65 protein-coding genes (2 of these 65 running past the window's edge) are annotated in these 54,694 nt (G+C 56.4%); 25 read left to right on the top strand and 40 right to left on the bottom strand.

Translation table 11 applies throughout. The features are described from left to right. Positions 1-156: the end of a zinc-binding dehydrogenase gene (locus CKW15_RS18215; RefSeq protein ID WP_095152556.1), read on the top strand. 807 nt of this gene lie to the left of the window's left edge; only the last 156 of its 963 coding nucleotides appear in the window; the start codon falls outside the window, past its left edge; the stop codon is at positions 154-156. A gap of 111 nt (positions 157-267) precedes the next feature. Here the strand turns inward: CKW15_RS18215 and CKW15_RS18210 are convergent, their stop codons facing one another. The 6 genes from CKW15_RS18210 to CKW15_RS18185 form a co-directional block, all read right to left on the bottom strand. Next, complete coding sequence (locus CKW15_RS18210) at positions 268-921, bottom strand: HAD family phosphatase (RefSeq protein ID WP_095059336.1); 654 nt, start codon at positions 919-921, stop codon at positions 268-270. A gap of 34 nt (positions 922-955) precedes the next feature. Then, positions 956-1,945: an ABC transporter ATP-binding protein gene (locus CKW15_RS18205; RefSeq protein WP_095059334.1), complete on the bottom strand. Its 990-nt coding sequence runs from the start codon at positions 1,943-1,945 to the stop codon at positions 956-958. Next, positions 1,942-2,742 (bottom strand): ABC transporter permease, encoded by an 801-nt coding sequence (locus CKW15_RS18200; protein ID WP_095059332.1) that lies wholly within the window; start codon positions 2,740-2,742, stop codon positions 1,942-1,944. Before CKW15_RS18200 ends, CKW15_RS18205 begins: the two co-directional genes overlap by 4 nt. Beyond that, complete coding sequence (locus tag CKW15_RS18195; RefSeq protein ID WP_371856308.1) at positions 2,729-3,565, bottom strand: ABC transporter permease; 837 nt, start codon at positions 3,563-3,565, stop codon at positions 2,729-2,731. Before CKW15_RS18195 ends, CKW15_RS18200 begins: the two co-directional genes overlap by 14 nt. Positions 3,566-3,570: 5 nt before the next feature. Beyond that, complete coding sequence (locus CKW15_RS18190) at positions 3,571-4,377, bottom strand: alkaline phosphatase family protein (RefSeq protein ID WP_095059328.1); 807 nt, start codon at positions 4,375-4,377, stop codon at positions 3,571-3,573. 135 nt (positions 4,378-4,512) lie between these two features. After that, positions 4,513-5,577, bottom strand: a complete 1,065-nt coding sequence (locus tag CKW15_RS18185) for an ABC transporter substrate-binding protein (RefSeq protein WP_095059326.1) — start codon at positions 5,575-5,577, stop codon at positions 4,513-4,515. 352 nt (positions 5,578-5,929) lie between these two features. Here CKW15_RS18185 and CKW15_RS18180 point away from each other — a divergent pair, with 352 nt between their 5' ends. Continuing rightward, positions 5,930-6,643 carry a UTRA domain-containing protein gene (locus tag CKW15_RS18180; RefSeq protein WP_095059324.1) on the top strand — a complete coding sequence of 238 codons (714 nt, stop codon included), beginning with the start codon at positions 5,930-5,932 and terminating at the stop codon, positions 6,641-6,643. Positions 6,644-6,683: 40 nt separating this feature from the next. Here CKW15_RS18180 and CKW15_RS18175 read toward each other — a convergent pair whose 3' ends face one another. The 8 genes from CKW15_RS18175 to minC form a co-directional block, all read right to left on the bottom strand. Continuing rightward, the gene (locus CKW15_RS18175) at positions 6,684-8,840 is read right to left on the bottom strand and encodes a mechanosensitive ion channel family protein (RefSeq protein WP_095059321.1); all 2,157 of its coding nucleotides are present in this window, start codon (positions 8,838-8,840) and stop codon (positions 6,684-6,686) included. Between the two features lie 78 nt (positions 8,841-8,918). Further along, entirely contained in the window at positions 8,919-9,086 is a 168-nt protein-coding gene (locus CKW15_RS28505) for a hypothetical protein (protein ID WP_177408830.1), read from the bottom strand. A 184-nt stretch (positions 9,087-9,270) separates the two neighbouring features. After that, entirely contained in the window at positions 9,271-10,560 is a 1,290-nt protein-coding gene (locus tag CKW15_RS18170) for a M18 family aminopeptidase (protein ID WP_095059319.1), read from the bottom strand. 86 nt (positions 10,561-10,646) lie between these two features. Further along, positions 10,647-11,489 carry a hypothetical protein gene (locus CKW15_RS18165; RefSeq protein WP_095059361.1) on the bottom strand — a complete coding sequence of 281 codons (843 nt, stop codon included), beginning with the start codon at positions 11,487-11,489 and terminating at the stop codon, positions 10,647-10,649. Positions 11,490-11,645: 156 nt separating this feature from the next. Then, a complete protein-coding gene (locus CKW15_RS18160; protein WP_053156990.1) occupies positions 11,646-12,281 on the bottom strand; it encodes an RluA family pseudouridine synthase in 636 nt (211 codons plus the stop codon). A gap of 191 nt (positions 12,282-12,472) precedes the next feature. Next, entirely contained in the window at positions 12,473-12,727 is a 255-nt protein-coding gene (gene minE, locus CKW15_RS18155) for a cell division topological specificity factor MinE (RefSeq protein WP_007974947.1), read from the bottom strand. Positions 12,728-12,730: 3 nt separating this feature from the next. Further along, complete coding sequence (minD, locus tag CKW15_RS18150) at positions 12,731-13,543, bottom strand: septum site-determining protein MinD (protein ID WP_090453967.1); 813 nt, start codon at positions 13,541-13,543, stop codon at positions 12,731-12,733. 203 nt (positions 13,544-13,746) lie between these two features. Beyond that, positions 13,747-14,484 (bottom strand): septum site-determining protein MinC, encoded by a 738-nt coding sequence (gene minC, locus CKW15_RS18145; protein WP_095059359.1) that lies wholly within the window; start codon positions 14,482-14,484, stop codon positions 13,747-13,749. Positions 14,485-14,602: 118 nt separating this feature from the next. On the opposite strand from minC, the gene CKW15_RS18140 reads away from it, so the two are divergent. Both CKW15_RS18140 and CKW15_RS18135 read left to right on the top strand, forming a co-directional pair. Continuing rightward, positions 14,603-15,535 (top strand): lipid A biosynthesis lauroyl acyltransferase, encoded by a 933-nt coding sequence (locus CKW15_RS18140; RefSeq protein WP_095059315.1) that lies wholly within the window; start codon positions 14,603-14,605, stop codon positions 15,533-15,535. Positions 15,536-15,568: 33 nt separating this feature from the next. Beyond that, positions 15,569-16,723 carry a patatin-like phospholipase family protein gene (locus CKW15_RS18135; protein WP_095059314.1) on the top strand — a complete coding sequence of 385 codons (1,155 nt, stop codon included), beginning with the start codon at positions 15,569-15,571 and terminating at the stop codon, positions 16,721-16,723. Positions 16,724-16,821: 98 nt separating this feature from the next. Here the strand turns inward: CKW15_RS18135 and CKW15_RS18130 are convergent, their stop codons facing one another. The 8 genes from CKW15_RS18130 to puuE all read right to left on the bottom strand — a co-directional run bounded on the left by CKW15_RS18130 (position 16,822) and on the right by puuE (position 24,953). Continuing rightward, positions 16,822-17,607: an outer membrane protein OmpK gene (locus CKW15_RS18130; RefSeq protein ID WP_095059312.1), complete on the bottom strand. Its 786-nt coding sequence runs from the start codon at positions 17,605-17,607 to the stop codon at positions 16,822-16,824. Positions 17,608-17,984: 377 nt separating this feature from the next. Further along, complete coding sequence (locus CKW15_RS18125) at positions 17,985-18,770, bottom strand: hypothetical protein (protein WP_095059357.1); 786 nt, start codon at positions 18,768-18,770, stop codon at positions 17,985-17,987. Between the two features lie 156 nt (positions 18,771-18,926). Beyond that, complete coding sequence (locus CKW15_RS18120) at positions 18,927-20,285, bottom strand: nucleobase:cation symporter-2 family protein (protein WP_095059309.1); 1,359 nt, start codon at positions 20,283-20,285, stop codon at positions 18,927-18,929. 165 nt (positions 20,286-20,450) lie between these two features. Then, positions 20,451-21,755, bottom strand: coding sequence for a urate hydroxylase PuuD (locus CKW15_RS18115; protein ID WP_095059307.1), 1,305 nt, complete (start codon positions 21,753-21,755; stop codon positions 20,451-20,453). A gap of 50 nt (positions 21,756-21,805) precedes the next feature. Continuing rightward, positions 21,806-22,309 carry an ureidoglycolate lyase gene (locus CKW15_RS18110; RefSeq protein WP_095059305.1) on the bottom strand — a complete coding sequence of 168 codons (504 nt, stop codon included), beginning with the start codon at positions 22,307-22,309 and terminating at the stop codon, positions 21,806-21,808. Positions 22,310-22,432: 123 nt separating this feature from the next. Further along, the gene (alc, locus tag CKW15_RS18105) at positions 22,433-23,428 is read right to left on the bottom strand and encodes an allantoicase (protein WP_095059303.1); all 996 of its coding nucleotides are present in this window, start codon (positions 23,426-23,428) and stop codon (positions 22,433-22,435) included. 86 nt (positions 23,429-23,514) lie between these two features. After that, complete coding sequence (gene uraD, locus CKW15_RS18100; RefSeq protein ID WP_095152555.1) at positions 23,515-24,030, bottom strand: 2-oxo-4-hydroxy-4-carboxy-5-ureidoimidazoline decarboxylase; 516 nt, start codon at positions 24,028-24,030, stop codon at positions 23,515-23,517. Continuing rightward, entirely contained in the window at positions 24,027-24,953 is a 927-nt protein-coding gene (puuE, locus tag CKW15_RS18095) for an allantoinase PuuE (protein ID WP_095059299.1), read from the bottom strand. Before puuE ends, uraD begins: the two co-directional genes overlap by 4 nt. Positions 24,954-25,387: 434 nt before the next feature. On the opposite strand from puuE, the gene uraH reads away from it, so the two are divergent. Next, positions 25,388-25,741 carry a hydroxyisourate hydrolase gene (gene uraH, locus CKW15_RS18090; RefSeq protein WP_003223171.1) on the top strand — a complete coding sequence of 118 codons (354 nt, stop codon included), beginning with the start codon at positions 25,388-25,390 and terminating at the stop codon, positions 25,739-25,741. 210 nt (positions 25,742-25,951) lie between these two features. Here the strand turns inward: uraH and CKW15_RS18085 are convergent, their stop codons facing one another. From CKW15_RS18085 to CKW15_RS18060, 7 genes are all read right to left on the bottom strand, one after another. After that, on the bottom strand, positions 25,952-26,578 hold the full coding sequence (locus CKW15_RS18085; RefSeq protein WP_053157031.1) for a LysE family translocator: 627 nt from the start codon (positions 26,576-26,578) through the stop codon (positions 25,952-25,954). Between the two features lie 72 nt (positions 26,579-26,650). After that, positions 26,651-28,000: an NCS2 family permease gene (locus CKW15_RS18080; protein ID WP_095059297.1), complete on the bottom strand. Its 1,350-nt coding sequence runs from the start codon at positions 27,998-28,000 to the stop codon at positions 26,651-26,653. 581 nt (positions 28,001-28,581) lie between these two features. Beyond that, positions 28,582-28,953 (bottom strand): glutathione S-transferase N-terminal domain-containing protein, encoded by a 372-nt coding sequence (locus tag CKW15_RS18075; protein ID WP_095059295.1) that lies wholly within the window; start codon positions 28,951-28,953, stop codon positions 28,582-28,584. A 104-nt stretch (positions 28,954-29,057) separates the two neighbouring features. Beyond that, a complete protein-coding gene (gene folE / locus CKW15_RS18070; RefSeq protein ID WP_095059293.1) occupies positions 29,058-29,603 on the bottom strand; it encodes a GTP cyclohydrolase I FolE in 546 nt (181 codons plus the stop codon). Positions 29,604-29,625: 22 nt separating this feature from the next. Next, a complete protein-coding gene (locus CKW15_RS18065) occupies positions 29,626-30,771 on the bottom strand; it encodes a site-specific integrase (RefSeq protein ID WP_256580357.1) in 1,146 nt (381 codons plus the stop codon). Beyond that, positions 30,675-31,016 carry a hypothetical protein gene (locus CKW15_RS28835; protein ID WP_256580354.1) on the bottom strand — a complete coding sequence of 114 codons (342 nt, stop codon included), beginning with the start codon at positions 31,014-31,016 and terminating at the stop codon, positions 30,675-30,677. The genes CKW15_RS18065 and CKW15_RS28835 overlap by 97 nt, the downstream gene beginning before the upstream one ends. Before the next feature lie 37 nt (positions 31,017-31,053). After that, positions 31,054-31,533: a hypothetical protein gene (locus CKW15_RS18060; protein ID WP_095059289.1), complete on the bottom strand. Its 480-nt coding sequence runs from the start codon at positions 31,531-31,533 to the stop codon at positions 31,054-31,056. 152 nt (positions 31,534-31,685) lie between these two features. On the opposite strand from CKW15_RS18060, the gene CKW15_RS18055 reads away from it, so the two are divergent. The 3 genes from CKW15_RS18055 to CKW15_RS18045 all read left to right on the top strand — a co-directional run bounded on the left by CKW15_RS18055 (position 31,686) and on the right by CKW15_RS18045 (position 34,806). Then, the gene (locus CKW15_RS18055; RefSeq protein ID WP_095152554.1) at positions 31,686-32,276 is read left to right on the top strand and encodes a DUF6680 family protein; all 591 of its coding nucleotides are present in this window, start codon (positions 31,686-31,688) and stop codon (positions 32,274-32,276) included. A gap of 177 nt (positions 32,277-32,453) precedes the next feature. Continuing rightward, the gene (locus tag CKW15_RS18050) at positions 32,454-34,031 is read left to right on the top strand and encodes a hypothetical protein (RefSeq protein ID WP_095152553.1); all 1,578 of its coding nucleotides are present in this window, start codon (positions 32,454-32,456) and stop codon (positions 34,029-34,031) included. Positions 34,032-34,161: 130 nt separating this feature from the next. Next, a complete protein-coding gene (locus CKW15_RS18045; RefSeq protein WP_095152552.1) occupies positions 34,162-34,806 on the top strand; it encodes a hypothetical protein in 645 nt (214 codons plus the stop codon). Here CKW15_RS18045 and CKW15_RS18040 read toward each other — a convergent pair. The 5 genes from CKW15_RS18040 to CKW15_RS18020 form a co-directional block, all read right to left on the bottom strand. Next, positions 34,800-35,132 carry a hypothetical protein gene (locus tag CKW15_RS18040; protein ID WP_095152551.1) on the bottom strand — a complete coding sequence of 111 codons (333 nt, stop codon included), beginning with the start codon at positions 35,130-35,132 and terminating at the stop codon, positions 34,800-34,802. The genes CKW15_RS18045 and CKW15_RS18040 overlap by 7 nt on opposite strands. An 81-nt stretch (positions 35,133-35,213) precedes the next feature. Then, positions 35,214-35,513, bottom strand: coding sequence for a hypothetical protein (locus tag CKW15_RS18035; protein ID WP_095152550.1), 300 nt, complete (start codon positions 35,511-35,513; stop codon positions 35,214-35,216). Between the two features lie 445 nt (positions 35,514-35,958). Further along, a complete protein-coding gene (csrA, locus tag CKW15_RS18030; protein ID WP_095152549.1) occupies positions 35,959-36,138 on the bottom strand; it encodes a carbon storage regulator CsrA in 180 nt (59 codons plus the stop codon). A 65-nt stretch (positions 36,139-36,203) separates the two neighbouring features. After that, positions 36,204-36,407 (bottom strand): hypothetical protein, encoded by a 204-nt coding sequence (locus tag CKW15_RS18025; RefSeq protein WP_095152548.1) that lies wholly within the window; start codon positions 36,405-36,407, stop codon positions 36,204-36,206. Continuing rightward, on the bottom strand, positions 36,404-36,853 hold the full coding sequence (locus CKW15_RS18020) for a tellurite resistance TerB family protein (RefSeq protein WP_095152547.1): 450 nt from the start codon (positions 36,851-36,853) through the stop codon (positions 36,404-36,406). Before CKW15_RS18020 ends, CKW15_RS18025 begins: the two co-directional genes overlap by 4 nt. 59 nt (positions 36,854-36,912) lie before the next feature. Here CKW15_RS18020 and CKW15_RS28385 point away from each other — a divergent pair, with 59 nt between their 5' ends. Further along, positions 36,913-37,062 carry a hypothetical protein gene (locus CKW15_RS28385; protein WP_159953409.1) on the top strand — a complete coding sequence of 50 codons (150 nt, stop codon included), beginning with the start codon at positions 36,913-36,915 and terminating at the stop codon, positions 37,060-37,062. A gap of 187 nt (positions 37,063-37,249) precedes the next feature. Here CKW15_RS28385 and CKW15_RS18015 read toward each other — a convergent pair whose 3' ends face one another. Both CKW15_RS18015 and CKW15_RS18010 read right to left on the bottom strand, forming a co-directional pair. Beyond that, positions 37,250-37,501: a DUF1654 domain-containing protein gene (locus tag CKW15_RS18015; protein ID WP_095059264.1), complete on the bottom strand. Its 252-nt coding sequence runs from the start codon at positions 37,499-37,501 to the stop codon at positions 37,250-37,252. A 210-nt stretch (positions 37,502-37,711) separates the two neighbouring features. Beyond that, the gene (locus CKW15_RS18010) at positions 37,712-38,365 is read right to left on the bottom strand and encodes a LexA family transcriptional regulator (protein WP_095059262.1); all 654 of its coding nucleotides are present in this window, start codon (positions 38,363-38,365) and stop codon (positions 37,712-37,714) included. A 110-nt stretch (positions 38,366-38,475) separates the two neighbouring features. Here CKW15_RS18010 and CKW15_RS18005 point away from each other — a divergent pair, with 110 nt between their 5' ends. The 8 genes from CKW15_RS18005 (at position 38,476) to CKW15_RS17965 (ending at position 43,069) form a co-directional block, all read left to right on the top strand. Beyond that, entirely contained in the window at positions 38,476-38,649 is a 174-nt protein-coding gene (locus tag CKW15_RS18005) for a Cro/CI family transcriptional regulator (RefSeq protein WP_095059260.1), read from the top strand. 68 nt (positions 38,650-38,717) lie between these two features. Further along, positions 38,718-39,212 carry a YmfL family putative regulatory protein gene (locus CKW15_RS18000; RefSeq protein WP_095059259.1) on the top strand — a complete coding sequence of 165 codons (495 nt, stop codon included), beginning with the start codon at positions 38,718-38,720 and terminating at the stop codon, positions 39,210-39,212. A gap of 1 nt (position 39,213) precedes the next feature. Continuing rightward, positions 39,214-40,068, top strand: coding sequence for a hypothetical protein (locus CKW15_RS28830; protein ID WP_256580352.1), 855 nt, complete (start codon positions 39,214-39,216; stop codon positions 40,066-40,068). Next, complete coding sequence (locus CKW15_RS17985; RefSeq protein WP_095059257.1) at positions 40,049-40,831, top strand: ATP-binding protein; 783 nt, start codon at positions 40,049-40,051, stop codon at positions 40,829-40,831. Before CKW15_RS28830 ends, CKW15_RS17985 begins: the two co-directional genes overlap by 20 nt. A 17-nt stretch (positions 40,832-40,848) precedes the next feature. Then, the gene (locus CKW15_RS17980; RefSeq protein WP_095059355.1) at positions 40,849-41,058 is read left to right on the top strand and encodes a hypothetical protein; all 210 of its coding nucleotides are present in this window, start codon (positions 40,849-40,851) and stop codon (positions 41,056-41,058) included. Further along, the gene (locus CKW15_RS17975; protein WP_095059255.1) at positions 41,055-42,362 is read left to right on the top strand and encodes a site-specific integrase; all 1,308 of its coding nucleotides are present in this window, start codon (positions 41,055-41,057) and stop codon (positions 42,360-42,362) included. Before CKW15_RS17980 ends, CKW15_RS17975 begins: the two co-directional genes overlap by 4 nt. Beyond that, positions 42,355-42,675 (top strand): hypothetical protein, encoded by a 321-nt coding sequence (locus tag CKW15_RS17970; RefSeq protein ID WP_095152546.1) that lies wholly within the window; start codon positions 42,355-42,357, stop codon positions 42,673-42,675. The genes CKW15_RS17975 and CKW15_RS17970 overlap by 8 nt, the downstream gene beginning before the upstream one ends. Positions 42,676-42,679: 4 nt before the next feature. After that, positions 42,680-43,069: an antiterminator Q family protein gene (locus CKW15_RS17965; protein WP_177408832.1), complete on the top strand. Its 390-nt coding sequence runs from the start codon at positions 42,680-42,682 to the stop codon at positions 43,067-43,069. A 426-nt stretch (positions 43,070-43,495) separates the two neighbouring features. On the opposite strand, the gene CKW15_RS17960 is transcribed toward CKW15_RS17965, so the two are convergent. Then, entirely contained in the window at positions 43,496-45,703 is a 2,208-nt protein-coding gene (locus tag CKW15_RS17960) for a hypothetical protein (RefSeq protein WP_095152545.1), read from the bottom strand. 322 nt (positions 45,704-46,025) lie between these two features. On the opposite strand from CKW15_RS17960, the gene CKW15_RS17955 reads away from it, so the two are divergent. Further along, the gene (locus CKW15_RS17955) at positions 46,026-46,646 is read left to right on the top strand and encodes a tyrosine-type recombinase/integrase (protein ID WP_095152544.1); all 621 of its coding nucleotides are present in this window, start codon (positions 46,026-46,028) and stop codon (positions 46,644-46,646) included. Positions 46,647-46,764: 118 nt separating this feature from the next. Here CKW15_RS17955 and CKW15_RS28825 read toward each other — a convergent pair whose 3' ends face one another. After that, positions 46,765-46,983 (bottom strand): hypothetical protein, encoded by a 219-nt coding sequence (locus CKW15_RS28825; RefSeq protein WP_095152543.1) that lies wholly within the window; start codon positions 46,981-46,983, stop codon positions 46,765-46,767. A gap of 358 nt (positions 46,984-47,341) precedes the next feature. Further along, positions 47,342-48,163 carry a restriction endonuclease gene (locus CKW15_RS17945; RefSeq protein ID WP_095152542.1) on the bottom strand — a complete coding sequence of 274 codons (822 nt, stop codon included), beginning with the start codon at positions 48,161-48,163 and terminating at the stop codon, positions 47,342-47,344. 301 nt (positions 48,164-48,464) lie between these two features. Between CKW15_RS17945 and CKW15_RS17940 the strand changes: the two genes are divergently transcribed. Continuing rightward, on the top strand, positions 48,465-49,202 hold the full coding sequence (locus CKW15_RS17940; protein WP_095152541.1) for a hypothetical protein: 738 nt from the start codon (positions 48,465-48,467) through the stop codon (positions 49,200-49,202). 20 nt (positions 49,203-49,222) lie between these two features. Then, positions 49,223-49,582 (top strand): TonB-dependent receptor, encoded by a 360-nt coding sequence (locus CKW15_RS17935; protein ID WP_095152540.1) that lies wholly within the window; start codon positions 49,223-49,225, stop codon positions 49,580-49,582. 157 nt (positions 49,583-49,739) lie between these two features. Here the strand turns inward: CKW15_RS17935 and CKW15_RS17930 are convergent, their stop codons facing one another. Next, positions 49,740-50,570 carry a hypothetical protein gene (locus CKW15_RS17930; RefSeq protein ID WP_095152539.1) on the bottom strand — a complete coding sequence of 277 codons (831 nt, stop codon included), beginning with the start codon at positions 50,568-50,570 and terminating at the stop codon, positions 49,740-49,742. 758 nt (positions 50,571-51,328) lie between these two features. On the opposite strand from CKW15_RS17930, the gene CKW15_RS17925 reads away from it, so the two are divergent. The 5 genes from CKW15_RS17925 to CKW15_RS17905 all read left to right on the top strand — a co-directional run. Then, positions 51,329-51,664, top strand: a complete 336-nt coding sequence (locus CKW15_RS17925) for a phage holin, lambda family (RefSeq protein WP_095152538.1) — start codon at positions 51,329-51,331, stop codon at positions 51,662-51,664. A gap of 128 nt (positions 51,665-51,792) precedes the next feature. After that, the gene (locus tag CKW15_RS17920; RefSeq protein WP_095152537.1) at positions 51,793-52,239 is read left to right on the top strand and encodes a DUF1737 domain-containing protein; all 447 of its coding nucleotides are present in this window, start codon (positions 51,793-51,795) and stop codon (positions 52,237-52,239) included. Positions 52,240-52,900: 661 nt separating this feature from the next. Continuing rightward, the gene (locus CKW15_RS17915; protein ID WP_095152536.1) at positions 52,901-53,416 is read left to right on the top strand and encodes a Rha family transcriptional regulator; all 516 of its coding nucleotides are present in this window, start codon (positions 52,901-52,903) and stop codon (positions 53,414-53,416) included. Between the two features lie 99 nt (positions 53,417-53,515). Then, positions 53,516-54,094 (top strand): terminase small subunit, encoded by a 579-nt coding sequence (locus CKW15_RS17910; protein WP_095152535.1) that lies wholly within the window; start codon positions 53,516-53,518, stop codon positions 54,092-54,094. A 3-nt stretch (positions 54,095-54,097) separates the two neighbouring features. Beyond that, positions 54,098-54,694, top strand: partial view of a phage terminase large subunit family protein gene (locus tag CKW15_RS17905; protein WP_095152534.1) — the beginning only. The gene runs 1,413 nt beyond the window's last position; the window shows 597 of its 2,010 coding nt (coding positions 1-597); it begins with the start codon at positions 54,098-54,100; its stop codon lies off the right edge, out of view.

The following is a 54,694-nucleotide window of genomic DNA, read 5'->3' as shown; positions in this document are numbered from 1 at the left end:
AGCCAGCATGTCTGGCCGCTGTTTGCCGAAGGGCGATTGAGTCCGCAGTTGGCCAAGACTTTTGCGATCAAGGATGCAGAGGCCGCGTTTGCCGAGCTGGCGAGTAACAACGTGGCGGGGAAAGTGGTGTTGGTGATTGATGAAAGCCTGAGCTGACAACACCGGACCTGTAGGAGCGCGGCTTGCCCGCGAAGGCGTCGTGTCAGTCAATGGATCGTTGAATGACACACCGCATTCGCTGGCAAGCCAGCTCCTACAGGGTTCAGGTTACTTCCAGTGATGGATCGGCCAGCCAGCTTTTTCGGCGTGCTCAAGCAACACCGGATCCGGGTTGACCACGTGCGGGTAATCCACCTTCAGCAACAGCGGCAGATCATTGCGTGAGTCGGAATAGAAACTCGCGCCTTCGAGGTTTTCCTCTTCTGCATCCAGCCACGCCAGCAAGCGGGTGATCTTGCCTTCGCGGTAGGTCAGGGTGCCAACGGTATGGCCGCTGTAAACGCCATGAGCCACTTCCAGTTCGATGCCGAGAATCTCGTCGATGCCCAGGCGCTCGGCGATGGGGCCGACCAGGTGGGTACCCGAAGCGGAGATCACCAAAATCCGGTCGCCAGCCTTGCGGTGCGCGGCGATGGTTTTGGTCGCGTCGCTGAAAATGATCGGCTCGATGTAGTCCTCCACCCACGGACCCACCAAGTGCGCGACCTCCTCAGGCGTACGACCAATCAACGGTTCCAGGCTGAAGGCCATGTAGTCCTCCATGGCCAGATGGCCCCTGCCGTAGGCATCCATCAATTCCTTGTCGCGACGCAGGAACGATTCGCCATCGACCCAGCCGAGGCGGACCATTTGCTCGCTCCACAGTGAGGCGCAGTCGCCGTGGATCAGGGTTTCGTCCAGATCAAAAATTGCCAGGGCCATCAGTGCGGTTCTCTCTTCAGCGTCAGCAAAGTCATCAGGCTACCTCACACAGGGCGGTCGGATCGATGGAAAGCGCCAGCCGCTGACCATCGGGATGCAGGTCGGCCGCCGAGCGGTTCAGCACATCCACGACCAGTTCCACGCCCCGGGCTTCGACCCGGTAGCGAATCACGTTGCCCAGCAAGCTGTGGCTTCGCACTTGCGCGTCCAGTTCGCCGTTGAGGCTCAACTCGATGGCCTCCGGGCGAATGGCGATGCGCTTGCTGATCGGTCGCTGCAACAGTTTCGAGGCACTGTCGGCATCCAGCAGGTTGTAGTTGCCGATGAAGCCGGCGGCGAACACATCCACGGGGGCGGTGTAGAGGGTTTCGGCGTCACCGCTTTGTACGATTTTTCCCTGATTCATCAGGAAAATCCGGTCAGACATGGTCAGGGCTTCTTCCTGATCGTGTGTGACGAAAATCGTGGTCAGGCCCAGTTCGCGCTGAATCTGACGGATCTGTTCGCGCAGGTGCTTGCGAATCCGCGCGTCCAGGGCCGACAGCGGCTCATCCAGCAGTAACAGGCGTGGCCGGGTCACCAGGGAGCGGGCGAGGGCGACGCGCTGGCACTGACCGCCCGAGAGCTGATGCGGGTAGCGCGCGGCAAAGTCATTGAGCTCCACCAGCTTCAGCACTTCGGCGACGCGTTTCTGGCTGTCATCGGCATTGACCTTTTGCATGCGCAGGCCGAACGCGACGTTCTGTTCCACCGTCATGTTGGGAAACAGCGCATAGCTCTGGAAGACCATGCCGATCCCGCGTTTCTGCGGGCTCACGGGCACGAGATCGACGCCATCGAGCAGGATCTTGCCGCCATCTACCGACGTCAGGCCGGCGATACAGCGCAGCAGGGTGGATTTACCGCAGCCGGACGGGCCGAGCAGGGTGACGAACTCGCCTTTCTGGATTTCGCAATTGATGTCGCTGAACACCGTGGTGCCCGCGAAGCTTTTCTGAAGATGTTGGACGCTGACATAGCTCATTCGCTTTTGTCCCTGTTCAAGATATTGGCGATCCAGGTCAGAACCAGCACAAAGAAGAAGTAGGAAATCACCAGCGCACTGGTGAAATGACCGCTGCTGTTGCGCATGTTGTTGAGGTAGACCTGCAGGGTTTCGTAGCGGGTGCCGACGAGGATGTTGGCGAACACGAATTCACCGAACAGGAACGAGAACGACAGCAGCAACGCGACCATCAGGCCCTTGCGCAAATTCGGCAACACCACCAGGAAAGCCGCTTGAAAGGTGCTGGCACCGAGCAATTGGGCGGCGTCCATCAGGTCACGCAGGTTGATCGCTTGCAGGTTGTTGGTGATCGCCCGGTACATGAACGGCAGCGCTACGGTGAAGTAGCAACCGATCAGGATCCACGGCGTTCCGACCATGGCGAACGGCCCTGAACCATAGAGCTGCAACAGCCCCACCGACGACACCACCGGCGGCACGGCGAAGGGCAGCAGAATGAGGATGTTCATCAGCGCGTCGAGTTTCGGGAAGTGGTAATGCACCACGAACAGCAGCGGCAAAATCAGCACCACCGACAGCACCAGCGAGCCGACGCAGACCAGCAACGACTGCCCGAAGGCATTTAGAAAACGCGGATCGCTCCACAGCTGGATGTACCACTTGAAGGTGAAACCGCTGGGCAGGACGGTCGCCGACCAACTGCTGGAGATCGAGTAGATCAACGTCCCGAGCAGTGGCAACAGCAGGATCGCAAACAGTACATACACCACGACGCGGTGGTAGACGCCGACAGGCCCCAGTTCAGCGCGAGACATTGTAGCTCCTCTTCAACAACAGTTGATGCACGATGGTCACCAGGGTCATCAACGCCACCAGTACCACCGCCAGGGCGCTGGCCAGGTTCGGATCCAGGGAAATATCACCCGAGACCATCGCCGCGATACGGATCGGCAGCACGTTGAAGTTGCCGGTGGTCAGGGCGTACACCGTGGCGTAGGCGCCGAGGGCGTTGGCCAGCAGGATCACGAAGGTGCCGAGCAACGCCGGGGTCAGCACCGGCAACCCGATGTGCCGCCAGAACTGCCAGCCGCTGGCACCGAGCAGCGCGGCGGATTCGCGCCAGTCTTCACGCAGGGCATCGAAGGCTGGATAGAGCAACAGCACACCGAGGGGGATCTGGAAGTAGGTGTAGAGAATGATCAGCCCGGTTTTCGAATACAGGTTGAAATCCTGAATGATCCCGGCCTGTTTGAGCATGATGGTGAAGCTGCCGTTGAAGCCGAGCAGAATGATGAACGCGAAAGCCAGGGGCACGCCGGCGAAGTTGCTGGTCATGTTGGCGAAGGCGTTGACGAAGTTGCGCAGCTTCGAATCGACCCGGCGCAGGGAATACGCGCCGAGTACGGCAATGATGATGCCGAACACGCTGGACCAGAAACTGATCTCAAGGCTGTACTGGATCGCTTGCAGGTAAAACTTCGAGCTGAAGATCTTGGTGAAGTTGCCCAGGCCCCAGCCGAACTCTTCCGATTGCAGGCTGTTGATCATCACCCAGATCAACGGGGCAATTTCGAACACGATGAAGAACAGTGCGAAAGGTACCAGGCACAGGGCTGCCAACCATTTGCTGCGGATCATGGGACTCACTTCAACAGCTCCCGGCAGGCCGGTTTGTCGTGGGGCACGCCCAGCAACTCGCAGACGGTGCCGCAGATGTCGGTCTGTTTCGGAGCAGCCCCGGCATCGAAACTGAAGGCGTCACCGAGGACGAACAGCGGCACTTCACGTTCCTCCGGGAGCAAGCCGTTGTGTGACCGGTCGTTGTTCATGCCGTGGTCGGCGGTCACCAAGACCTGATAACCGGCGTCAAGCCAGCCTTGCAGGTAGTCAGCCAGGATAATGTCGGCCGAACGGGCACTGTTGCGGTACTGCGGGGTGTCGAGACCGTGCTTGTGCCCGGCGTCGTCGATGTTCATCGGGTGGATCAGCAAGAAGTTCGGTACATGGCGCAGGCGCAGGTTTTCGGCGTCGGCGAACAGGTGGGAATCCGGGTAGTGATCGTTCCAGTAGAAATGCCCGTGCTGGATCGGCAGTGTCGGGTCGTCGGTGTGACGATCGCGAGCGGCCACGAAGGGCGACCGGTTATACAGCTCGCTGACCCAGTGATAGGCCGCCGCCGCAGTCGTCAGACCGGCCTCGGTGGCGTAGTGATAGATGCTGCGCTGATTGGACAGACGCGAGACCTGGTTGTGGACGATGCCGCTGTCGATCGGCGTGACGCCGGTGAGGATGCATTCGTACAGCGGTCGCGACAGGGCCGGCAGTTCGCATTGCAGTTTGTAGAGCGCTGCGCGTCCTGCGCCGACGTAGGCCTGCAGGTGTCCCATGGCGTGGCGGGCGACCTCGTAGTTGAGGCCGTCGAGCACGACAAGGATGACGTTGTGCTTCATGGGGAATGGGACTCCGCAAAACGTGAAAAATCGTCAAGCCTGTAGGAGCCGGCTTGCTGGCGAATGCATCGCCGCGGTGATCAAACAGACCGCAGTGTCTGGATCGCCAGCAAGCCGGCTCCTACAGATGCAGCATTACTGCATGTTGATAATGACTTCTTCCTGCCACTTCTGAGGAAGGGCCTTGGAGGTCTTTTCCCATGCGTCTGCGTCTTTGATCGGCGTCACGTTTTTGTACTGCTCGTTCGGCAGCAGCTTGGACTTCACTTCGTCCGGCAGCGTGACGTGGTCGGCCCGAATCGGACGGGCATTGCCTTTGGCCAGGTTGATCTGGCCGGCGTCGCTGAAGATGTATTCGCGGGTCAGCTTGGCGGCGTTCGGGTTTTTTGCGTATTTGTTGATGATGGTGGTGTAGCCGGAAATGACCGAACCATCGGACGGGATCAGCACCATATAGTCATCAGGATTGGCCATCTTGGCCTTGTAGCTCAAGCCGTTGAAGTCCCAGACCACGCCGACTTCGATTTCGCCTTTTTCCATGGTGGCGATGGTCGGGTTGGCCATCGACAGGCGACCTTGCTTGGCGATGTCAGCGAACATCAGCAGGGCGGGCTGGACATTCTTCTCGTCACCGCCGTTGGCCAGCGCCGCGGCCAGAACACCGTTGGCCGCTTGTGCGGAGGTGCTCACGTCACCGATGGATACTTTGTATTTGCCGGTCTTGATATCGGCCCATTTGGTCGGCGCTTCGGAACCGTGCAGCAACTTCTTGTTGATGATGAACGCGATGCTGCCGGTATAGGCCAGTGCCCAGTTACCGTCCTTGTCCTTGGCCCAGGCCGGAATCTGATCCCATGTCGAAGGCTTGTAGGGCTGGACCACGCCTTGCTTGACCGCGATCGGGCCAAACGCTGCACCCACGTCACCGATGTCGGCGCTGGCGTTGTCTTTTTCGGCGGCGAACTTGGCGATTTCCTGGGCCGAGCTCATGTCGGTGTCGATGTGCTTGAGGCCGTACTTGTCGCTCAGGTCTTTCCAGGTTCCGGCCCAGTTGGCCCAGTTGTCAGGCATGCCGATGCTGTTGACGGCGCCTTCCGCTTTCGCAGCGGCTTCCAGGGTTTTGAGGTCATCTGCCGCCATGGCGGCGGTGCACATTGCGATGGTCGAGCCTAACAGTGATGCCAGGAAAAGCTTTTTCATTCCGAAGCTCCTTGGGTCGTGTTCAACGCTGTGATTGCGGTTTGTGTTGGTCTAGGTCAGCAATACCTGAGCCAATCTAAGGGGGCTGGATGACACTTTGATGTCGCTCTTCACCCGGCAGGCGTCTTTGACGTCCGGTATCACTGGGGGCCAGGTAAGCGTAGACCATGGCCAAGGCCCCGGAGTACAAGGGACTTGGCCGATGTCTTGCAGACCGTTAACGCGACCGTTCAGCGGCTTTGTCATCTATCGGTCATCTGCACTGCCTACGCTTGCACGCTATTGATTGAACCCGTTTGCAGTGCGGTTCTGCCCCGAAACAGTGCTGGTCTAGTCCAGGAAGGTAACGTTGATGCGCGATGAGGCAACAAAAGCGGTGACAGCCATCGGCCAGGTGCTTCAGGAACAGCTCGTCCATGGTTTGCTGACGCCCGGCAGCAAGTTGCCGGCTGAGCGCAAACTCAGTGAGTTGTTCGGCACCACGCGCATTACCGTGCGCGAAGCGTTGTTGCAGTTGGAATCGCAAGGGCAGATTTATCGCGAAGAGCGCCGCGGCTGGTTCGTGTCGCCACCGCGCCTGGCGTACAACCTGATGCAACGCAGCCACTTTCACGCGATGGTCAGTGCGCAAGGGCGGGAGCCGTCTACGGAGGTGATTTCGGCACGCTTGCAGCCAGCGTCGGCGGCAGTCTGTGCCTGGCTGCAATTGCCGGCGCTGTCGAGCGTGATCCAGATCTGCCGTTCACGGCGAATTGACGGCAGACTGGTGCTGTATGTGGAGCACTACCTCAATCCGCAGTACTTTCCGGGGATTCTCGATTTCGACTTGAATCAGTCGATTACCGAACTGTATGCGCGGCACTACGATCTGCATTACGGCCGGGTGCGGTTTGAAATTGTGCCGACGGCGTTGTCGGTGGACGCGGCGGCGGCATTGAAAGTATCGGTCGGTAGCCCGGGATTACAGATTGCCCGGGTCAACTATGACCAGCATGAACGCTTGATCGACTGCGACCTGGAGTTCTGGCGGCATGATGCGATTCATGTCGGCGTCGATGTGGTCTGACGCGGCTTTTGTAGGAGCTGGCAAGCCAGCTCCTACAGAGTTACTCGCTCTGCGAGCCGCCACCGGCAGTGATCACCTGAATACTCATTCGCGGTGTCGCCAAGTCCAGTCCGGCCTCATCCAGATGACGCTTGAGTGACAGGTTGAACGCCCGCGACACTTCCCATTGCTTGATCGGCGCGGTCTTGAACCTTGCACGAAGAATCGCGTTGCCGGACTCGAAACTTTCCACCCCCTGAAACTCCAGTGGCGACCAGATGTTGCGTCGTTGCAGCGGATCGGTGCGCATTTTCTGGCCGACGTCGCGCATCAGCTTGATCGCGTTGTCGATGTCCATGTTGGCCGGCACTGCGACGCGGAAAATCGCGTAGCCGAATTCCCGGGAGTAGTTCTTGATGCTCTTGATTTCGCTGAACGGAATGGTGTGGACGATGCCGTCGATGTCCCGCAGGCGCACGGTGCGGATGGTCAGGCCCTCGACCGTGCCGAGATGGCCGCCGACATCCACGTAATCGTCGATGGCCAGGGAGTCTTCGATGATGATGAACAGCCCGGTGATCAGGTCAGCCACCAGCGACTGCGCACCAAAACCGATGGCCAGGCCGATCACACCGGCACCGGCCAGCAGTGGGGTGACGTTCATGCCCATGTTCGCCAGGGCGACGATCAGCGCGACGATGAAAATTGCCACGAACAGCACATTGCGGATCAGCGGCATCATCGTCTGGGCGCGGGCATTGGCCAGGCCTTTGCGCGAGCGGGTAAGGGCGTGATGCACGGCGGTGTCGCTGAGAATCCAGATCAGCCAGGCAAACAGCAGTGTTCCGGCAAGGCTGAACAACTTGATGCTGACCTCATGGCCGTCGCCTTCAGTGAAGCGGATCAACGACAGCCCCCAGACCCGCAGGCCGAGTTCGATGAAAGCCAGCCAGACCAGCAAGTGGGCGATGGTGTAGAAAAAGTTTTTCAGGCGTTCGGAATAAAACGCATGGCGTTTGATACTGCGCTGCGGTTTGAGGCCATGACGGCGGACGAGTCCGTTGATGACCATGCACAACACCAGCAGCACGGTGCAGATCAGCGACTGACGCAGTGCGGTGCTGGTGTCGCCGGCCGAGATAAACGTGGCAAACAGCGAAATGCCGACCAGCACCAGCGCTGGTACGTACCAGAAGGTCCCCAGAATCGAGAGCGTGTCATTGAGTGCGCGGCGGGTCAGGCGTCGTGACAACGGCTGATTGCGGATCAAATGAGCGATGGGGCGCCGGAAACGCAAGATGAACAATCCCGTGGACAACGCCGCCAGAACGTTGGCGACGGTTGCGGCGGTGTGGGCCAGATGACTGCCGAGGCTGTTGATCAATTGCGGATCGCTCAGGGCCTCGCCAAATGCAGCGAAACTGCCGATCAGCCACAGCGGCCGGAAGGCCTGGTGACGCAAGATGTACAAGGCGCGGTGGCGGTGCGGACCATCGAGCAGGGAAAAGGCAATCACGCAGATCGCCGAGAAACAGGTGCCGACCACCAGCGCATACGCCAACACCATCGCCAGGCTTTTACCCAGGGACGAGGGCAGGGCGTAACTCATGTAAACGGTGATGACTAACGCGATCAGCCATGGCCCAAGCTTGCGCAACGCAAAGCGCAGCATGTCCAGTGCCTTGGGGTGCTGCGGCAGTTCTTCGGTGAGGCCGAAGCGCATGCGTACGCGATGGCTGAGCCAGATCAATGCGGCGGCCAGCAGGCTCCAGACCATCAGGATCATGGCAAAGGCGAAGATCATCGGCAGCCATTCATTGGCCGGGAGTGCCAGCGCGGCCAGTTCCTCCTGGGCTTGATCAAGTTCGCTGGACCAGCGAGTGAGCGGGCTGTCGTCACCCGACAGTTTCTTTTCGAGACTGGCCAGGGTTCCACCAATCAAACCCAGTACGCCTTCTTCGGTGACAGGCTGGGCTTTTTTGGTGGCGTCCCGGAGTTTTTTAAGGTCCGCCAGCAACTTGGCCCGTTGCTCATCGTTCTCCAGTGATTTGATCACTTCGTCCAGGGATTGCCCCAGCGGTTCCTGTGCTTCGGGCTGGGCTTTGGTCTGGCTGCTGAGCAGGCCCGGCAAACCGACCGCGTTGGCAGGCGCCATCGGCAGCAGCATCATCAGGCAGATCAGGAAGGAGCATGGCAGGGCGAAAAGACGAGCGAACACTAGGCGGTCAACCTCGCAAGGAGCGGATCGACCGAGTGTACGAGCCCGTCTAAACCAATGCGAGCCGGGTGGGAGGATTTATTCGTTGAGTTTGGCGAGGATCTTGAAGATGACCGTGGCCAAAATCGTCAGCATGCCGATCCACATGGTGAACACGCCGATATTTTTGTCGCGAAAGTTGAAGCCGATGGCCAGCATGAGCATCCCGGCAAGAATCGGGATCAGCATGGCTTGGAACGTAGACATCGAGATCATGAAAACAGCCTTGTCGAAGGTATATTTGAAAGTCTAGGTGGCTTTTGGAAGGGCCGCCGGTTGCTACTGTAGGAGCAAGCTTGCTCGCGATGAACTCAAGGGCGCCGCGATTATTCAGGCAACCCCCGTCATCGTTCACGTCCATCGCGAGCTCGCTCGCTCCTACAGGGTATGGTTACGGCAACTCTCGGCAGGCGTAGAACGCGCTCAGCACTTTGACCAGGTGAGCCAGGTCATGGCTGCCGCACAGTTCACGGATCGAGTGCATCGCAAACGTCGGCAAGCCGATATCCACGGTGCGTACGCCCAGGTGGCTGGCAGTGATTGGGCCGATGGTCGAGCCGCAACCCATGTCGCTGCGCACCACGAAGCTCTGCACCGGCACTTCTTCAGCCATGCACAGATGGCGGAAGAAACCGGCGGTTTCGCTGTTGGTGGCGTAGCGCTGGTTACTGTTGACCTTGATCACCGGGCCGGCGTTGAGTTTCGGGCCGTGGTTGGCGTCGTGCTTGTCGGCGTAATTAGGGTGCACACCGTGGGCGTTGTCGGCCGAGACCAGCAGGGATTTCTGAATGGTGCGTACGAATTCGTCACCTTCAGGCAACAGGCGACGCAGGGTTTGTTCGAGCATCGGGCCGTCGGCACCGCAGGCCGAGCACGAGCCGACTTCTTCGTGATCGTTGCAAACCAGCACGCAGGTTTCGTCGGTATCTGCCGTGAGCAGCGCTTGCAGGCCGGCGTAGCAGGACAACAGGTTGTCGAGGCGCGCACCGGCGATGAAGTCACCGTGCAAGCCAATGACCGCGGCGCTATGGGTGTCGTAGAAACTCAGCTCGTAATCGAGCACCACGTCGGCGTTCAAACCGTGTTCGCGGGCAAGTTGATCCGTGAGCACGGCGCGGAAGTCCACGCGCTCGTCACCGGCAAATTGCGCGAGGATCGGTGGCAGCTCGGTCTGGGCATTGATCGGCCAACCCATGTTGGCTTCACGATTGAGGTGAATGGCCAGGTTCGGAATGATCGCGATGGGGGCCTTGAAATCGATCAACTGGCTCTCGACCTTGCCGTCACGGCGGAAGGTCACGCGGCCCGCCAGGGACAGGTCACGGTCGAACCACGGGGCCAACAGCGCACCGCCATACACTTCGACGCCCAGTTGCCAGAAACCCTGACGTTGCAGTTCCGGCTGTGGCTTGACCCGCAGGCAGGGACTGTCGGTGTGGGCGCCGACCAGGCGAATGCCGCCGTGCAGCGGCGAGTGACGGCCCATCTTGATCGCGACAATTGAAGAGTCGTTACGGGTGACGTAGTAGCGACCGTTGGTTTCGGTGTTCCACGGTTCGCGTTCGTCGAGGCGTTGATAGCCCGCCGCTTCGAGACGCTGAACCAGGCTGGCGGTGGCATGGAATGGGGTAGGGGAGGCCTTGAGGAAATCGATCAGGCCTTGGTTCAACTCTTCGCGCATAAGCAGCTCCAGACAGCAATGGCGCCAGTTTAACGCATTGGCCCCGCGCATTGGGCAAGTGCTTTCGCAATACCCGGGAGCCTCTGTCAGCCGATGATCAGATTGCCATTAAGGAATATTTCGCGACGTTGTTTGCGGCCAATATGTTCATGCTTGCTCGCGTGGTAGACCTCGTCGAATTTCTGCCGCGATAGGTCCGGAAACTGTCGGATGTGCTCGTCTACAAGGCGATCGTAGTTCGCTTCGGTGATGAGTTTGTAGATGTCCCGGCGATAGAAGAAACCGAGCTGGAAGCCGAGTGTTTCGCTGAAATGATGGGTTTGGTCGGCGAAGCAGTTTTCAAAGTCGATGGCTTTTAGTGGTTGCTGCGGCATTTCGCCGATCATGATGTTGCCAGCCCAGAAATCCATGTGCGTGATGTTCTTTCGGGACAGGGACTGCAACAGCTCGAAGGCGTTCTGAATGAAGGTTTCAACGTCGCCCGGGTTGCGTTTTAGCCACTGCACGCCATCCACATAACCATCGAGCAGGTGCGTGAGAATGAAGTATTCCTGGGTCAATCCCAGTCGGTTTCTGGTGTACCCATAGCCTTGCAGCGGTGGCATTTGTATGCCTCGACGCTGCGCTTCATGGGTATTGATCAGCTCCTCCAGCGGCCAGTCGAATCGCCCATTGCGCTGCGGTTTACCCAGGCTTACCCGGAGTTTGGCCTTGAATGTGTCCAGCGGCTGGACCTTTGCAAACAATGGCGTTTTGCCCGAAACCAATGGTGCGCTTGCACGAGTGAGTTTTTGGGCGCGTCGTTTTTTGATGAGTTGTTCGAGGGCCTGACGTGCTTCGATGCTCAGCTGTTCACTCAGGTGAAGGGTCGTGCTGCCGAAAACAAAGGTCACGGGGTAGTCGCATTGGAGCGCTTTACTGCTGAGCACGGGGGCGGCCTGAATGATGTCGGAGTGCCATAATTTTACTTTTGTTTACATTTTTTTGACAATATTTTAACGCTGCTTTTATGTTGTGTTTTTTTGTAACTGAAAATGAAACGCCCTTCAAAGGAAGGGCGTTTTCAGGTGGGGCTCAGGTGTCACTCAAAAAGGTGCGGGACACTCGAAGCGTAAGCGTTCGCCACTTTGCGGGTGCGTGAAGCTGAGCATGCTTGCGTGCAGGCACAGGCGTGGCCAGGCCGCCAGCGCCTGCTCATGTGCATAGAGCCCGTCACCCAGCAGCGGATGGCCGATGGAAAGCATGTGCACGCGCAACTGGTGGGAGCGGCCAGTGATCGGGGTGAGCTCGACACGGCACCAGTCGCCGCACCGCTCCAGCACACGCCAGAACGTCAGGGCATGTTTGCCGAACTCATGATCGACCACGTGGCGTGGCTTGGTGGGCGGGTCGTAGCGCAGGGGCAGATCGATACTGCCGCTGTCCAGTTCCGGTTGACCCCAGCACAGGGCGGTGTAGGCCTTTTCGGTTTCGCGGTCGTGAAATTGCCGAGACAGCTCGCGATGGGTGTCCGGGTCACGGGCCAGCAAAATGATGCCGGAGGTTTCCCAGTCCAGTCGATGGACAATTCGTGCTTCCGGGTAGCCGTTTTCCTGCAGGCGGGTAATCAGGCAGTCCTTGTTGTCATCGGCCCGGCCAGGGACCGAGAGCAACAGGGTTGGCTTGTTCACCACCAGTACGGCAGCGTCCTCATGGAGGATGTGGATGTTGGACAGCGGCATTAAAACAGCCTCGTAACAAATGCCAACGGCGGCTCGATCATTTGACGCCCTGCCTGTAGGAGCTGGCTTGCCAGCGATGGCATCAATGCGTTGTAACAGTTACAACGCGCTGCTTGCATCGCCGGCAAGCCGGCTCCTACAAAAAAGGGGCGCCCAAATGATCGAGCCGCCGTGGCTCCTGTCGGATCGACTCAGCGATCTGGCAGGGTGATATTGAGTTCCAGAATCGAGCAGCTGCCCTGGCTTTCCAGAGCGACATGCACGTCATCGGACCCGATATTGACGTACTTGCGGATTACCTCGACCAGTTCCTTCTGCAAGGCCGGCAGGTAGTCCGGGGTACTGCGTTGGCCGCGTTCGTGCGCCACGATAATCTGTAGACGCTCTTTCGCTACCGACGCGGTGCTTTGCTTTTTGTTGGCACGAAAGAAGTCAAAAAGGTTCATTGCTTAGTTGCCTCCAAACAGGCGCTCGAAGAATCCCTTCTTCTGTACATCAAGGAATCGATGATCCACGGTCTTGCCCAGCAGGCGATCTACGGTGTCGCTGTAGGCCTGGCCGGCATCGCTCTGGTCGTCGAGAATCACCGGAACGCCCTGGTTGGATGCCTTGAGCACCGCCTGGGATTCAGGGATCACGCCGAGCAGGGTCACCGAGAGGATATCCTTGACGTCTTCTACGCCGAGCATTTCGCCTTTGCTCACACGTTCCGGGTGATAACGGGTAATCAGCAGGTGTTCCTTGATCGGGTCTTCGCCGCGTTCGGCGCGACGGGACTTGCTGGCCAGCAGGCCGAGCATGCGGTCGGAATCTCGAACCGAGGACACTTCCGGGTTGGTCACGACAATCGCTTCATCGGCGAAGTACATGGCCAGGTGGGCGCCTTTCTCGATGCCGGCCGGGGAATCGCAGACCACGAACTCAAAGTCTTCCTTGAGTTGCATCAGGACTTTTTCCACGCCTTCGACGGTCAGCGCGTCTTTGTCGCGAGTCTGGCTGGCGGCCAGCACGTAGAGGTTTTCCAGGCGCTTGTCTTTGATCAGGGCCTGTTGCAGGTTGGCTTCGCCGTTGACCACGTTGACGAAGTCATACACTACGCGGCGCTCGCATCCCATGATCAGGTCAAGGTTACGCAAGCCCACGTCGAAGTCGACGATCACTGTTTTGTGGCCGCGCAGAGCGAGGCCGGTACCGATAGCGGCGCTGGTGGTGGTCTTACCCACACCACCCTTGCCGGATGTAACCACGAGAATCTTGGCCAAGGTGTTTCACCCCTAAGGAAAAAGGACTTTTTTAGCCCCTGAAAAACATCTCTTTAAAAACTACTGCAGTCGGACAGCCTTGGCTGGAATTGGGTTTTGAGCGATGCCTACCCCCGGTAAACACTGCTGTTGACCTTTTTCCTACTTCGTTTGAGCCGTTTTCGCTACGTTTTCGAGATGCTTGGAAAATGCGGCAGTATCCGTTAAAGACGAATGATGTTCAACACATCGCCCGATAGGCTGACTTGCACGCCCGAACCCCACAGCGGGTCGCGGCGCAGGTCCTCGGAAACCTTGTAATGGCCTGCAATCGAGATCAATTCAGCGCTCATTTGCTGGCAGAAAATCCTTGCCTTCTTGTCACCCTTGACACCAGCCAGCACGCGACCACGCATCGGCCCGTATACATGGATGTTGCCATCGGCGAGAAGTTCCGCCCCCGGGCTGACCGAGGAGATCACCACCAGATCGCTGCCCTGGGCATAAATCTGCTGGCCACCGCGTACTGGCGAAGTGATGATTTTCGTCGGCTTGATGGTCGGCTCGGGCGGTTTTTCCGGTTTTTTCTTCGGTTCGCCTTCGATCAGGTCCAGGGGGCGTTCCCGGGCACCGGACGGTGGCAACACCGGCAAGTCGACCGCAATGGCGGCGGCGATGTCTTCGATGCGGCTGGCGCGGATCGCCAGGGTACGCAGGCCATGCTGGCGGCAAACGCGCATCAGCCCCGGCAGATCGACGGCACCTTCACTGGCCGGGAGTTTGTCCAGGGCCAGTACCAGCGGCGCGTTGCTGAAGAAGTTGGGTGCCTGGGCGACCTTGGCGGCCAGCTGCCGATCAAGGCTTTCGAGGTCGTTACGGGCCAGTTCCAGCACCGTAATGGCCAGCATGCTGCCCTTTAACTGGAACACGGGATCTTGGTCTAGCTGTTCGGTTTGGCTCATGGTCGGCATACAACGACTTGTCACTAAAAGTGCCGAGACTTATAACGAGAACGCCCGCAGGCCGCAAGCCGGGTCGAACGATGTAGAATGCGCGGCCATTGTCATTCCGGAAGCATTAATGGACCGCCCGCGTTTTCAAAAAGCATTTCTATCTCCACGTTTCTGGCCGCTGTGGTGTGGCTTGGGGCTGTTGTGGCTGATCGTCCAGTTGCCGTATCCGGCATTGCTGTGGACCGGTCGCGCCCTGGGTGCGTTGATGTATCGCGTGGCCGGCGACAGACGGCGCATTGCCAGGCGCAACCTGGAACTGTGTTTTCCTGAAATGACCGCTGCCGAGCGCAAACACCTGCTCAAGGAAAACTTCGCCTCGACCGGCATCGCTTTTTTTGAAATGGCGATGAGCTGGTGGTGGTCGCGCAAACGGCTGGCGAGCCTGGCACACATCGAAGGGCTGGAGCATTTGCAGCAGGCCCAGCGTGAGGGCCGGGGCGTGATTCTGATGGCACTGCATTTCACCACGCTGGAAATCGGCGCGGCGCTGCTCGGCCAGAAGCACACCATTGATGGCATGTACCGCGAGCACAAGAACCCGTTGTTCGATTACATCCAGCGTCAGGGTCGTGAACGGCACAACCTCGATTCGCTGGCGATTGAGCGTGAAGACGTGCGCGGCATGCTCAAGTTGCTGCGCTCGGGTCGGGCGATCTGGTACGCACCGGATCAGGACTACGGCGCCAAGCAAAGCATCTTCGTGCCGCTGTTCGGCATCCAGGCCGCCACCGTGACGGCCACCAGCAAGTTTGCGCGGCTGGGCAAGGCGCTGGTGGTGCCGTTCACCCAGGAGCGTCTGGCGGATGGCAGCGGTTATCGTCTGGTGATCCATGCGCCGCTCGAGGGCTTCCCCGGCGAAACCGAAGAGGCCGACTGCCTGCGCATCAACCAATGGATCGAAAGCGTCCTGCGCGAGCATCCCGAGCAATACCTGTGGGCGCATCGCCGCTTCAAAAGCCGTCCACCGGGTGAGCCCAAGTTGTACGCCAAGCGCGGTTGAGTAACCGTTTCCCAAGCACCATGGAGCGTTGCGATGAGTTCTGCTGAACCGGTTACAGGGTTGATTCTTTCCGGCGGCGGGGCTCGGGCGGCGTATCAGGTCGGGGTGCTGGCGGCAATCGCCGAATTGCTGCCGCCGGGAGCGCGCAATCCGTTTCCGGTGATCGTCGGCACCTCGGCGGGCGCGATCAACGCCGTCAGCCTCGCCAGTGGGGCGATGGACTTTCGGGGCGCCATCGAGCGCCTGACGGCCTTCTGGCAGGGTTTTCGCAGTCATCTGGTGCTGCGCAGTGACTGGCCCGGGGTGATCGGCCAGGCCAGTCGTTTTGTCAGCCACAGCTTGTTAGGCATCGGCGCTCAGGTGCCGGTGGCGTTGCTCAACAGTTCACCGCTGCGGGATTTGCTCAACGACAAATTGCACATGAACGGCATCGCCGAAGCCATTGCCCAGCAGCAGTTGCAGGCCGTGGCGGTGACGGCGTTCGGCTATGAGTCGGGTCAAGCGGTCACCTTCTATCAGGGCGGTGGAAAAATCGACGCCTGGCTGCGCCATCGGCGTGTTGGCGTTCCGACCCAGTTGTCCGTTGATCATTTGCTCGCCAGTTCGGCTATTCCGCTGTTGTTTGCCCCGGTGAAGATCGGCGCAGAGTATTTCGGCGATGGCGCGGTTCGCCAATCGGCACCGATCAGCCCGGCGTTGCATCTGGGCGCGAGCCGGGTGCTGGTGGTGGGTGTCAGCGGCAACCCCCGCGGCGTCGACCCCGAGCAACCCTTGCTGCGTACGTACACCGGTCAGCAGCCAACCCTGGCGCAAATCGGCGGGCACATGCTCAACAGTACCTTCATTGATAGCCTGGAAAGCGATATCGAACTGTTGCAACGCCTGAACCAGTTCAGTCACCTGATGCCCGACGGCACGCCGATCCGTGCGCTGGGTGTGGCGCCCGTGGAGGTACTGGTGATTTCACCTAGCCAGCCGATCGACGAGATTGCTGCGCGTCATCGCCAAGAGCTGCCGGCGGCGTTGCGTCTATTTTTGCGTGGGCCGGGTGCGACCAAGACCAGCGGGGCGGGGGTGCTGAGTTATCTGCTGTTCGAGGCGGGGTATTGCGGCGAGTTGATTGAGTTGGGGCGCAGGGATGCGCTCGCCAAGAAGGGCGAGTTGTGCCGGTTTCTGGGGTTGATTTAGGGGCGAGCAAGCTCGCGATGGACGTTAACGATGACGCTGGGAGCCTGACCCCCCGTGGCGTTCTCTAGTTCATCGCGAGCAGGCTCGCTCCTACAGGATCAGAAGTGAACCTTGACCAGGAAGCTGGTCACGCTCTGATCGGTCTTGAAGCCCTGGCTGTCTTCAATCCCGTACTTGTTTTTCCAGTAGTCATACTCGACACCGACGTACAGTTGCTTGGCACCCAGGTTCAGCGCCTTGCCCAGGTCATATTTGACCTGTGGGTTGAAGTGCAGGTTGGCGTGGTATTCGCCTTCGTCGTTCACATCGTTGTCGACGACCCAGTCCATGTAGCCGTCGATCAGGATGTTCGAATCTCCGACCGGGACGGTGTAGGACCAAACGGGTGTGACCTGCCAGACATCGTCACCCGGACGGCCGCCCTCGGTGTGACGGTTGTAGAAGTTCAACTGGAAGTAGTCGAAGCCAGGAATGGCCAGGTCGAAACCAGGACCTACCAGGTACGATTCGGTGTCGTCTTCGCCAAACTCATAAGTCATGGCCAGCAAGACGTCCTTGATTGGGCCGAACTCGAATTTCTGGTCGAAAATCTTGCCGAACGACAGGCGCGGCTGGAACTCACCGTAGTGGGTGTTTTCTCCGGCGTAGTAGTCTTCTTCGCCGTTGTAGAAGATCTTGTCGATGAAGAAGAAGTTGTCGCCGTATTTCCAGCCATCGGCGTGCTCGAAGGTCACCGTCTGCTGGATGCGCGGGTTGACCTGGAAGTCCTTGCCGTAAAGGTAGGTCAGACTGTTGTCCTGCCATTGCAGCCACTCGCCGGCCATGGCTTGGCCCCCGGCCAGCATCGACCCTGCCAGCATCAGGCTAGTGCACGTACGTTTCATTCGGTTGCTCCCAAAAAGTAGGTGGTTCCACGTTATTTTTTTATGGTCGGCGCTCTGGTGTGACGCCTGTTCTTGCAGCATTAAACGATCATCCATTCGGTCAGCTTTATTGCGCTGCGCAACAGCTGTGCCAAGGCTTTCAAAAAGCAAAAAAACTCCCGTTCGACGGCCCGGGAGCAGTCGATTGAGAGTGTTTTTGGGTTGCCTTGATACCGTCCAGGGCCGGGATAAGCTGGCTTTCTGGTCAGGATTTACATCCGGGCTTTTTTTTAAACCGGATTCGGGCGGCCGCGGAGAATACTGACTCCTCGGCCAGGTCTCAAGTGCTCCGCAATGGCGCGCCGATGACACGGTTTGGGCGCTATTGCGAGGCAGCATCAGAAATGCACCTTCACCAGCAAGCTGGTGGTGTTTTCATTCGTGTCGAAGTTCTGGGTGTTTTGGATGCCGTACTTGTCTTTCCAATAGCTGTACTCGGCGCCGACATACACCTGTTTCTCACGCCAGCCGAAGGCTTTGCCCAGGTCGTATTTGATTTGCGGGTTAACGTGGACGTTGGCGTGGTAGGTGCCGTTTGAGTTCTGGTCGTTATCCACGACCCAGTCGATGTAGCCATCGATCAACAAGTTCGATTTGCCCAATGGAAGGGTGTAGGACCAGGCGGGTGTGATCTGCCAGACATCATCGCCGGGGCGCGAACCCTCGGTCTGGCGGTTATAGAAGTTCAAGGTGAAGAAGTTGAAGCCTGGTACCGCGAGGTCGAAACCGGGGCCAATCAGGTAGGCCTCGGTGTCGTCTTCGCCGTTCTCGTAGGTCATGGCCAGCAGCACGTCCTTGATCGGGCCGAATTCGAAACGACGGTCGAAGATCTTGCCGAAAGAGAGGCGCGGGCTGAACTCGCCGTAATAGGCGTGGACGCCTTTGTTTCGGTCTTTCTCGCCGTTGTAGTAGGTGCTGTCGATGAACATGAAGTTATCGCCGTACTTCCAGCGGTCGGCGTGCTCGAAAGTTATCGTCTGCTGGATCGACGGGTTGACCGCGAAATCCTTGCCATACAGATAACTCAGGCTGTTGGTCTGCCACAGCAGTAGATCGCCGGCCATGGCTTGACTCGCGGCCAGCAGGCCAGCACTCAACAGCAGGTTGGTTTGTGTCCGTATCATCTGTTGCTCCCTCTTGTTTTTATTTTTCAGGCGCAGGCAAACCCTGACCTTGTAGGAGCCGGCTTGCTGGCGAAGGGTCCAGAACATCCAGCATCGATGTCGTCCGGTACATCGTCTTCGCCAGCAAGCCGGCTCCTACAGGGTTTGCGTTTTTTCTTAGTGCGAGTGGGCCTGGCAATCGTTGATGGCCGCGCGTTCTGCGCCGCCGAGGATGTTGAACAGCAGGTTCAGTGTCAGCGCACTGAGCGTGGCCATGGCGATACCGCTGTGGGTGATCGGGCTCATCCACAATGGCAGGTGGGCGAAAAACTCCGGACGCACCACCGGGATCAGGCCCATGCCGATGCTCACCGCCACCAGCAATTGATTGCGACGGTCACCGATGTCCGCTTCCTGGAGAATCTTGATTCCGGTGGCGGCAACCATGCCGAACATCGCAATCGCTGCACCACCCAGCACCGCGGGTGGAATCGAGGCCACCAGGAACGCGGCTTTGGGCAGCAGGCTCAAGACGATCAGCAAGCCGCCGGCGACGATGGTCACCGAACGGCAACGCACGCCGGTCATCTGCACCAGGCCGATGTTCTGGGCGAAAGAGGAGTGGGTGAAGGTGTTGAAGAACCCGGCGAAGAACGAGGCGCCGGCGTCACACAGCAAGCCACGACGCAGCATGCGCGGGCAGACTTCCTGGCCGGTGATCTTGCCCAGCGCGAGGAACATCCCGGTGGACTCGACAAAAATGATCACCACCACGAGGCACATCGAGAGGATCGGCGCGAGTTCGAATTTCGGCATGCCGAAATGCAGCGGGGTGACGAATTGCAGCCATGGCGCTTGATCCATGCCGCTCAGGTCGACCATGCCGATCAGGCCGCAGAGCACGTAGCCCAGGCACATGCCGATCAGGACAGAGATGTTGACCCAGAAGCCGCGCATGAAACGATGCACCAACAGAATGGTGCCCAGCACCAGTGCGGCAATGGCCAGATAAATGGGGGATCCGAATTGAGTGGCACTCGCACCGCCACCGGCCCAATTCACGGCCACGGGGAACAGCGACAAACCGATCGAGGTGATGACCGTGCCGGTCACCAGCGGTGGGAAGAAGCGTACGACTTTGGACATGAACGGCGCGATGATCATGCCGAAGAACCCGGCGGCGATGGTTGCGCCGAAGATCCCTTGCAGACCGATCCCGGGCATGCCGGCCATGGCGACCATGCTGCCGACGGCGGCGAAGCTGGCGCCCATCATCACCGGCATGCGGATGCCCATGGGGCCGATACCGAGGGACTGGACGATGGTGGCGATCCCGGCGACCAGCAGGTCGGCGTTGATCAGAAAGGCGATTTCTTCACGACTCAGGCCAGCGGCCTGTCCGATGATCAGCGGCACCGCGATGGCGCCACCGTACATCAGCAGAACATGTTGCAAACCGACCAGGATCAGTTGCAAAAGGGGCAAACGCTGAATGGCGGGTGCGTCGGGGATGCGCGCTGCGGATAGCTCGGACATGCAACACCTCGGATCTTTTTTATTCTTTTGATTTTGTGCGTCAGGCAACCGCTGCGCGGTTGATCGCCAGCAAGCAGGCTCCTACAGGTTTTGGGTCGGTCGCTTCATTTGTGAACGACATAAATCCGTAGGAGCCGGCTTGCTGGCGATGCTTTTAACGATGAATCAGTTGGTCTGGGCTCCCTGCGCAATCCACGCACCGATCAGGTCACGTTCCTGCTGGGTCATCTGCGTGATGTTGCCCAGTGGCATGATCTGGCTGGTGACGGCTTGCGCCTGAATCCGCGCTGCGTTCTGGCGGATCTGCTCGGGGGTGTCGAACATCACACCGGCAGGGGCCGCACTGAACAGCGGGCTGGTTGGCTTGGCCGAATGGCAAACCGAGCAACGTTCCTGAATCACGCTGTGCACCTTGCCGAAACCGGGACCGGCGTTGGATGCCTGAGCCGGAGCGGTTGCAGGTGTCTCGGCAGGTTTGGCTTCAGCCGGTTTCAAGCCACCGCCCACTGCAGTTTCCGGCAATGGCTGGTACTCGATGGCAGCAGGGGCCTTGGCCACTTCAGGGGCGCTGGACATCGGCTTCGGACCGGACACATAAGCCAGGCAGATCATGCCCACCGCTGCCACCGGCAGGGTCCAGGCAAACTTGTGGCTGTCGTGACGGGTGTTGAAGTAGTGACGCACCAACACGGCCAGTACCGCGATCCCGGCCAGGATCAACCAGTTGTACTGGCTGCCGTAGGTGCTCGGGAAGTGGTTGCTGATCATGATGAACAGCACGGGCAAGGTGAAGTAGTTGTTGTGACGCGAACGCAGCAGGCCTTTGGCCGGCAGGGCCGGATCCGGCGTGCGGTTCTCGGCAATCGCCGCCACCAGCGCGCGTTGCGCCGGCATGATGATGCGGAACACGTTGCCGACCATGATGGTGCCGATGATCGCGCCGACGTGCAGGTACGCACCCCGACCGCTGAACACTTTGCTGAAGCCGTAGGCCGCGGCGATGATCAGGACGAACAGGATTGCGCCGAGCAGGGCAGGGCGTTTGCCCAGGACCGAGTCGCACAGGAAGGAGTAGATGAACCAGCCGATGAACAGCGAGCCGATACCGATGGCCACGCCTTCAGGCCCGCTCAGGGTGCTGCCCGGAGCCAGCAGGTAGAGCGTCGGGTTGGAGTAGAACACCACGCACAGCAGCGCGATACCCGACAACCAGGTGAAGTAGGCTTCCCATTTGAACCAGTGCAGGTTGTCCGGCATGGTCGGTGGAGCCAGTTTGTATTTTTCCAGGTGGTAGATACCGCCGCCGTGGATCGCCCACAAATCACCGGCCAGACCGCTTTTCGGGTTGACCCGATTGAGGTTGTTTTCCAGCCAGACGAAATAGAACGACGCACCGATCCAGGCCACGCCAGTAATCATATGAACCCAGCGCACGCTTAGGTTCAGCCATTCCAACAGATGTGCTTCCACAGTCTTTACCTCTCGCCTGTCACTCTGTTGTCGAGTGATCAGACCTTCTCTTATTGGTGGGGGGCGAGGATCAAACGCTCATCCTCTTTGAAAAAATGCTCATCGCAGTTATTGCCTGTGCCACTGCGATCAACCACCAGGAAGTCATCCCGCTTTTCGATCGTCAGCACCGGGTGGTGCCAAACGCCGCGATGGTAATTGATGCCCTGCCTGCCGTTGGTGACGAAGGCGCGGACCAAGCCTGATACAGGTGCATCGCCAACGGGCGCGACCACGATCAGAAAGGGGTTGCCGAGCAGTGGAATGAAAGCCTGACTGCCCAGCGGATGGCGCTCCAGCATGCTGACGGTCAGCGGCATGTCCTGCGCGTCGGCGCGGAAGATGCTGATGATCGCGTTATCCTCTGGCTTGGCGGTTTCGACCGTGGCCAGTTTATGGAAGCGCATGGTCGAACCGTTGTTGATCATGAAGTGATCGCTGCCGTCGGTTTCGATCACGTCACCGAAAGGGGCGAAGGCTTCTTTGGTCAGCGGTTCAATCGTTAATGTGCGCATGCTGTTCTACTTAATCTCAAATGTGTTGGTGTGCAGCTTTTGTAGGAGTCCGGCTTGCCGGCGATGGCGTCGGTAAGGGCGCCATCACCAGCAAGCCGACTCCTACAGGTTTCCCATCAGCGCTTATTTAGCGACCTTGCCCAAAACGCGCAGGCGGCTCACACCACCATCCGGGAACACGTTCAGGCGGATGTGGGTGATCGGGCCCAGTGCCTTGATCTGCTCGGCGAAGGTGTGCTCAGCGTGCATTTCCAGTTTTTGTGCTGGCAACAGTTCACGCCAGAACAGCGACTGGGTTTCGATCTGGCTGTCGGTACCGCCCTTCACGAACGCGCCCTGGATCGAGCAGGTGTCCGGGTAGTTGCCTTTGAAGTGCAGGGTGTCGACGATGACTTTCTCGATCTCGCCCGGGTGACCCAGCGCGACGATGACCCAGTCATTGCCCGGTGTACGACGACGTGCAGTTTCCCAGCCGTCGCCCATGTTGATGCCACGGCCCGGGTTGAGGATGTTGCTCATGCGGCCGAAGTGTTCGTCGGAGCAGGCGAGGGCGCGGCCACCGTTGAGGGCTGCGGCCAGGTCGACTTGCTCATTGTCACCGACAGCGGACCAGTCGCGGAACGGAATGCCGTACACGCGCAGGCGGGCCACGCCACCATCCGGGTAGATGTTGAAGCGCAGGTGGCTGAACGACTGGTCGTTGTTGATTTCGTGGAAGTGGTGGCTGTTGCCTTGCAGCTCGACGGCGGACAGCACTTCAGTCCACTGGGTGTTTTCATCAGGCTCGCCCGAGGCCAGGAAGCAGGCTTCCAGAGAGGCCGATGGCGGGAAGTTGCCGGTGAAGAATGAAGTGTCGATGTCGACGCCCTTGATCGAACCGGGCACGCCCAGGCGGATCACTGCGCTGTCGAAGCCTTCGAAGCGCTTGCGGCGCGATTCCCAGCCGTCCATCCACTTGCCGTTGTCATCGAACACGCCCTCCTTCCATACGGCCGGGGTCGGTTGGAACAGACGGTTGGCGTCTGCGAACCAGTCATCGGTGACCGAGATGATTTTGGTGCCCAGGCGGGCGTCGGCCAGGTTGACGAACTTCTCGAAAGGTACGGCGTAAGCTTTCATTCTTCTTGTCTGCCTTTAAATAAGTGGCTTGGGATGCTTGCAGTGCCCTGGGTGTTTTCGCGTTTTTAACACTCGGGCAAGGCTCGCTATAGGGTCAGTAAACGGAACAACGCAATCTTGTTGATCTCGGCCAGCGCGCATTTGAATTCGGTATCGACCGAGTTGTGAATGCGCGTTTCGAACGCTGCGAGGATCTGATGCCGGTTGCTGCCTTTTACCGCCATGATGAAGGGAAACTTGAACTTGGCTTTGTAGGCGTCGTTCAGCTCGGTGAAGCGTTGGAACTCTTCGGCCGTGCATTGGTGAATACCGGCGCCAGCCTGTTCATTGGTGCTGGCTTCGGTCAGTTGGCCCTGGACGGCGGCTTTGCCGGCCAGGTCCGGGTGAGCGACGACCAGCTCAAGCTGGCTTTCATGATCGGCGCTCAACAGGATGTCGCTCATGCGCTGGTGCAGGGTTTCGATCTGGTCGATCGAAGCGTCCTGGCCCAGGTCGAAGGCCTTCTCGGCCACCCATGGCGAATGTTCGTAGATGTCGGCGAAAGCGGCAACGAAGGCATCGCGGCTCAGGGTCGAAGGTTTAACGGTTTGAAAGGTGCTCATTGGGCGGCCCCTGTGTACGGGTGGGTTTCTTGCCAGTGACGTGCGATGTCGACGCGACGGCTGAACCACACCTGTTCATGACTTTTAGCGTATTCGATAAAGCGCTTGAGCGACGCCAGACGCGCCGGACGGCCGATCAGGCGGCAGTGCAGGCCGATCGAAAGCATTTTCGGGGCGTCGCGGCCTTCGGCGTACAGCACGTCGAACGCGTCTTTGAGGTATTCGAAGAAATCGTCGCCCTTGTTGAAACCCTGGACCTGGGTGAAGCGCATGTCGTTGGTGTCCAGCGTGTACGGGATCACCAAGTGCGGCTTGCCGGTCGGGTTGTTCGGTTCCCAGTAGGGCAGGTCGTCGTCGTAGGTGTCGCAGTCGTAGAGGAAACCGCCTTCTTCCATCACCAGGCGACGGGTGTTCGGGCCGGTGCGGCCGGTGTACCAGCCCAGTGGGCGTTCGCCGGTGATTTCGGTGAGGATGCGGATTGCTTCGAGCATGTGCTCGCGTTCCTGGGCTTCGTCCATGTACTGGTAGTCGATCCAGCGATAGCCGTGGCTGCAGATCTCGTGCCCGGCATCGACCATGGCGCGGATCACGTCCGGGTGGCGCTGGGCAGCCATGGCCACGGCGAAGATGGTCAGCGGGATGTCGAATTCCTTGAACAGTTTCAGAATCCGCCAGACGCCGGTGCGGCTGCCATACTCGTAAAGGGATTCCATGCTCATGTTGCGCTCGCCTTGCAGCGGTTGAGCGGAAACCATTTCCGAGAGGAAGGCTTCAGACTCTTTGTCACCGTGCAGGATATTGCGCTCACCACCTTCTTCGTAATTGAGCACGAACGACAGGGCGATGCGGGCATTGCCCGGCCAGTGTGGATGCGGAGGGTTACTGCCGTAACCGACCAGGTCGCGTGGGTAGTCAGCGCTCACTGCAGTTTTCCTTCTTGTTCGGTGATATCGGTGGGTGTGACGCACCTTGGGTGGAGATGGCAGGCTGGCGTCACAGCGATGTGGTGATTGTATACAACTTTATATTCAATTTGTAAGCCTGAATTTTCGCATTTTTCACCAGCTGTCATCTTTTGCTGTTATTGGCGTGAGCCCGCACGAAATCTGCCCGATCCATCAGCTTTTGATTTGAAGGTTCACAATCTGCGGGCTTTAGCGCCAGATTGGCGAAAAATCCAGGGAGGGCGGAAGTGGTGTTAAAAATGTCGTTTTTATTGTGTACAATTTTTTTGAAAAATGTCTTAATCAGTCGCTCGCCGCAGCGTTTCGTGCTTCGAATCGATGCGGTCTCCTTTTCAACTGACTTCGGGAGGCGCGAAGTCTGACTGCTCCACGCAGGCAGGCGCGCAGAATCAATGGGACGTTTGACTACACACGTTTTGGACGCAGCACACGGTTGCCCGGGCAGCTCGATCAAGGTCGAGTTGTACCGCGTTGAAGGTTCGCACCTGGAATTGGTCGCCAGTGCGATAACCAATAGCGATGGTCGTGTCGATGCACCGCTGCTGCAAGGCGATGACTACCGCACCGGGGTCTATCAGGTTCAGTTTCACGCGGGCGATTACTACCGTGCCCGTGGTGTCCAGTTGCCGGAACCTGCTTTCCTGGACGTGGTGGTGCTGCGTTTCGGCATCTCTGCCGAGCAGGATCACTACCATGTGCCGCTGTTGATTTCGCCTTACAGCTACTCCACGTACCGCGGCAGCTGATCCCCCAAGCAGCTGCCACATCCTGGAAGCGACTGCGCATATAGCTTCTTTGGTTTTCGCCCGCTCACACTGCGGGCTTTTTTTCGTCCTTGAGAAAGTGGGTGTCTGGTCTGGCGCCTTCGCTGGCAAGCCAGCTCCTACAGTGTCCGGGTCGTACACAAAACATGTGAACACCTTTGAACCTGTGGGAGCTGGCTGCCAGCGATGCTTTTAACGGCTCAACAGAGATGCAGCACCTGCACCGCTGAACAACCCCGCACTGATCCGGTTGAACCAGCTCTGCCCCTTGCCGCTGCGCAGATACCGCGCCGCGCCATGTGCACCTAGCCCATAGGCCAGCTTGCACGCCAGATCCAGCAGTGTCCAAGTGACGATCATCACCAGCAACTGCGGCAGGAACGGCTGTTCGGCACTCAAGAACTGCGGCAGGAACGCGGCAAAGAACAGAATGTCCTTCGGATTGCTCGCGCCCAGCATGAACGCCCGGCCGAACAGTGCGCGAAAACGCGGTACCGGCGCCGCCTGAGGGACTTCGGCGCCATGGGAGGGCAGGCGCGACTGCTGCCAGCTCTGCCACGCGAGATAGAACAGGTACAGCGCGCCAAGGATTTTCAGGGCGCTGAACAGCTGTTCCGACGCCAGCAGGAGGGCGCCCAGGCCCAGCGCCGAAGCGCTCAACAGGCAGATCGAGGCCGACACGCCGCCGAGAAACGCCGGGTAGGAACGGCGCAAGCCGTAATTGAGGCTGTTGCTGATCATCAGTAACGACAGCGGCCCCGGGATCAGGATCACTATCAGTGCAGCACCGCTGAACAACAACCAGGTTTCCAGACTCATCACTTTCCTCCATTTGCACAAAAGCCCCACCCGACGGGGTGAGGCTGTTTCCAAGCGTGTACTGCGGGTGGTTTACAGGAAGATGAACTTGGCGATGAAGATCGCGCAGAGCACCCACAGGCTGACAGAAATTTCCTTGTACTTGCCGGTACCGGCCTTCATCGCCACGTAGGTGATGAAGCCCAGCGCGATACCATCGGCGACCGAGAAGGTCAGTGGCATCATGATCGCGGTGACGATTGCCGGGATGCTGTCGGTGGCTTCGTCCCACTCGATGTGGGCCATGCCGCCCATCATCAGCATCGCTACGTAAATCAGAGCGCCAGCGGTTGCGTAGGCAGGGATCATGCCGGCCAGCGGAGCAAAGAACATGGCCGCAATGAATAGCACACCCACGGTCACAGCGGTAAGACCCGTCCGACCACCCGCCGCGACACCGGCCGCGCTTTCTACATAGCTGGTCACTGGCGGAACGCCGACCACCGCGCCAAACACGCTGGAAGCACTGTCGGCTTTCATTGCGCGGGAGAGGTTTTCGATCTTGCCGTCAGCGCCCACCAGGTTGGCGCGTTGGGCAACACCCATCAGGGTGCCGGCGGTGTCGAACATGTGTACGAAGAGGAATGCCAGGACCACGCTGACCATGCTGATGTTGAACACACCCGCAACGTTCATGGCCATCCAGGTCGGCGCCAGGCTAGGCGGCGCAGACATGATGCCCTCGTAGTGCACCAGGCCCAGACCCCAACCGGCCAGGGTCACAGTGATGATGCTGATGAGGATCGCGCCGAACACTTTGTGATAGCTGAGGATGGCGATCATCAGGAAGCAGACGGCGGCGAGCAGCGGGCCGGGTTCGCGCAGCGAGCCGAGCTTGATCAGGGTGGCCGGGCTGTCGACGACGATACCCGCGGTTTTCAGACCGATCAGGCCCAGGAACAGACCCACACCGGCGCCCATGGCAAAGCGCAGGCTGACCGGGATGCTGTTGAGCAGCCATTCACGAATCCGCGAGAAGGTCAGGATCATGAACAACACGCCGGAAACGAATACCGCGCCAAGCGCGGTTTCCCAGTTGTAGCCCATGGTGCCCACCACGGTGTAGGTAAAGAAAGCGTTCAGCCCCATGCCCGGTGCCAGACCAACCGGCCAGTTGGCGTACAGGCCCATCAGCAGGCAGCCCAGCGCTGCGGCGATGCAGGTGGCGACAAATGCCGCACCGTGATCGATGCCGGCGTCGGCCATGATGTTCGGGTTGACGAAGATGATGTAAGCCATTGTGATGAAGGTTGTCAGACCGGCAATCAGCTCGGTCTTCACCGTGGTGCCATGCAAGCTGAGTTTAAACAGACGTTCTAGCAAGCCATTGCGTGATGGCGGCGAAAGATCCAGCGTCGATGCTTCGGATTTGCGGCTTTCCACAGCGAGTACTCCTCAAGAGTTTTATTTTTATTTCCAGGGCCGGACCCATGAGGGTGGCAGCGGCCCTTTGAGGCACTTGCGAACTTGTTGACCGCTTGGTCAGGAACTCGCACGAAGTGGATTATGCTTTTGTATACAAAGAAAGCAAATAATGTTTTTGATTTTGTTTACGAAGTTTTCGTTGATAGCGGTATATCGCTCTTGCTGGCCTCATCGCCAGCAAGCCGGCTCCTACAGGGGAGGGTGGGGGTCACAAGTCTTGTGTGCGCCGCCACTTCGTAGGAACCGGCTTGCTGGCGATGGCGCCCGCAAGGGCCCCACAAAAACCTCGAACCGGCGCGTTTGGATGAAGGGCTTGGGCGATTGGCGGCGGTTGTGCGTCAGGCGCAGGCAGCCTGAAAACAATAAACCGGCGCAAGGGCCGGTTTATTTTTGTCTGGGTTTTATGGTGTCTGAACCGGCCTCATCGCCAGCAAGCCGGCTCCTACAGGGGAGGGTGGCGGTCACAAGTCTTGTGTGCGCCGCCACTTCGTAGGAGTCGGCTTGCTGGCGATGGCGTCCGCAAGGGCACCACAAAAACCTCAGGCTGCGGCGAACCGCTTGTCCAGGTAATCAATGATGACCTTGGACTCATACATCCAGGTCGTCTGGCCGTTTTCTTCGATACGCAGGCACGGCACCTTGATCTTGCCACCTTGCTCCAGCAGGGCCTGGCGATCCTGTTCGTTGTTCTTCGCATCACGCAATGCCACCGGCACGTTCAGGCGACGCAGGGTGCGGCGGGTTTTCACGCAGAACGGGCAGGCATGGAATTGATACAGCGTCAGCCCCTTGGCGGCGGATTCGACCTGAGCCTGAGCGGCGACGGGGCGTTTCATTTTGCCCGGGCGAGTGATGAAGTCGATGAAGATGATCAGTTGGCCAAGGCCGACACGAAGCGCTTTTACGAACACGTTGAAAGCCTCACGGTGCTAAGAAAGAAAGGCGCGCAGCTTACCTGATTTTTTGCAGACGAAAAAAAACCGGCGATGAATGCCGGTTTTCTTCGTGCAGCGAATTACTTGATGAGGCTGAGGAATTCGCTACGGGTCGCGGCGTTTTCGCGGAACTCACCGAGCATCACCGAGGTGATCATCGACGAGTTCTGCTTTTCCACACCGCGCATCATCATGCACATGTGCTGGGCCTCGATCACCACCGCAACGCCCAGGGCGCCGGTGACTTGCTGGACCGCGTCGGCGATCTGGCGGCTGAGGTTTTCCTGAATCTGCAGGCGGCGGGCGTACATGTCGACGATCCGCGCGACTTTCGACAAACCAAGGACCTTGCCGCTCGGAATGTAGGCAACATGGGCCTTGCCGATGAACGGCAGCAGGTGGTGTTCGCACAACGAGTACAACTCGATGTTCTTGACCAGCACCATTTCGCTGTTATCGGAACTGAACAAGGCACCGTTGGTGACTTCTTCCAGTGTTTGTTCATAGCCGCGGCAGAGGTACTGCATGGCTTTGGCGGCACGTTTTGGCGTGTCGAGCAAACCTTCGCGGGAGACGTCCTCGCCAAGTTGACCGAGTATCGCCGTGTAATTCTGTTCCAATGTCACAGAGCTTTATTCCGTATGGGTTCTAGAGGGGTACGGTTTCTGTCTGTACCAATTTTGTACCAATCAGGCTTTGCTCCAGCTTCCCGATTTCGCTCCAGTCTTCACTGGAGTTGATCCACCGGGCATAGGTCGACAGTAGCATTTGCACGCTGTGGCCGAGCTGATTTGCAATGAACCCAAGGTTCATGCCTGCCATTAAGCACATGGTAGCGTAAGTGTGCCGGCAGTTGTATTGCCGTCTGCCCCTGATCTTCAACGCAACCAGTGCTGCCTTGAAGTGTTTGTCAGTCACGCTAGCTTGCTGAATGAATTCAAAGTTCTTGGTGGGCGGGAACACAAATGGCGACTGTTTGTGCTGCCGACGACTCTGCTTCGCCCTTAACACTGCCACACCTTTGGCCATATTAATCGCATTTAAGGCCCTACTATTCAGCATGACCCGCCTTGACTCGCGGGTTTTTGTGCGCTCCTCGATCTTGTAGTCCGCCACGATTCTGCACACATTGGCGACGCGCCCCTCGGTGTCCACCTCATCCCAGCGCAATGCCGCTATCTCCCCAGGTCGCATGCCGGTGTAAAACGCGAACTCGAAATAGGCCGCGTATACAAGCATCGAACCGGTCAGCACCTTATATAAGTGCCTAACGATCAAATCAGCCTCAACCACCGTAAATGGATCCACCGGTTTTTTTGCCTTGACCGGCAACTCAATCGAGCCGACTGGGTTCCGTGTAATCAGCTCATCCCTCACCGCGCTTTCAAACATCGTGTGCAGCCGCTGTATCACCGAACGCTTTAGGGTTGACGATTTCCAAGGTGTCTCGCTGACGATTTTGCGGACCATCGCCGAACTGATCTGATCGATGGGCAACAATGCCAGATGGGGCATCCAATAGATGTTCAGGGAGATCCGGTAGTTTTTTCGGGTACCGCCCACTACTTCTCGGCTGTCTAGCCAGGTTTGTGCGTACCCACCGAACAGGGGAGTTGCAGAGTACGTGGAGTAGTTCGAATTCGGGAAAAGCTCGGCGTAACGCTGCTCGTCCATCACTCCATGCTTGATCAGGCTGCTTACTGTAGCGCGAAGATCTGCGGCTGCCTTGATGCCTTTTGGCGTTTGGGGATAGGGGAGGGTCTCGCAGCGGCGGAACTTCCATGTGAAGCGAATCCGGACTGACTGGCCCGCGAATTCAACTCCAGCGGGCAATCCCAAAGGCTTTCTAGCCATACCTCGTATCTCCTGATGCTGTAATAAATTTGCCCATCGATTTCTTTCCACACCCCTTTCGGGATGATGCCGCGCTGACGTTTACCCTGAAGGGCACGGCGAGTCGTTCCGACCATTTCGGCGAAGTTCTTTTCTGCGACCTTGTCGGACAGGTACTCAACCGCTATTTGTTCTACTGCTGTCATGTTGATGCTCCATGCCGTGCTCGGCGGCAGAAGGTGGTTACTGAGGGGCGTATTTTGTGAGGGCTTCGTCGGCAGCGATCAGTGCGGCGCCGGCGGTGGCCGCTGATACCTCTCCACCAGTGAGCGCCTTGCTCAGGCAGTTGGTGACGGACGCGAGAGCCAGTACTAGTTCTTCTCTGCCGGCGGCTTCCGCGCGGCCGATATCCCAGAAACGCTGGCCCCAGTGTCCGGCCGCTGGCGGGTTCCGATTCTGTACGCCGAAGGCCATCACTCCCGCGGCTGAATCAAGCAAGTCGCGCTTGTAGGTGTTGTCGCCGTCGATGCTCAGGCCGCGACGGTGCAAAGTGCCGACCACCTCGTCATCATTCAAACCTTGATCCCGTAGCACGATGTCTTCCTCGGGCTTGCCGGGGGTATAGATAACCAGAGTGATTTTGGCGTCAGGCCAAAGTTGTTCGCTGATCTTGACCAGCGCGTCATTGGCGACCTGGTGGAAACGCTGAAGAATTGCGGACATAGGAATTCCTCGCCCGCCGTTCACCGGCAGGCTGGTAGTGAGTGGTGATAATCAGATGATTGGTGCCACTTAAGCGGCATTCCCAAAAACAGAAATAGCGATTCTCTTGCGTGCTACGATCTTCAAAAGGTAAGTCATAAAGGGAAGTGTCGATGGGTATTCAAGATCTAACGGCATCTGATTGGGTTATCGTCTCTGCCACGTTGTTAGGCCCAATCCTCGCGGTTCAGGCTCAGAAGTGGTTGGAGCGATTCAAAGAAGCTCGATCAAGGAAACTTCAGGTTTTTCACACGTTGATGGCGACACGCGGGGCTCGTCTTTCCGCTGATCATGTTCGCGGGCTTAACATGATCGACCTGTCTTTTTATGGCTATGTCGGTTTCGGAAGAAAATGGACTTCTGGACGGGACCAAAACGTTCTCGATGCGTGGAAGGAGTACCACGATCATTTAAGTGACCCTGCCAACCTCAATACGATGAGTACTGAGGCGCTTTGGGTTCAACGCGACGAGCTATTCGTGAACCTGCTTTTTGCGATGGGGCGGTCGCTTGGGTATCAGTTTGATCGAGTCCAATTGAAGAAAAGCTGGTATTCGCCAAATGCGCATGTTCAATACGAAGCTCGAATGGAGAATCTTGTTACAGCTGCAACTGGAGTTCTTGAAGGCAAAAGCCCGATTCAAGTTGTTCCAGGAAATCTTGAGCGTCCCGCCGCTGGAGGCGAAAACGTGACGCCACTTTGACCTCTATAGCGGCTGACTTTGAAGGGGGAGGGAGTTACTTGGCGAGTAGATCAGTCTGTAATTCTGTAAATATTCATTTTGCATTGTGTAAGCAGTAGGTCGGTAGATATTGAAATGTAGATATGTCGAATTGCCATCCGCCTGCTTAGACTCTGCTCCTCATCGGAGAGAGAAAACATGGACGCACACAAGATTGAAGCCCTCAAGCTAGAAGCGGAACGCATTGCTCTTGAGCGGTTTGGTGCAACTTCATCGGCTGAGATTGAGTCGATTCTCGCTGTGCTGTCTTACGAGCAGACGCTGCTCCAGAAGCATGGGAAGCGGCAGCCAGCTGCTTATACGTGGCGAATGCTCGAAAAACATGGTGTCGTTTCGGGAGTCGAGAGAGTGGTTACCCGTGAGGCAGAAACGCAAGGCTACAGAGCTCTCGTCGGCCTTGGTTTACAAGATTTCGCTTTTGAAGCCGTTGTGGTAAGGCATCCTGATATTTTTTCCCCTGAGGCAGTAGAACATTCGGCATCTCGCCTACGAGACTTTGAGGACACGTTAACCTCCCGGCATAAATTTTGGTGGGTAAACCATAAGCAGACCTTTAAGTCTGAGTTTGACGGTGGCTATATTTGGTCGCCAAAAACCAATAAAAATGGTGCTCGCAACAAAACTTACGAAAATTTGACCCAGGTGGAGCCTGGCGATGTAGTGGTGTCCTACGCTGATGGACAGATCAAAGCTATTGGCATCGCAATCAATAATTACGCAGAAGCCCCAAAGCCAGAAGAATTTGGAGCGATTGGCGCAAGCTGGGCTGCTACGGGATGGTTGGTGTCGATCAACTGGATCGCATTATCTACTGCGATTTCGCCGAAGGCTCACATCGACAAAATCCTAAAACTTCTGCCGAAAAAAAATTCACCTCTCCAGCCAAATGGCAACGGTAACCAGGGCTGCTATCTGGCGGCCATTTCAGTTGCACTAGGTAACGTAATTTTTAGCCTTTTGGATGCCCCTGATTTGGAAGCAGTAACTGCAAAGCAAGCCTTGGTTTCTGTAGACGGGACTGGGCTGGCAGGCAGTGCTCGCTTGCCGGCGGAAGAATTACGGAAGGTTACTGCTGAGTACATTTGGAAAGCAGTCCAAAATCTCCTTCAAGGTACCCTGGCAGAGGATTTTGGACCCTCTATCGACTACGACCTGTTGGTTGACGCGAACGTCCGGCTAGCTCCTAAGCAGGTCTTCGGCCTCGCCGCAACAGAAGCGCTGAGATTCAAGGTAATACCGAAGCATTTCACCGCGGGAAAGGGGACTGTTTGTTTCGAGCTGCTGGAGGCTGCGGGCTACAGAATCATCGCTAAAGGGGAGCCAATTGACTCAATAGAAGTACCGATTGATGCCGAAGAGCAAGAGTGGGCAGAGGGTCAGCTTAAGTTGGTTACACATTTGCGAAGGGAGCGTTCTCCAGGTCTAGCCAAAGCAAAAAAGGCTGAATTTATCAAAGCTCATGGCGGGCTATTCTGCGAAAGGTGTGGATTAGATCCAGTTGAAATCTATGGCGAACATGGTGAAGCCTGCATTGAGGTTCATCATGACTCTGTAAAGGTTGCTGATATGGGGGAGGATCACAAGACAACACTTGAACAATTACTATGCCTTTGCGCCAACTGTCATCGCGTAACGCACAGAGAGCTGAAAGCTCCGAGCGTTCATTCTGCAACAGGTTACGACCGATCCGGTGGTATGTCCGCAGTACTCAGTTGATAGTCGGCCTCATGATTGAAGGCAGTGCCAGCGCCTCCAGTCAGGCACTGGTATCCGTGAACGGTGGTAGCAATATGCGTTGGGATGGGGTATTACGAGTGCCCGACAGTAGTCGGTTAATGGAGGCTCGATGTACAAGTACGATGTAATAAATTCTGTTAAATATTACAGAGAAGCTATCGCAAAATCATTAGTTATGGCTCATGGATATACTGGCCAGGCAAGCGTTCAAGATCTGTCTGATTTAAGGTTCTTTTACTCAACTTGTTTGGCCAGCATTGTATCCTTGACTGAATATCTGGGTGATGTAAGCCATCCTTATTCCGTGGAGTTCAAAGCTGCAATAGATAGTGGCTTTGTTTTTGAGGGCGCCCCGGATGGTGAGCAGAATTATAACTATCTCCGAGGTGTCCGAAATATGGTTGTACACAGAGGATACGACATTTCTGCAATGGGGCATGTTGTGGACAACCGGTTATGGTTTGTCCTGCCTGATCAGGCGAACTCAATCAGCGGAAAGACATTCTACACCTCGTATGAACGGCATTTGCCACTGCTAATATCAAAAACGTTGATCAAACTCGATGTTATCATCCAAAATCATGTTGATAATTACCTTTCTCAGCTCAATGATCGAACTGAGGAGGAGGTCGAGGCCGAAATCAGGTTGAGTCTGGCAAACGACAACTTTTTGGTACCTCCGGAAATTAAAGTCATGATGCTGGAATACATGGATACCCACGGAATTCCTTCCATTCCCCCCGGTAATCAATAAGCTTTCGGCGATATGATTTCATCCCCCGGATCCTGCTGGATCAGCAGCAGGCTCTTTTGGTGAAAGGCCAGCGACACGTTTTGGGATAGCTCGATAATGTGTCGCGGCGGGGCCAGCAAAGGCGCGGACTTTTGAGGCCCCAATTCATGCAGGCGGTGAATCATCAGCGTCATTGCCTCGCCCTGTTCCTCGATGCCGTGCCAGGCCATCAAGTCAGCCAGCGCTTGCCGGGTGCCGGCCATGGCATGCATTCGCAACTCTTCCTCGCCGCGAGTCTTTCGCCTCGCCGCAGTCTTTGCCGATCGTTCTTTCTGCGCCGCTGCCATGGCCTATCTCTTCTATCCCGCTGGCCGGTAGACCCCGCCATGTCTGTTGTCGGCGCTGACGCGTCAGCTTGCTGATCGGTCTCAATGACCTGCGCCGAAGTAGGCAAACAGGATCAGCAGGAGTGCCAATCCGGTGGTCCAGCGCAGTAGCGTGCGAGTGAATGCTTTCGCTGTCTTGTGGCTGGCAGGCTCACCCTTTGCCGTACCAGTGGAGTACTTGATTACTTCAATTGTGATGCCGCCGCGTGGCGAAAAGGTGTAGTCCAGTATGCGAACGGGCTCATCACGACCTATGCGTTGGTACATTTTGGTGGTGGCCTGGGACGTCTGGAGACGCACCCCTTGGAGGATTGCTTGGCTCTGTCTGATCGTTTGGTTCATGGCGATTCCTCAATGTAGGGTGCGTTTATTCGTCAGCACTCTGGCCTCCTGCTGGTTGCCGTTCGGCGCAGGGGAGAGTGCTGACGAATAAAGCCAGGTGTAAAAAAGCCCGAGATAACCCGGGCTTTTGTTTGCGTCACGAAGACCTCCCTACGTGATCGCAGGTGCCTCCTACTGGAGGGCTTTAGGTCTGGGTCTATTTCATGATGGTCATCTTCCTATGGTTCGCTCACTGGGCAGGCAGTGGCCACCTATTGAATGGGTAATGCAGGGGGCCGGTGCGCGCCCGGTGTGTACTCATCCGCATCGCTGAACCCTGAAGCGATGGCACACTGACCATCCAACGATCGTTGTGCTTCAGGGCTCACCGATGCGGCCTGGTGCTGGGGAGGACCAGGTGCTCGGGCAGTTAGCGACAGGCTGTCGTTTGGCGCTGGTTGATTCGTTACTGGGGCTTCGACAAGCCCGCATGAATGCGCTGCGTGATCTCGTCTCGATGCACCGGAACATCCTTGGGTGCGCTTGTTCCGATGCGTATCTGTTTGCCACTCACACCCAGCACAGTGATCGTGATGTCGTTACCGATGTTGATGCTTTCGCCTTCTTTGCGAGTCAAAATCAGCATTGTCCATTTCCTTGCGTTAGTTGGTTTCCCAATGCCGCCTTGCAAGAAGCGGCATCAGTGAAACGTCACTGCATTACGCGGATTTCATTGCGCGGGAACCACGCGCTGTCGACCTTGACCATGCAGCCAACAAAGGCGGCGTAGCGGGTCTCTCGATCAGTCTGGAAGCCGTAGTAGGAGCAAGTGGCCCGTGAGGCCAGACTGCTGAGCAGCATTCCGCCCACGATCAGTACGAGCAGGATCAGCAGAACCTTTGCCGCGTACTTCACGCCTCGATACCGTAGTCGGCAAGGCGCACACCGAACTGCATGCCAATCTCCTTCAGTACCACCATCTCTGCGGGCTCGATCTGGCCGTCAGCCTGGGCGACTGCAAGAATGTTTACGAAGGCTTCCTCCGCGTCGGCAGGAACGTTTTTGATGTCGGCCAGCTCTCGCTTGATTGCCAGCCGACCTACCTGGAAGTTGGCGTTCAACTGACCAGTGAAGCGATTGATGGTCTCGGTGATCTCGCTGCCGAAGTGCGTCAAATTTGGGTTGGAGCGAATCAGCTCGTCTAGCTTGGAAACCTCACTGGCTTCAATCTCACCATCAGCCGCGGCGACCAGTAAGCCGCCACCAACAATGGCCTGCATCAAGTCGCGATTAACGACTTTCTTCATTTCGGCCTGGGCGTTGCCGACTTGCTTACCGAAGATCTTTTTCATTCCGAACATGGTGATTCCTCTGGGGTGGGTTACATCCCGATGCACCCTGTCGCCAAGGTGCAGCAGTGATGCTGTCCGTCCTATTGCCGCTGGAGGAGCGGGGCGCATTGCTTGCCGGGTCATTCACACGGTTCTGGCGTTTCACCATCGAGCAGCCGTCCAGGTTGTTCCTGTCGTTGGCAGGCTTTCGGGCCTGTCTGCTCGCCGGTCGCCGGTAGGGGCAATGGGGTCTGTTGTTTGTTGCGCTGATTGTTAAAGAGTGGCGCGGCTTTCGCTGCTGGCCGGTGTCGCTTGGCTTGAGTTAATTTAAGCAAGCTGAAATAGAAGAGTCAAGCATGCTGAATTATTAATTCAGCAATCTGAAATCAACAGACAATAAAAAGCCCGCTCATTGGCGGGCTCAATTCACGATTCGCAGTACTGTCGCCATCCGATCCTGACAGCGCCGCTCTCAAATCGCTCCATTCTGATCCCATCGGTTTCTTCAATTTCATCAAGGATATGCAGCCACGCATCGGCAGATTCTTCATCTGACCTGGTGATTACGATGGATTGGGTTTTCTGTGCATCCGGTGCAGAGGTCAGGTGTTGGATACGTCGGCGTATAAGCTCACAGGAGTTCCCAACTGAGCTGGCAGGAGGAGGGGGACGATGCATGCAGTGATCCTTTGTTTTATCGTTTGGAAGCGCCCCATAAAATGTCAAATGTTTGGCGTGCTGGGATATCCCATTTCGGCCAGCTGAAAAAGCTTTGTTCCAAACAGAGAAACACACGCAGCGGACTTAAGAGGAGTGAAAGACTTGAGGGGACCGAAGAAGAAAAGCCCGCACATGGCGGGCTCTATAAAGGCAGACAAGCTGGACGTCCTATAGCTTTTGTAGCGCCCTAACCACGACTCCAACAATTCGGCAGTTCTCTGCACACATCTCTGTAGGGTAGGCAGGGTTCAAAGGCTTTAAGTAACGTCGGCCACCGTCATCCACGAGTTTCTTGAAGGTAGCCTGGTCACTGTCAGCCAATTTGGCCACCACTAGTTTTCCGGACTGAACGTCAGCCTCGGTATCAACCAGGATCAGCGTTCCCTCAGTAATGCTTGTCCCGACCGGAGATGTCATCGAGTCGCCCTTCACCTCAAGCCAGAAAGCCGGGCCCTTGGAGTTGTAGTCCGATAGCTCGTATCGATCTGAAAACCCGGGAGGGAAGGGCTCGATTGCTTCCGCCCATGCACCAGCGGCAACCCAACTGATTACCGGGTATCGAAACGACTCTACCGGTTGACGTGTGTCCTTCACGTTCGAATCGGAAAGCTCCGTTTCTTCGCCTTCACCGATAGCGAGCCATTCAGCGCGGAATCCAGTCGCCTTGGCTAACGCATAAAGATTTTCTGGGCGCAGACTTTTACTTTCCCCTGAAATCCACTGAGTCACAGCAGAGTTCGCAACCCCACATAGGGACGCGATTTCACCTTTCTTTTTCCCGCTGAGCGCGATGGCTCGGGCAATACGTTCGTGTCTGTCCATGACGCCAATATTAAGTTAGCTGAATTTAAGTATGCAGAGCACTGAAATCCTCGTTGACGTCAAAACTTCAGCATGCTGAAATTAAGGCGCTTTTGAATGAGGAATGCGCAATGAATACGCGGGAGGTTGCCGAACATTTCGGTAGTAAGAAAAAACTAGCGGTGGCGTTAGGAATTCATCCAAGCGCCGTGACGATGTGGGGGGAAACAATTCCGGAGTCCCGCCAGTACCAAATTCAGATTCTTTCTAAAGGAAAGTTCAAAGCCGCTCGAACCGTACGGTGAGACGAATTTTTACCAATCTGCTCAATGAGCCAACTCTGAACGCAACGGCGCCGAGAGAAAACTAGACAATGAAATCGCCAGTACTAGAAACCCGCCGCGCAGTGGTGATCGAGGTCGCAAAGAAATACCCAGGCGGCCAGGTATGCGCTTCAGCTCGCCTCAGTCTCGATCTGAAGCGGTTTAAGAATCAGGTTTATGAGAGCGGCGGTGTTGTTCCTCTTAGCGATGAAGAGGTTTACGTCCTCGAAAGCGAGCAGGGCACCACGCGCCTGCCGGACTACATCTGCGCGATGTACGGCGGTGTCTTTGTGCGTCTGCCTGAGGTTGGCGATCTGGACAACGTAGACATGCACCAGCGCTCTTTGCGTACTTCTGTGAAGCGCGGCCGGGTTGACCAGTTTCTTGCCCTCGCGCTGGAGGATGGCGAAATCACTGCCGTGGAAGCATCGGAGATTTTGGCCTTGCATGCCAAGCACCTGGCTGCCCGGCACGAGGAAGTGACAGCACTGATTGAGTTGCACAAGTCGAAGCGCCCGGCCCGACCGCTAGGCGGGAAGGGTTGATATGCAGTTCACAATCACGATTAACCAGGTGAAAGCGCTGGAGTGGGGGTTGAACTCGCAGCAGGCGCTGCTGTTTTCGTTTGTTTACGAGTGTCCTAGCTGGGCAAGGCCAATCAAGACCGATCACGGGATTTTCTTTGCCTTGAGCAAGGCAAAGATCGTGGAGGAGTTGCCCCTGCTCACCGACAAACCAGACACCGCATACCGACTTCTCAAAGGGCTCGAGACCGCCGGGCTGATCGAACTATCCCACACGTCAAACATCAGTTTGTTTCGTTTGACCGAGAAGGCCAAAGAGTGGAATCGCAAGCTGGATGGGTCGGAAAAATATCCGACCTCTGATGTGTTTGAGGGTCGGAAAAATATCCGATCTACCTCGGAAAAATCTCCGAGCAAGGTCGGAAAAATATCCGAACAGGGTCGGAAAAAAATCCGAGAAGGGTCGGAAAAATCTCCGACAAATCAGGGTACCAGTAATCAGGGTACCAATCAGGTAACCAGTAATCAGGAGAAGCAGGGCGCAAACACGCCCCGCAAATCGTCAAAATTCGACCCGCTGACAGCCAAGCCACAAAACGTCAGCGACGAGGTGTGGGCCGACTGGTGCCAGCACCGCAAGGAAATCCACAAACCCCTCACCGCCAAAAGCTGCGAACAACAGGCCAAGGCCTTGGCGACACACCCAGCCCCCGATTCCGTTCTGGCGCTTTCGATCAGCAACGGATGGACAGGGATCTTCCCTGACAAGCCGGCCAGTCCCGTCCATCCACTTCCGGCTAGTCGTCATTCCGGTTTCGATACTCGCGATTACAAGGCCGGCACCAAGGAGAACGCCAATGGCACCTTCCGTCTCTAATCTCGGCGCTCAGATTGACCGCAAATTCCGCGTCATTGGCCGTCAACCAGCGAGTTGCTTCGATCATGGCGATTACTCGGCGGTCATCCTCAAGAGCGGCGACCTGTCTGGCTGCCCCATCTGCGCGAGCAACAAACGCGACATGCAGGAGCTTGAGCGCAAGCGCTTTCAGTTTCGAATTGTCCAGCATTCAAGCGCCCGGATTCCGAAGCGCTTCGCGGAAAAGACGTTCGCCGACTTCACCGTATCGAACCCGGCGCAGCAGATTGCCCTGGATGCCTGCATCGATTACGTCGACAACTTTTCGAAACATCGCCGGGAAGGTCGCTGCATGTTGCTGCTGGGGAAGGTCGGCACCGGCAAGACCCACCTGGCCATTGCCACGGCCAACTACCTGATCAACGAATGCATGGTCAAAGCGATCTACCGCACGGTGGGCACACTGATCGGCGAGATCCGGGCGACGTTCAATGATCGTTCAGGTGAGTGCGAGGCGCACATCCTGCGTGAGGTGATCGGCGCGGATCTGCTGGTGCTCGATGAAGTCGGTGCGACCAAGCAAAGCGAGTTCGAGCTGGCGACCCTGTTCAGCATCATCAACGGTCGTTACGAGCAATGCCGGCCAACGATCATCGTCAGCAACCTGTCTCCCAGCGAATTGAACGATGCCATTGGTGCGCGCTGTGTCGACCGCATCCGCGAAAACGGTTGTATTGGCGTGACATTCGAGTGGGAATCTCAACGCGGTAAGGAGGGCTTCTGATGGGGATCAGCTTGGAAATACCTGATCGCCGCTTGGCTGTTCCGGATCCGAAAAACTATCGGTTTGCCGTGTTCTGTTGCTCTTTCAAGCTGGACTTGAGTGATACACCAGACCATGCCTTGGTGCTGTTCGCAGACAAGGCCATGGCCAAGCGGTATGGCGCGTGGATGTGGCCTTCAACGTACGAGGTGGTGGACCGTTTCGCCCAAATGGAGGCGACCGATTGAGCGCCCTGATCAAGACCTTGACCGTAAAATTGTCCGACGCCGAAATTCAGCGCAACGCCAAGCTTGAGCATGTGCGCGATCTGCGTGATGCCAGTCACCCCGCACTGCACTTCCGTTATGCGAAGAGTCGCGCGCGCGGGTCGTGGTACCTGCTGAACAAACGGAAGTGGCACCGCATCGGCGCCTTTCCCGACCTGTCCACCAAGCAGGTGATCGCGGCGTTACCGGCCGTGCGCTTACGCGTGGCGGCCGATGGCGCGGCCAGCGTTTCGGGGTGGGTCACCGTCGGCGAGCTGTTGGACTGGTTTGCCGATCGCATGGCCCGTTCGCGCGCGCTCTCTGCCAAGCGTCGTGCGGCCGGCAAGTCTGCCATCAATCGCCAGCTCAAGCCGCGCCTGAAAGACCTGCTGATACACGAGGTGAGTGCGCAGACCCTCGACCAGCGGCTGATGTGGCCGGGTCAGGAAACGTTGTCGCTGTCGTACGTCCAGCAGTTGTATCGGCTGCTGGCCGGGGCCTTTCGTCAGGCCCGCAAACTGGACTTGATCCCTATCAACCCGATGGCCGAACTCAAGTTCATCCACTTCACAACGGCGCGCATCTTGCCCAAGCCCGCCCGCCTGCGCGATATCCAGCTGCCTGAGCTGATGGAGGAGCTGACCGAGCGTTTCGAGCGTGCGCCGTCTGACGCCATGCTGGCCTTGATGATGCTTTGCCACGGTACCCGCATCGGCGAAACCCGCCAATCTCGCTGGGCTGATATTGCGCTGGCTGAGCGTGAGTGGTTCCTGCCGGCCGAACACACCAAGAGCAAGACCGAGCTTCGGGTACCGCTGACCGACCAAGCCTGCGCGCTGTTGCGCCGATACCGCACCTGCCAGCATGCCAACGGCTACGAGGGTGCCTATCTATTCCCGTCACGCCGTGGTCTGCCGCTGAGCGATAACCAGGCCAGCGCGGTGTTCACCCGATTGGGGCAGGGGGCATGGACCAGCCACGACCTGCGCAAGGTCGCGCGTACCGCCTGGACCGACCTTGGCATCGACGGGCACATCGGCGAGATGCTGCTGAACCACTCGCTCGGCAAGATTGCTTCGACGTACATCAACACCCAGGCCAAAGAGCAGCGCCGGCTGGCTCTGGTGAAGTGGCACAACTGGTTAGATGGGCGCGGCTTTAGTGCGATTCACGAGCAGACAGGCGCTAGATATGAAGATTCGCAAAACATCGTAGACGCCTTGAACGGCGCGGCCTGCGAGTCGATTCCGCAATTTGTTAAAGGCGAGGATTTAAAACATGCATAAAGGGCATGGGCATGGTTTTAAGTGGCCGCGGATCGAGCTGGAACCCTGCCCGATCTGCAAAGGCAAAGCGGTGGTGCAGGGGATTTCTTATGAGCAGATTTGCACCGATTGCAATGGCTCAGGTTGGGTAGTTATGGGTAGCAGGGTGGTGCTTTCTTCGGACGAACTGGTGACTCAGTTGAGCTTCAAATTGCAGCAGGCTCAGCGCGAAATTGAATTGCTGCAGCGAGGTCCAACGACATCTGGCCCAGCCAAGTACTACCAACAGAACAACCGTCGCGGTGCCGGCGGCACAAATTACACAGGGGATTGAAAGTATGATGATTCGTAAGCCGGCAGGCCGACCGCTGGGAGATACCGAGTACTTGTTGGAGCAGTGGGGATGGTGGCGGTCGGACGGGGCAGGGATACCCAATTACACCTCACCCACATTTGCGCTGATGCGCCAGGCGATGCCGCAAGTGTCGCCGAGTAAAAATTATTGCATCACCGATGACTGGGCCATGGCCATCGACAATGCTGTAGCCAGACTCGCACACCGTGATCAACAGATGGGCGAAATTATTTGGCTGTACTACGGTGCCAAATGGGCCATGGTTCGGGTTGGCAAGTACTACGGCATCAGCGAAGGGAAAACACGGGAGCTGGCAAGAGCAGGTGTGGCGTGGATTGATTGTGCTGTCGATGATATGCGGCAAGCTGCTTAGTCGAACCGACCGCCTGTTTGCAATGAATTTGACGTCGAAGCTTCGACACATCGCCAGAAAAAATGCCCCAAAGCAGCCCATCATGTAGGGCTGCTATCGGCCGATTCTGTTGAAAAAGTCGGCCATGGTTTACGCGGCAGAAAAGTAAACGCTTGAGATTGAAATCTTTACTTTGTGCAGAGGATTCCGGATTCAGATTTCGCGTAGCTGCGCGCAAAAAAGGCATTTTGAGCAGCCAGTACGCGGGTAGTCTGGAAGTACCGACTTTTTCAACACAATCGGCCAAAAGCTGCCACTCAACCGTCACCTTCCTAAAGGCGCGATTGTCTAAATGGCCTCACGCCCCAGCCGGCGTGGAGGGCAGAAACTTCACGCTAGGCATGTACTCGAACATTTGATGTCATTCATTGGTTCGGGCCGCTCCCATTAATGGATGTCGAACAAGTATTTACAGTAATCCCACACAGCACCGGAGAAAATCGCACCTATGGCCACCGTGAAAAGGGTGGCCGTCCTGCGGCCCAAACTACTGATAAGAGAAGCCGGTCTCCATGTAACTAAATTTTGATTCGCGTTAGTCAGATGCGGCGACCACAGCATGGCAGCGATTACAGGAATCACGCCGAGCCCTATTGCAGTGATCGAAGGTAGAGAGATGGAGTTGCTCCAGTACTTTACAATGAGGGCATAAGCGGTGATAGAAACAATCAAAAACAACACGCAAGGGCAGACAATCACCTTCAAAATATAGACGAGGCGATCATAGCTTTTTCTGATTTGGCCCTCGGCGGTCGTCGTTTCATTCAGCTGGGTCTCGGTGGCCAACCGAATCCTTCTCTCGGACTCAAGCTCTGAGCTGACGCCACTTAGGTTACCGGATACGGCTTCCAGATCACGCGCCACAGCCAAGCGGTTTTGTTTTTCCTCCTCTAGCTTGTTTCCGGCAGCTTTCAAATCTTCCGATACCACACCGAGATCATGCACCGCCGTGTTATGCAGAGCGATTAGCTCCTCCTTGACGAGTTCAAATACTTCTTCATTCGAAGCGCTTGCGCTTCTGAGCCGAGTGCGTAACGCCTGGTTCGTCAGCAGGACGTTTATTGTCGTTTCGGTAAAGTCTCCCACATCCTCAAATCGGGATATGGATTCCAGAATCTTGACGGTGACCTTTTCGTCCTCAGCGTCGAATGATTGAAAGTAGAGAGACAGTCTCAAGCTGTCGACCAAGACGACATCCAGCTCAGCGCTTCTGGGGATCCAAAATTGTATAAGTTGGATCAGGCTACTGGGATGAAGTACCAAAGGCAGGCCACTACCTTTAGCCGAGCGTTTTTGTCGATCAAAATTAATCAAACGCCAATCTATAGTAACCGCCCAGTATTCGACGTCGAAAGGCGAATGATCGTTCTCCGAACGCCTATCCTTGACCGCGTGCCACAGAACAGAGTCATGAAGTAGAGTCTCGTAACCCTTGCGCTTGGCCTCAGGCAGCTCCACCTCCTCACGACCCATCTCAGTGAGAACGTCATCAATAACATCCTGCCTGACATTGTACCTGGCAGGGCTTGCGTCCAATATTTTGATGCCTTTCCCTTCAAGAACAGACCGCATGTCCTCTACATAGGGTCGAAAGAATACTTCCGCACTCAGGCCCGGCGTCTTCGAAGCGGCATCAAAGAATTTCTTTGCAATGCTGGGAAGAGGTTGGGTCAAGGCGGACCGTGACATGGCTCTGGATGTACGTATTCGTTCAACCATTCGTATTTGACTGGTCAAAACCCGTTGTGCCTCGTCCAGCGTACTGGGTAGGACGTAAAGCACTATTTCAAAATTCTTACCCGTACGTTCCGTGATCTCAACCAGAGAAAGCGCCGAATCGTCCCCAGGGTTATCGTGTAGCTTCAGGATGGAGAAAAGAAAATTGGTATCAAGCACCACTTTAACTGTGCGCTTCTTTCGTTGACCTTCAATAGCTTTCAATGTGGTGGCATTGAGCTGAGAGGCCTCAGCAAAGAAGTGAGCCCTCATAAGGCGTAGTACATGGCTTCGACACGCTTCATTTGCTGGAGCAAAAAAAATAGACAGCGTATGCCGTAGTCCTTCCTGACAGGTTTGGGAGTATTTTGCGAGAAATGGATCAAGCCAGTCGACGTCTCGTTCGAGCTGGCCATCTACAAGGAGATGGAACAAGTTGGCACCAGAGACCTGGACCGTGCGCTGAAGGCACTTTGTGAACTCACCGTAAACGTGTTCCGCGTCGAGCTTAGGGCAGAACTTCGTACAGTTGACCACAAATACTTCTTGGCAGGTTTTTGCCTCCTTTATTGCAATCTCTCTGGCCGCTGCAAGCTCTGCTCGCTTGGCTTCAGTGAGCTTGTATTTCTTGGCTATAACCGAGACCGCCCCCTGTGAAGACAGAGTATCCAGCTGGGCCAGAAGCAATTCCTCAACAACATTGGTGCAAAGATCATCTCTCAGCTTCAGCTGGAGTTCGCCTAAGCTCACCGGTTTGCTAAGTTGCCACAAAGCACTTTGTACGACCTGGCCCAAGGCTTTTTTCCACCACCCTGACTCGTTCAGTTCAACGTGGTGTATTAGGGAAACAGTCTCAGCAGACAGCGGTTTCGTAATCATTGACCTTCCTTTCTTCGCCTGCAAAACACTTCCTTAAATTGACGTCAAAAAATCATACGAGTGCTAGAGAAGCACAGTCTAGAGCGATGTAATCTTGATACGCTACTATTTTGCCATACGCACCACAAGCTCAATGTACGGGCGTAGAACCGAGCTTAAAAATTGAACAAATTAATCAGGAACAAACCAAGGTATTGGTACTGCTGAGCGGCCGCTTCGGGTCGCTTTATGCCTTTGCTGACAGGCAGCTATGGGTCTGATAGCCACCACCAGCCATTGTGACTGATCCACCCTTGTCTTCCCTCAACGTGGAGGACGAGCCATGAACACTGTTGCTAGATACCGCCATCAGCCGTGGAACAAGGGAAAGCTTGTCGGTCAGAAAGCCCCGCTCAGAGTCAGAGATATCTGGGCTATCCGAGTAAGACTTCAGCTTGCTGAGAAGACGCGTGATTTGGCGCTCTTCAACTTGGCCATCGATAGCAAGTTGCGTGCCTGTGACTTAACTAAATTGCGGGTCCGAGACATTGCCCATGGGGAGCATGTGTCGTCACGGGCCATCGTGATGCAGCAGAAAACTCAACACCCATTGCAATTTGAAATCACTGAACAGACCCGAACGGTTTTGGAAGCGTGGATGCGCCAGGCGCATCTCCGCAGTGAGGATTTCTTGTTCCCGAGCCGCTTGCACGCTTCAGAGCATTTATCCACCAGGCAATACGCTCGAATAGTCAAAGCGTGGGTGACAACCATTGGCCTTGACCCAACCATGTATGGTACTCACACGCTACGGAGAACCAAGGCTTCGTTGATTTATCGCAGGACGAAGAACTTGAGAGCGGTCCAACTCCTGCTTGGTCATACAAAGCTTGAAAGCACTGTCAGGTACTTGGGAATCGAAGTCGATGATGCCTTGGAAATGGCGGAGCAGACGGAGGTGTGACCATTCACAGCGACGGTCGTGCCAGACCGTCGCTATCCGTCCCTCTACCAGTCAATTGTGTCTAAAAAGTCAGGGGGCCATTCAAATCAGAGGGCAGTCCTGGACCTCACTGAGTGATCTAAGACTGGCGTACCCTCATAATGGAATCTGTGATGGCTTGAGCATTTGTGTCCAGCGTTTCCATTGCCGATATCGCATTAGCGGCGACACTGCCGACCCCATTTTCTGACAACCACTTGGTTATTTCTTCTATCGCGGCACATAGGGCGTGCTGGTTGTGGAGGAGCAATGTCAGAGCGTCCGCTGTGGCGATTTTGCAATTTGAGTTATCGGGCATGACGGTCGTCCTTGAGTAATGATGCCGGAAGCCTAGCTCATCTCGCCGTTGCCTTTCCCAGATCTACCCAGCTATTTGGATTCGATCTGACGGTCATTTGGACCGAATTTGACCTGTACGTCCCTAGGTTATGACCGGCAGAGGTCGACCCAAAGCTGTCGGTGAGCATTTGGTGAAAGAGTTCAATAAGACGTCAGCACTCAGAACCTGGGGCTGGATTTTCATCATTGATGGCACGCCTCAGGTTTTGCCGCCCACATCGCTTTATAGCTCTCCATTACTGCGTGCCTTGAGTGGTCAAGTACGATGCAAACGCTTGGTCAAGTCAGGTGAAATTTCCCAGGGAATGGGGCTTCAGCTATCCATCCCCAAGTGGCCCATCGAGTGTCACACCGATGATGGGCGCCCTTGGTTCAAAAATCGACCCTCCAAAAACCTCGTCGAATGCGGTTTCCACGTCTTTGAGGTACTTGAGGATAACGTCCAAAAGACCGCGAAACGTATCGCAATGCCACCTAACGTGAGGAGTAATCAGCTTCAGCACCCTGCTCTTAAAGTCATCCAGATCTTTAGGCAAACCTAGTAAGACGTCCGACCCCAAAACTGGCGACATGGCTCGAAAATTAAACATAGACAATGACATCACTGGGACAGCGTGCAGCGCGTACAGGAGATCAAACTTTTCCTTCTGTTCCGGGCCCAAGGCATCGTAAGCGCGATCTCGAACGCCATTGCACGGCTCTACGTACTGGAGGGGGGTATCAGCCGTATCGCCGATGAGTGGGCAGAAATACCGGGTCCACCACGCCTCAAAATAACGCTGCTGGAACTCTAGGTACGTCATACCGACGATGTTGGTATTTTGTGTGTAGCGCTGGGCGCCCTTTTGGAGACCATACTTCGAGATGATGAAGCCGATGTTTGCCCCCGTTTCATGCATTACAGTAGTGAACGAGTGCACCACGGCCTGTGGAATGGCGCTTCCCCAATTCTTGCATTCCACGATGTACTTGATCTTGTCGACACTTCGAACGTCCACAGCCAGCACGTCCACATTTACGGATCCCCGCGGCGTATCGAGATCAACCTCAACCTCTGCGGTTAAGCCAACATTGCGGAAAATTCGTTGCACACCACTTTGAAGGTCCCGCCAGTCTTGTGGTAGCGGATCGTCGATCACAGCTGCGTCTCCCGTTGCAGTTCGCGGCGTGAGAGACTACTTCTTCACAAAGGCGACGTCCACAGGCTAGCTACAGCCCAGACCTCAAGTAACGCAATTGGTCAGCTGCCACCGGGGATTGATCCTGGCGGTGTGCTTAGAAGCGACTGCTGCACTGGCCACATTCAATCCAAGGGTGGTCTCATGGAGTACGAGCTGGAGGACGGCTCGACGCTTGAAGGTCGGTTTGCGGGACTTATCCGGCGATATCCAACCTGATATCCTCCCGGCCCTATCGCAAAGGTAAGGCTGGGAGCCTGAGATGAGTTTTATCCCGAGCTGTGACAACAGACACGACGCCATTAGCTCTCTTGCTGAGATCTACGCTGTTTCTACCGATGAGATCGAACGAGTGCTTCTAGCCCCGGCAGTGCTGGAAATCGCACAGGTGTACTCTGAAATTAAGCGGCCGGAGTTCCATGGGGTTGTTTGGCACCTGCTAAAAGCCTACCCGCGCGATGACATCACCCACGCGTATTACTACCACTCTACGAGTTATGCGGGGTGCGACTCGTGGTTTGCCGAGGGGTTGTTGGGTTCTTCCCAAGGCGTGGGGCGCTTCTTGGATAAGATCATGGAGTGGGTACCCCCCGAAAAACGATCAACTGCAAAACAGCGGGCTGAGGGTATTGTGAAGCTTCGCAGCGAGTATGAAGGGTCTACAGCTGCGGGCACGGGCCCTTACGCGTGGAACACCTTCACTGCTGCAAGCCACAGTGAAAGCGGCATCCGATACCGCGTACCAGAGGCAGTCCAAGATCTATGGTCTAGCAGCTTTTGCGGAAGTGGCGGATTTGTCGACCTGCGCAGTGTTATAGAAGAGCGACTGAAGCCTGTCGTAGTCAAGTTCAAAGGGGAAACGACTGACATCGAGGACTACTGTGCGTCACTTTGGGCCTACCTGCTTTCGGATGACGGAGAATGTCACCTCACCCACACCTTCAAGGGCACCGGACAAACCATTCCCCGCGAGGACATCGCCGCGGTAATTGACGTGTAACGACTTGAAGGCTGAACCGTATGAATGGCGAAATGATTGATTCGCCGTTCGAATCAATTGTAGGAAACACGAGCCCCCTGACCCCCAAGATCAGCGCGAGTGTCTGGCTAAAGAAGGAGCTGGGCGGAGGCTTCAATGTCGCAGGTGGAGGACGGTATGAGGGTGAGCGCTTTACCTCACCGAACAACAAGGTGTCGCTTGATTCGTACACGACGGCTGAATTGGCTGGCGTATATCGAAACGAGCACTACGACGTGAGGCTGAATGTCGATAACCTATTTAACCGTGAGTATTTAGTTTCTGCCAAGGCAGGTAGTGATAACCCCAACTACCCCGGGGCGCCTCGCAGCGCCAGCCTGCGTGTAGATTATCGCTTCTAACGAATTAGCATCCCGGCCAATGGGGCGTAGCAGTTGTTCGCGATTTACCGTTTTCGACCCGGTGCAGCCAGTCAGCAGCGACTGAAGTCGGTCAAAAAATGACAGGCTAGAGTGTGCCAGGACAAATCGATTTCTGCTGCTACTATGTCTGGTTATCTTATTTAGTAGACTTGCTATCTTCATGGATTTTTGCTCTTAATAATGCAGGCCCGTAAGATTCGATCCACGTCGCCTCTCCGGCGCTGAGCCGCATCGAAGTTGAATCCCTTTGCAGAATGACTCCCGTTTTTAACTCATTTATGAAAACCTTCAAAACTTGATTTCGAAAGGCTTGGGTTTGATTGCTGTCGTCATAAATGAAAAGGTAAAATACTAACGCACCGATTATAACTGTTCTAGTTATGAATCCACCCTTTGAGCCCGCGATGTGGACCTTTCCAACGCGAGCGATGAGCGGATTTGTCTTCCCACATGGGGACAATGGAATTCCGATTTTTTGCAATCTAATAACTTCCTCAGCCGAATGCTGAGCTGGTGACAAAAGCTGAACAACTACCTCAAAGTCGCGCATTCCAGCTGGGTCGGAATGAAGGATATAATTTATCGAGTTCGAAAAAATATGCGAGTGCAATCCGTCTATGCGCATTGCGTTAAACGAGAGTTTTAATATCCACCTTAGTAACATATCGTAGTCGTAGACTAGCTCGATGTTTTTTTGTAAAAATACGTCAGTTAGTATTCCGTGCTGGCGAAGAAACTGGCTTGCGTGGCTATCGAGTTTGCCAAGCAGTACATGATTGCATCTCTCGCAAACATCTTTAATTGTAAATTGGCCGCCTACAGTTTTTTTTGCAAACTCATTCCAGCCTGATATTTTGTAATTGTTTTTTTCATAATAATCATAAATAAAGTGAGGAATGATGTGCTCACGGGTTAACTTTCTATCTGTAGGCCCGCAATATGCGCAAATTAATATTTTTTCGTTCAAGAAAAATCTCCTTTATAGGGGGGCAGTGTCGCGCGCTAGATGTTGTTGCGTTCTCGCTCTTGTTGAGTATGTTATCTTGCAATTAATTTTAGGTATGCCAGATAAAGACTTATAACAGGATTAAGTGTTACCGGCTCAAGGCTTTACCTGTCAGCTTACCCCAAAGATAGTGCCTTCGGTAAGTGGATCGAACAGAGAGAAAATATGAAAGGCCTTTGCTTTCACTTTCCGGTGATTCAAGGCTACGGAAGTCAGAAGTGGAAATTTTAAACGCTGCCTGTCGCTATTCATAATTTTGCAAGCCCTAGTATGGGAGGGCGATGTAGTTCTACCAATCTGCATCGGTCTAATTCAAGCACGCACATCCCGTTTTTTCTTGTGGATCTGTTATTCTTGGCTCTAGGTGGATGTCCGCTATTGGCCGATTGCCGATTGCCGATTGCCGATTGCCGATTGCCGCCTGTCGCGCGAGCAACTTGCCAACTTCATGCATCAACTGGCTAGGGGCAATTTCGTATTGACTGCGGAAAAGCCTTTTCCGCGCGGAATAGACCTGCTTTTATAGCAGCGTGTGTTGCTGTGAACGCAGCGAGACGCCTTTCAAGAACCCGGCCACTGAGTCGGGTTTTTTGTGCCCATTTTTGAGCCCTGTCATCGAACAGGGCTTTTTCGTTTTTGGTTCCGCCACGCCCTTCGCTCCGAGCTGGGAAGTGCAGCTGGAACCAATCTATTGAGCTTCCCGAAAGGGAGAGATCCGGATGACAAACATGCCCGATAAACCAGACACCTGGCTGCTCGTTCTCGCATGGCTAGGGCAACATGCACCCACGATCTACGCCGGAGCATTGTCATTCGTGGTCGGTGCCTTGCGGATCATTTACGGCGGTGGCACGCGACGGCAGGCACTGCTTGAAGCTTCGCTTTGCACGCTGATTACCATTGGCTTGATTCCACTATTGGAATACTTCGGTCTACCGCAAAACTTCGCCACAGCGGCGGGTGTATTCATTGGTTTCCTTGGCGTGAAGAAGATTGCCGATCTGGCCGATCGGTTCGCCGACCTCCAATTTCCAAAATCGGATTCGGCGCCATGAAGCGCAGTTCTTGGGTGCTGCCTGTTGTGATCCTGCTGGCCTATGCGGTCACGGGCCACATCCATTGTGGTGAGTCGCCTGCATGTCAGCCGCTCGCCGCTCAATCATTCAATCGTGAGGTTTAGAGAATGGCCTACACCCAATACGAAACCGTCGTCGCCAATACTCCTGATGAGCTGACGGCCAAGCTGGCACAGGCCATTGCCGATGGCTGGCAGCCTTACGGTAGCCCTGTCTCCATCACCGAAGGCTTTCAAGTGCTTCAGGCTGTAGTGAAGGGATCGAGCAATGTCGGTGGTACGCCAGGCGACATTACCTCGGACAACATCACGGACGCCTCGGATGTCGGTAAGGCGGTGTTGGTGAGTGTCGACGCCGCCGCTGCGCGTACCGCGATCGGTGGTGGGACTTCGGACTTCTCGGGGAGTTACAACGATCTGAGCGATAAGCCTGCCATTCCAGTGGAGGGCGATGCCGCAATGCTGGAAACCGGTACCGACCTCATTGCGCATACCTGGTCAGCCAAGGTGATCCATGACGAGATTGCGCGCCAGATTGCAGCGTTACCGGCATGATCTTCATGCAAGCGATTGTGACGGCGTCCGTTTGAAGCGCGGCCTTCAACCAGGGAGGATCGAGGTTTCCAAATGCACCGGGGACCCTGGCAACTTCCAAGGAACACGGGGCATAAGACTCGCGCAAACGCGTTAGCGGCACCCCACCAAAGTTAGTTAACTGGTTAACTCGCGTGGTTAACCGGGCTGAAAGGCTTGTGGGCCGTGGCTTACAGGGCGGTTAACTAAGGAGTTAACCTGGTTAACTCGATGGTCCCCTGATTCGCCTGCAAGCCAAGTAAACCGTGGCTTACAGCGCGGTTAACTAAGGAGTTAACCGAGTAAAACAGTTGGTTAACTCCCCCAGCAGCGTTAAAAAACACCTGAAAGCCAAGCAGGCTGTGGCTTGCACAGCGGTTAACTCGCTGAATAGTCCATCGACAACACCCAAACCCATTTGAGTTTCGGGGTTCGGGACGTCCTCCATCAACGGGCGCTCCGAATACCGTCATTGCAAACCCCGGGCGCTCCCAGCGTGCCGGTTTTTTTCGTTTCTGCCGCAAGGCAAACCAAATCCCTCGCGGGATACCCATGCAGGCTAGGGCTGTACACCCGAAAGGGACGGGTACGCCTCCGTCTCTGCCTGCATACCTTTTTTAAAGTGGCGTATCAGGAGTGCGTAATGAGTGAATGCATTTTGAGTGAAGTCGACTTTCAGCAGATGGTGATGGCCGATCAGGGAAAGGTGGTGACCACTTCACTGCGCGTTGCTGCCTACTTCGGCAGGGCGCACAAGGCTGTGTTACGTAAGATTGCCAACATGAAGTGTTCGTCCGAATTCAACCGGCGCAATTTTGCGCTCGTTGAATACCTGGATGCGAAGGGTGAGCAACGCCCCATGTATGAGATGACCAAGGATGGATTCATGTTTGTCGCCATGGGGCTGACTGGTGAGAAGGCCGACCAGATCAAAGAGCGCTTCATTGATGCCTTCAACTGGATGGCCGACCAACTGCTCAAGCGCGTCATGGTTTACGACCATCTTCGCAATGAACTGATGTTGGAGTACCGGCAAGAGAAGAGCATTGCCAGTTTGGCCGGACGCACCTTGCAGCGCTGGCAGATCAAGAAACCGGCTATTGAAACCAGGATCATGCTCATCGAGCAGGGTGGCCAGTACCGCCTGTTCCATGCCTGAGAGGGATAATAACCCGCAGCACATGGAGGCCTTCGTCGGAGAATCCGACACCAAATGTTTTAGCCGTCTCGAGCTGCCGGCTTACTTTAAGGCATGGTCATGACAACACTCACCAAAGCGGAGTTCGCCACGCGCCAAGGCTGGTCAAAACCCTACGTGTCGAAGCTGGCCAAGAGCGGACGCCTGGTGTTGATGGCGGACGGCATGGTGGATGTCGAAGCCACGGATCGCCTGCTGTTCAGCACCGCGGACCCGAGTAAAGCCAATGTGGCGGCGCGGCATGAGCGCGAACGGATTCAGCGCCGACCGGAAGGCAATGCCCCGGCACCCCAAATTGTTTCGCACCAAGCGCCATTGTCGGTCGAGGGTATCCCGGACTTTCAGGAGTCCCGTGACTACCGCGAGTTTTACGAGTCACGCCTTACCGAAAGCGAGTTTCACAAGAATCGCGGCGCCCATGTCGAGCTGGAAGCCGTTAAAACGGCGGCGTACACGAGCGGGCGGATGCTGCGTGATCTGTTGCTGGGCATGCCGCCACAGTTGGCCCCCGAGCTGGCAGCCATGAGTGATCACTGGCAAATCGAGAAGCACCTTACCGCTGCATTGCGTCGGGTGCTGGACGATGCCGAGCGGATCTCCTCGACAGACCTCATCCATTCTTTGACTGCAGCGAGTTAACTCATGTCAGCGGAAATGCCCGACGGTGCAGCGGTGTACCGGGAGGCATATTTCCGCGGGCTGCGGCCCGAGCCGGATGTCTGGATCGATCAGTGGGCCGACGAGTACATGCGTATTCCGCGCGATGCCGGCGCCGCCGAACCCGGGCAGTACCGCACGGCGCGTACACCCTATGCCCGCGAGCCCATGCGGTGTTTGTCACCGGCCCATCCGTGCAAGCGCGTGGTCACCATGGTGGCCTCGCAGTTGATGAAAACCCAGATCGCCTTGAACTGGATCGGTGGCCTGATCCATATGGCGCCGTCGAACATTCTCACGCTGCTACCCAGTTTGGGATTGGCCAAACGCGTCTCGTCGCGCATCGGCAAGACCATCAAGGCCACCCCGGTACTGCGCGAGCGTGTGGCGGCGAACCGTGCCCGCGATGCGCGCAACACCATGGACACCAAAGAGTTCGAAGGGGGGTCGTTGTATGTAACCACGGCCGGCTCGGCAGCGAACCTGTCGGAGTTGTCGGCCCGCTACATCTATGGTGATGAAGTGGATCGCTGGGTGGTGGACGTCGGCGATGAGGGCGACCCGATTGAGCTGGCCGAAACC

This window comes from Pseudomonas sp. Irchel s3b5, from assembly GCF_900187435.1.
In the GTDB taxonomy this organism is placed as follows: domain Bacteria; phylum Pseudomonadota; class Gammaproteobacteria; order Pseudomonadales; family Pseudomonadaceae; genus Aquipseudomonas.
Note: the sequence above shows the minus strand (reverse complement) of the source record. Positions and strands in the feature narration are given on the sequence as shown.

Bases quoted from the DNA above. Each gene is read 5' to 3' on its own strand.
- CKW15_RS17940 (WP_095152541.1), top strand. From the start codon at position 48,465: ATGAGTTTTATCCCGAGCTGTGACAACAGACACGACGCCATTAGCTCT.
- CKW15_RS18010 (WP_095059262.1), bottom strand. From the start codon at position 38,365: ATGGACAGACACGAACGTATTGCCCGAGCCATCGCGCTCAGCGGGAAA.
- CKW15_RS18085 (WP_053157031.1), bottom strand. From the start codon at position 26,578: ATGAGTCTGGAAACCTGGTTGTTGTTCAGCGGTGCTGCACTGATAGTG.
- CKW15_RS17965 (WP_177408832.1), top strand. From the start codon at position 42,680: ATGATGATTCGTAAGCCGGCAGGCCGACCGCTGGGAGATACCGAGTAC.
- CKW15_RS17910 (WP_095152535.1), top strand. From the start codon at position 53,516: ATGACAACACTCACCAAAGCGGAGTTCGCCACGCGCCAAGGCTGGTCA.
- CKW15_RS18060 (WP_095059289.1), bottom strand. From the start codon at position 31,533: ATGTCCGCAATTCTTCAGCGTTTCCACCAGGTCGCCAATGACGCGCTG.
- CKW15_RS18120 (WP_095059309.1), bottom strand. From the start codon at position 20,285: ATGTCCGAGCTATCCGCAGCGCGCATCCCCGACGCACCCGCCATTCAG.
- CKW15_RS18160 (WP_053156990.1), bottom strand. From the start codon at position 12,281: ATGCCGCTGTCCAACATCCACATCCTCCATGAGGACGCTGCCGTACTG.
- CKW15_RS18210 (WP_095059336.1), bottom strand. From the start codon at position 921: ATGGCCCTGGCAATTTTTGATCTGGACGAAACCCTGATCCACGGCGAC.
- minE (WP_007974947.1), bottom strand. From the start codon at position 12,727: ATGAACCTTTTTGACTTCTTTCGTGCCAACAAAAAGCAAAGCACCGCG.
- CKW15_RS18170 (WP_095059319.1), bottom strand. From the start codon at position 10,560: ATGCGCGAAGAGTTGAACCAAGGCCTGATCGATTTCCTCAAGGCCTCC.
- CKW15_RS28830 (WP_256580352.1), top strand. From the start codon at position 39,214: ATGCAGTTCACAATCACGATTAACCAGGTGAAAGCGCTGGAGTGGGGG.
- CKW15_RS18020 (WP_095152547.1), bottom strand. From the start codon at position 36,853: ATGTTCGGAATGAAAAAGATCTTCGGTAAGCAAGTCGGCAACGCCCAG.
- CKW15_RS18000 (WP_095059259.1), top strand. From the start codon at position 38,718: ATGAAATCGCCAGTACTAGAAACCCGCCGCGCAGTGGTGATCGAGGTC.
- CKW15_RS28825 (WP_095152543.1), bottom strand. From the start codon at position 46,983: ATGCCCGATAACTCAAATTGCAAAATCGCCACAGCGGACGCTCTGACA.
- CKW15_RS18045 (WP_095152552.1), top strand. From the start codon at position 34,162: ATGTACAAGTACGATGTAATAAATTCTGTTAAATATTACAGAGAAGCT.
- CKW15_RS18125 (WP_095059357.1), bottom strand. From the start codon at position 18,770: ATGATACGGACACAAACCAACCTGCTGTTGAGTGCTGGCCTGCTGGCC.
- CKW15_RS18015 (WP_095059264.1), bottom strand. From the start codon at position 37,501: ATGCATCGTCCCCCTCCTCCTGCCAGCTCAGTTGGGAACTCCTGTGAG.
- CKW15_RS17955 (WP_095152544.1), top strand. From the start codon at position 46,026: ATGAACACTGTTGCTAGATACCGCCATCAGCCGTGGAACAAGGGAAAG.
- CKW15_RS17970 (WP_095152546.1), top strand. From the start codon at position 42,355: ATGCATAAAGGGCATGGGCATGGTTTTAAGTGGCCGCGGATCGAGCTG.
- CKW15_RS18195 (WP_371856308.1), bottom strand. From the start codon at position 3,565: ATGATCCGCAGCAAATGGTTGGCAGCCCTGTGCCTGGTACCTTTCGCA.
- CKW15_RS17985 (WP_095059257.1), top strand. From the start codon at position 40,049: ATGGCACCTTCCGTCTCTAATCTCGGCGCTCAGATTGACCGCAAATTC.
- CKW15_RS17915 (WP_095152536.1), top strand. From the start codon at position 52,901: ATGAGTGAATGCATTTTGAGTGAAGTCGACTTTCAGCAGATGGTGATG.
- uraH (WP_003223171.1), top strand. From the start codon at position 25,388: ATGGGACGTTTGACTACACACGTTTTGGACGCAGCACACGGTTGCCCG.
- CKW15_RS17960 (WP_095152545.1), bottom strand. From the start codon at position 45,703: ATGATTACGAAACCGCTGTCTGCTGAGACTGTTTCCCTAATACACCAC.
- CKW15_RS18055 (WP_095152554.1), top strand. From the start codon at position 31,686: ATGGGTATTCAAGATCTAACGGCATCTGATTGGGTTATCGTCTCTGCC.
- CKW15_RS18050 (WP_095152553.1), top strand. From the start codon at position 32,454: ATGGACGCACACAAGATTGAAGCCCTCAAGCTAGAAGCGGAACGCATT.
- minC (WP_095059359.1), bottom strand. From the start codon at position 14,484: ATGAGCCAAACCGAACAGCTAGACCAAGATCCCGTGTTCCAGTTAAAG.
- CKW15_RS18040 (WP_095152551.1), bottom strand. From the start codon at position 35,132: ATGGCAGCGGCGCAGAAAGAACGATCGGCAAAGACTGCGGCGAGGCGA.
- CKW15_RS18110 (WP_095059305.1), bottom strand. From the start codon at position 22,309: ATGCGCACATTAACGATTGAACCGCTGACCAAAGAAGCCTTCGCCCCT.
- CKW15_RS18005 (WP_095059260.1), top strand. From the start codon at position 38,476: ATGAATACGCGGGAGGTTGCCGAACATTTCGGTAGTAAGAAAAAACTA.
- CKW15_RS18200 (WP_095059332.1), bottom strand. From the start codon at position 2,742: ATGTCTCGCGCTGAACTGGGGCCTGTCGGCGTCTACCACCGCGTCGTG.
- alc (WP_095059303.1), bottom strand. From the start codon at position 23,428: ATGAAAGCTTACGCCGTACCTTTCGAGAAGTTCGTCAACCTGGCCGAC.
- CKW15_RS28385 (WP_159953409.1), top strand. From the start codon at position 36,913: ATGCTGTCCGTCCTATTGCCGCTGGAGGAGCGGGGCGCATTGCTTGCC.
- CKW15_RS18035 (WP_095152550.1), bottom strand. From the start codon at position 35,513: ATGAACCAAACGATCAGACAGAGCCAAGCAATCCTCCAAGGGGTGCGT.
- CKW15_RS18130 (WP_095059312.1), bottom strand. From the start codon at position 17,607: ATGAAACGTACGTGCACTAGCCTGATGCTGGCAGGGTCGATGCTGGCC.
- uraD (WP_095152555.1), bottom strand. From the start codon at position 24,030: ATGAGCACCTTTCAAACCGTTAAACCTTCGACCCTGAGCCGCGATGCC.
- CKW15_RS18205 (WP_095059334.1), bottom strand. From the start codon at position 1,945: ATGAGCTATGTCAGCGTCCAACATCTTCAGAAAAGCTTCGCGGGCACC.
- CKW15_RS18140 (WP_095059315.1), top strand. From the start codon at position 14,603: ATGGACCGCCCGCGTTTTCAAAAAGCATTTCTATCTCCACGTTTCTGG.
- CKW15_RS17920 (WP_095152537.1), top strand. From the start codon at position 51,793: ATGGCCTACACCCAATACGAAACCGTCGTCGCCAATACTCCTGATGAG.
- CKW15_RS17925 (WP_095152538.1), top strand. From the start codon at position 51,329: ATGACAAACATGCCCGATAAACCAGACACCTGGCTGCTCGTTCTCGCA.
- CKW15_RS28505 (WP_177408830.1), bottom strand. From the start codon at position 9,086: ATGTCTACGTTCCAAGCCATGCTGATCCCGATTCTTGCCGGGATGCTC.
- CKW15_RS18190 (WP_095059328.1), bottom strand. From the start codon at position 4,377: ATGAAGCACAACGTCATCCTTGTCGTGCTCGACGGCCTCAACTACGAG.
- CKW15_RS17935 (WP_095152540.1), top strand. From the start codon at position 49,223: ATGAATGGCGAAATGATTGATTCGCCGTTCGAATCAATTGTAGGAAAC.
- CKW15_RS18185 (WP_095059326.1), bottom strand. From the start codon at position 5,577: ATGAAAAAGCTTTTCCTGGCATCACTGTTAGGCTCGACCATCGCAATG.
- CKW15_RS28835 (WP_256580354.1), bottom strand. From the start codon at position 31,016: ATGACAGCAGTAGAACAAATAGCGGTTGAGTACCTGTCCGACAAGGTC.
- csrA (WP_095152549.1), bottom strand. From the start codon at position 36,138: ATGCTGATTTTGACTCGCAAAGAAGGCGAAAGCATCAACATCGGTAAC.
- CKW15_RS18135 (WP_095059314.1), top strand. From the start codon at position 15,569: ATGAGTTCTGCTGAACCGGTTACAGGGTTGATTCTTTCCGGCGGCGGG.
- CKW15_RS18180 (WP_095059324.1), top strand. From the start codon at position 5,930: ATGCGCGATGAGGCAACAAAAGCGGTGACAGCCATCGGCCAGGTGCTT.